General features: G+C 47.1%; 40 protein-coding genes and 2 tRNA genes (1 of these 42 running past the window's edge). 14 read left to right on the top strand and 28 right to left on the bottom strand.

Features of this window, described 5'->3' with window-relative positions:
* Both F0P94_RS18305 and F0P94_RS18300 read right to left on the bottom strand, forming a co-directional pair.
* Positions 1 to 1,198 carry the 5' portion of an NAD(P)/FAD-dependent oxidoreductase gene (locus F0P94_RS18305; protein WP_150905785.1) on the bottom strand. It extends 374 nt beyond the left edge of the window, so 1,198 of the gene's 1,572 nt are visible here — the first part of the coding sequence; it begins with the start codon at positions 1,196 to 1,198; the stop codon falls past the left edge of the window.
* Positions 1,199 to 1,646: 448 nt separating this feature from the next.
* Entirely contained in the window at positions 1,647 to 2,612 is a 966-nt protein-coding gene (locus F0P94_RS18300; RefSeq protein WP_150905783.1) for a tryptophan 2,3-dioxygenase family protein, read from the bottom strand.
* 352 nt (positions 2,613 to 2,964) lie between these two features.
* Here F0P94_RS18300 and sdaAB point away from each other — a divergent pair, with 352 nt between their 5' ends.
* The 4 genes from sdaAB to F0P94_RS18280 all read left to right on the top strand — a co-directional run bounded on the left by sdaAB (position 2,965) and on the right by F0P94_RS18280 (position 7,691).
* Positions 2,965 to 3,639, top strand: coding sequence for an L-serine ammonia-lyase, iron-sulfur-dependent subunit beta (gene sdaAB / locus F0P94_RS18295; RefSeq protein WP_150905781.1), 675 nt, complete (start codon positions 2,965 to 2,967; stop codon positions 3,637 to 3,639).
* Position 3,640: 1 nt separating this feature from the next.
* Positions 3,641 to 5,089: a TolC family protein gene (locus F0P94_RS18290; protein WP_150905779.1), complete on the top strand. Its 1,449-nt coding sequence runs from the start codon at positions 3,641 to 3,643 to the stop codon at positions 5,087 to 5,089.
* Between the two features lie 6 nt (positions 5,090 to 5,095).
* The gene (locus F0P94_RS18285; protein WP_150905777.1) at positions 5,096 to 6,469 is read left to right on the top strand and encodes an efflux RND transporter periplasmic adaptor subunit; all 1,374 of its coding nucleotides are present in this window, start codon (positions 5,096 to 5,098) and stop codon (positions 6,467 to 6,469) included.
* A 232-nt stretch (positions 6,470 to 6,701) separates the two neighbouring features.
* Positions 6,702 to 7,691, top strand: a complete 990-nt coding sequence (locus tag F0P94_RS18280) for an NAD(P)H-dependent glycerol-3-phosphate dehydrogenase (protein ID WP_150905775.1) — start codon at positions 6,702 to 6,704, stop codon at positions 7,689 to 7,691.
* Between the two features lie 227 nt (positions 7,692 to 7,918).
* On the opposite strand, the gene F0P94_RS18275 is transcribed toward F0P94_RS18280, so the two are convergent.
* The 3 genes from F0P94_RS18275 to pdxH are packed head-to-tail and all read right to left on the bottom strand — an operon-like array spanning position 7,919 to position 10,447.
* A complete protein-coding gene (locus tag F0P94_RS18275; protein WP_150905772.1) occupies positions 7,919 to 8,503 on the bottom strand; it encodes a Maf family nucleotide pyrophosphatase in 585 nt (194 codons plus the stop codon).
* Positions 8,469 to 9,767, bottom strand: coding sequence for a DUF1015 domain-containing protein (locus tag F0P94_RS18270; protein WP_150905770.1), 1,299 nt, complete (start codon positions 9,765 to 9,767; stop codon positions 8,469 to 8,471). The genes F0P94_RS18275 and F0P94_RS18270 overlap by 35 nt, the downstream gene beginning before the upstream one ends.
* A 26-nt stretch (positions 9,768 to 9,793) precedes the next feature.
* Positions 9,794 to 10,447: a pyridoxamine 5'-phosphate oxidase gene (gene pdxH / locus F0P94_RS18265; protein ID WP_150905768.1), complete on the bottom strand. Its 654-nt coding sequence runs from the start codon at positions 10,445 to 10,447 to the stop codon at positions 9,794 to 9,796.
* Positions 10,448 to 11,702: 1,255 nt separating this feature from the next.
* On the opposite strand from pdxH, the gene F0P94_RS18260 reads away from it, so the two are divergent.
* The 4 genes from F0P94_RS18260 (at position 11,703) to F0P94_RS18245 (ending at position 15,630) form a co-directional block, all read left to right on the top strand.
* Positions 11,703 to 12,254 (top strand): YqgE/AlgH family protein, encoded by a 552-nt coding sequence (locus F0P94_RS18260; protein WP_150905766.1) that lies wholly within the window; start codon positions 11,703 to 11,705, stop codon positions 12,252 to 12,254.
* A gap of 52 nt (positions 12,255 to 12,306) precedes the next feature.
* Entirely contained in the window at positions 12,307 to 14,913 is a 2,607-nt protein-coding gene (locus tag F0P94_RS18255; protein ID WP_225307283.1) for a DUF349 domain-containing protein, read from the top strand.
* 126 nt (positions 14,914 to 15,039) lie between these two features.
* Positions 15,040 to 15,112, top strand: a tRNA-Thr gene (locus F0P94_RS18250).
* Positions 15,113 to 15,213: 101 nt separating this feature from the next.
* Positions 15,214 to 15,630, top strand: a complete 417-nt coding sequence (locus F0P94_RS18245; RefSeq protein ID WP_150905764.1) for a very short patch repair endonuclease — start codon at positions 15,214 to 15,216, stop codon at positions 15,628 to 15,630.
* Here the strand turns inward: F0P94_RS18245 and F0P94_RS18240 are convergent, their stop codons facing one another.
* From F0P94_RS18240 to F0P94_RS18165, 16 genes are all read right to left on the bottom strand, one after another.
* Positions 15,631 to 16,254: a hypothetical protein gene (locus F0P94_RS18240; protein ID WP_150905763.1), complete on the bottom strand. Its 624-nt coding sequence runs from the start codon at positions 16,252 to 16,254 to the stop codon at positions 15,631 to 15,633.
* Between the two features lies 1 nt (position 16,255).
* Positions 16,256 to 16,861: a DNA-binding transcriptional response regulator gene (locus F0P94_RS18235; protein ID WP_150905761.1), complete on the bottom strand. Its 606-nt coding sequence runs from the start codon at positions 16,859 to 16,861 to the stop codon at positions 16,256 to 16,258.
* A complete protein-coding gene (locus F0P94_RS18230; RefSeq protein WP_150905759.1) occupies positions 16,842 to 19,067 on the bottom strand; it encodes a sensor histidine kinase in 2,226 nt (741 codons plus the stop codon). The genes F0P94_RS18235 and F0P94_RS18230 overlap by 20 nt, the downstream gene beginning before the upstream one ends.
* The gene (locus F0P94_RS18225) at positions 19,039 to 20,148 is read right to left on the bottom strand and encodes a DNA cytosine methyltransferase (RefSeq protein WP_150905758.1); all 1,110 of its coding nucleotides are present in this window, start codon (positions 20,146 to 20,148) and stop codon (positions 19,039 to 19,041) included. Before F0P94_RS18225 ends, F0P94_RS18230 begins: the two co-directional genes overlap by 29 nt.
* 278 nt (positions 20,149 to 20,426) lie before the next feature.
* Positions 20,427 to 21,653, bottom strand: coding sequence for a PDDEXK-like family protein (locus tag F0P94_RS18220; protein WP_150905756.1), 1,227 nt, complete (start codon positions 21,651 to 21,653; stop codon positions 20,427 to 20,429).
* Between the two features lie 343 nt (positions 21,654 to 21,996).
* Entirely contained in the window at positions 21,997 to 23,331 is a 1,335-nt protein-coding gene (gene argH, locus F0P94_RS18215) for an argininosuccinate lyase (RefSeq protein WP_150905755.1), read from the bottom strand.
* Between the two features lie 657 nt (positions 23,332 to 23,988).
* Positions 23,989 to 25,098, bottom strand: coding sequence for a M20 family metallo-hydrolase (locus tag F0P94_RS18210; protein WP_150905753.1), 1,110 nt, complete (start codon positions 25,096 to 25,098; stop codon positions 23,989 to 23,991).
* Positions 25,099 to 25,738: 640 nt separating this feature from the next.
* A complete protein-coding gene (argB, locus tag F0P94_RS18205) occupies positions 25,739 to 26,542 on the bottom strand; it encodes an acetylglutamate kinase (protein ID WP_150905752.1) in 804 nt (267 codons plus the stop codon).
* Complete coding sequence (locus tag F0P94_RS18200; RefSeq protein WP_150905751.1) at positions 26,539 to 27,501, bottom strand: Rossmann-fold NAD(P)-binding domain-containing protein; 963 nt, start codon at positions 27,499 to 27,501, stop codon at positions 26,539 to 26,541. Before F0P94_RS18200 ends, argB begins: the two co-directional genes overlap by 4 nt.
* 2 nt (positions 27,502 to 27,503) lie before the next feature.
* Positions 27,504 to 28,655, bottom strand: coding sequence for an aspartate aminotransferase family protein (locus F0P94_RS18195; protein ID WP_150905749.1), 1,152 nt, complete (start codon positions 28,653 to 28,655; stop codon positions 27,504 to 27,506).
* Between the two features lie 349 nt (positions 28,656 to 29,004).
* A complete protein-coding gene (gene argC / locus F0P94_RS18190; protein ID WP_150905748.1) occupies positions 29,005 to 29,982 on the bottom strand; it encodes an N-acetyl-gamma-glutamyl-phosphate reductase in 978 nt (325 codons plus the stop codon).
* 10 nt (positions 29,983 to 29,992) lie between these two features.
* Positions 29,993 to 31,180: an argininosuccinate synthase gene (locus tag F0P94_RS18185; RefSeq protein WP_150905746.1), complete on the bottom strand. Its 1,188-nt coding sequence runs from the start codon at positions 31,178 to 31,180 to the stop codon at positions 29,993 to 29,995.
* Between the two features lie 145 nt (positions 31,181 to 31,325).
* Positions 31,326 to 31,913 (bottom strand): GNAT family N-acetyltransferase, encoded by a 588-nt coding sequence (locus F0P94_RS18180; RefSeq protein ID WP_150905744.1) that lies wholly within the window; start codon positions 31,911 to 31,913, stop codon positions 31,326 to 31,328.
* 1,117 nt (positions 31,914 to 33,030) lie between these two features.
* Complete coding sequence (locus F0P94_RS18175; protein WP_150905742.1) at positions 33,031 to 33,906, bottom strand: universal stress protein; 876 nt, start codon at positions 33,904 to 33,906, stop codon at positions 33,031 to 33,033.
* Positions 33,903 to 35,567: a BCCT family transporter gene (locus tag F0P94_RS18170; protein ID WP_150905929.1), complete on the bottom strand. Its 1,665-nt coding sequence runs from the start codon at positions 35,565 to 35,567 to the stop codon at positions 33,903 to 33,905. The genes F0P94_RS18175 and F0P94_RS18170 overlap by 4 nt, the downstream gene beginning before the upstream one ends.
* A gap of 17 nt (positions 35,568 to 35,584) precedes the next feature.
* Positions 35,585 to 36,721, bottom strand: coding sequence for a porin (locus F0P94_RS18165; protein WP_225307282.1), 1,137 nt, complete (start codon positions 36,719 to 36,721; stop codon positions 35,585 to 35,587).
* An 848-nt stretch (positions 36,722 to 37,569) separates the two neighbouring features.
* Between F0P94_RS18165 and F0P94_RS18160 the strand changes: the two genes are divergently transcribed.
* The 5 genes from F0P94_RS18160 (at position 37,570) to F0P94_RS18140 (ending at position 46,077) form a co-directional block, all read left to right on the top strand.
* Entirely contained in the window at positions 37,570 to 38,769 is a 1,200-nt protein-coding gene (locus F0P94_RS18160) for an MFS transporter (RefSeq protein ID WP_225307281.1), read from the top strand.
* A 222-nt stretch (positions 38,770 to 38,991) separates the two neighbouring features.
* The gene (locus tag F0P94_RS18155; RefSeq protein ID WP_150905740.1) at positions 38,992 to 39,912 is read left to right on the top strand and encodes a class I SAM-dependent methyltransferase; all 921 of its coding nucleotides are present in this window, start codon (positions 38,992 to 38,994) and stop codon (positions 39,910 to 39,912) included.
* An 829-nt stretch (positions 39,913 to 40,741) separates the two neighbouring features.
* Positions 40,742 to 43,408, top strand: a complete 2,667-nt coding sequence (locus F0P94_RS18150; protein WP_150905738.1) for a multicopper oxidase domain-containing protein — start codon at positions 40,742 to 40,744, stop codon at positions 43,406 to 43,408.
* 69 nt (positions 43,409 to 43,477) lie between these two features.
* Complete coding sequence (locus F0P94_RS18145; RefSeq protein ID WP_225307280.1) at positions 43,478 to 43,945, top strand: DUF305 domain-containing protein; 468 nt, start codon at positions 43,478 to 43,480, stop codon at positions 43,943 to 43,945.
* Between the two features lie 50 nt (positions 43,946 to 43,995).
* Positions 43,996 to 46,077: a copper-translocating P-type ATPase gene (locus F0P94_RS18140; protein ID WP_150905736.1), complete on the top strand. Its 2,082-nt coding sequence runs from the start codon at positions 43,996 to 43,998 to the stop codon at positions 46,075 to 46,077.
* A 57-nt stretch (positions 46,078 to 46,134) separates the two neighbouring features.
* Here F0P94_RS18140 and F0P94_RS18135 read toward each other — a convergent pair whose 3' ends face one another.
* The 7 genes from F0P94_RS18135 to F0P94_RS18105 all read right to left on the bottom strand — a co-directional run bounded on the left by F0P94_RS18135 (position 46,135) and on the right by F0P94_RS18105 (position 57,451).
* On the bottom strand, positions 46,135 to 46,344 hold the full coding sequence (locus F0P94_RS18135) for a heavy-metal-associated domain-containing protein (RefSeq protein WP_150905734.1): 210 nt from the start codon (positions 46,342 to 46,344) through the stop codon (positions 46,135 to 46,137).
* A gap of 98 nt (positions 46,345 to 46,442) precedes the next feature.
* A complete protein-coding gene (locus tag F0P94_RS18130) occupies positions 46,443 to 46,895 on the bottom strand; it encodes a hypothetical protein (protein ID WP_150905732.1) in 453 nt (150 codons plus the stop codon).
* A gap of 812 nt (positions 46,896 to 47,707) precedes the next feature.
* Complete coding sequence (gene uvrA, locus F0P94_RS18125) at positions 47,708 to 50,251, bottom strand: excinuclease ABC subunit UvrA (RefSeq protein ID WP_150905730.1); 2,544 nt, start codon at positions 50,249 to 50,251, stop codon at positions 47,708 to 47,710.
* 258 nt (positions 50,252 to 50,509) lie between these two features.
* Positions 50,510 to 53,341 (bottom strand): LamG-like jellyroll fold domain-containing protein, encoded by a 2,832-nt coding sequence (locus F0P94_RS18120; protein ID WP_191907099.1) that lies wholly within the window; start codon positions 53,339 to 53,341, stop codon positions 50,510 to 50,512.
* A 665-nt stretch (positions 53,342 to 54,006) separates the two neighbouring features.
* Entirely contained in the window at positions 54,007 to 55,209 is a 1,203-nt protein-coding gene (locus tag F0P94_RS18115) for a hypothetical protein (protein ID WP_150905726.1), read from the bottom strand.
* Between the two features lie 1,097 nt (positions 55,210 to 56,306).
* The gene (locus F0P94_RS18110; protein WP_150905724.1) at positions 56,307 to 56,948 is read right to left on the bottom strand and encodes a response regulator; all 642 of its coding nucleotides are present in this window, start codon (positions 56,946 to 56,948) and stop codon (positions 56,307 to 56,309) included.
* Positions 56,949 to 57,262: 314 nt separating this feature from the next.
* The gene (locus F0P94_RS18105) at positions 57,263 to 57,451 is read right to left on the bottom strand and encodes a hypothetical protein (RefSeq protein ID WP_150905722.1); all 189 of its coding nucleotides are present in this window, start codon (positions 57,449 to 57,451) and stop codon (positions 57,263 to 57,265) included.
* Between F0P94_RS18105 and F0P94_RS18100 the strand changes: the two genes are divergently transcribed.
* Positions 57,444 to 57,516, top strand: a tRNA-Thr gene (locus tag F0P94_RS18100). The genes F0P94_RS18105 and F0P94_RS18100 overlap by 8 nt on opposite strands.
* Positions 57,517 to 57,671 lie beyond the last annotated feature (155 nt).

Below are 57,671 nucleotides of genomic sequence, written 5' to 3'. Positions count from 1 at the left end.
CCGGCGCTACCTGGGTTTTCCCACCGGCTTGCCAGGCACGTTGTTCCAGTTCCTGCTGCATCCGTAAACCGGCCAGAGGGCCGTATTCCTGCAGGTCCATGTCTTCAGTTTCAATAGCCACCACAATGCCGGAATTCGCAAAGCGGGAATCGCGGCGGCTCGGCGACATACCGTTTACCACCACTTCGCCGGGAGCCGTTGCCGAGGGTACAATAAACCCACCCGGACACATACAAAATGAAAATACGCCGCGCTGCTTGTTGTTTAAAAATGTTTGCTGTACCAGCGAATACGACGAAGCCGGCAGGTAAGGGCCGCGCTCGCCTTCGCAATGGTATTGGATCCGGTCGATGAGGCTTTGCTGATGTTCTACACGTACGCCCATAGCAAACGGTTTAGCCTCGATGAGCACGTTCTTTTGATGGAGCAATTCGTAAATGTCGCGGGCGGAATGGCCGGTAGCCAGGATCACACTTTTTCCTTCGTAAACCGTACCATCTTGCGCTACCACGCCTTTTATTTCGTCTTTTTCAAGGATCAGATCTGTAACGCGGGTATCGAAATGAATTTCGCCGCCGGCCTTTAGTACCGTTTCGCGAATAGCCTGAATAATTACTGGCAACTTGTTGGTACCGATGTGCGGATGCGCATCGAAAAGAATGGCCGGGGTGGCGCCGTGCTTCACTAAAATGTGCAGGATCCGGTACAGGTCGCCGCGTTTTTTGGAACGGGTGTAGAGTTTTCCGTCGGAATACGTACCGGCGCCGCCTTCCCCGAAACAGTAATTCGAATCCGGGTTAACGAGGTGTTCTTTATTGATGGCAGCCAGATCGCGGCGGCGCGAACGTACGTCTTTGCCGCGTTCCAGTACGATTGGCTTCAGGCCTAGTTCAATGCAACGCAAAGCCGCAAACAAACCGGCCGAACCGGCACCCACAATCACTACTTTTTCTTTCGTGCTCACATCCGGGTAATGAAAATCCGGAATGAGCGTATCGGAAGGAGGGGTTTCGGTATAAATATCGGCCCGGACGCGCACGTTTACCTTGCGGCCCCGCGCATCGATCGAGCGTTTTACTTTGTGCAGGAATTTTACTTCTTCTGAATCGATGCCCGAAGCTTCGATCAGTTCCTTTTCCAGTTGCGCTTCGTCGAAGGCAATTTCCGGCGGAAACACCAGGTCAAGTTCTTTTTTCATAAATAACGGTAAGGGAGTTAGCCTTAAAAGTGGTGACAAGATACTAGATTTTAGATTCTAGAATCTGGACTTTCGTCCTGCAAATTTAACGGTTTTTGGTAGCTTATAATTCCGAAAAAGTTTTGATTAATGAAAGCCCAAAATTTTGTCATCCCGAGCCAAGCCGAGGGAACTTATAATGTCAGCATTTGAAATTTTTATTTCATCAGTAGCGTAGGGTTTAAACCCTACGCTACTGATGCGGAAAGAATCAGATCAGAAAAAGATTGCTCTATTTACGGCTCCATAAGTTCCCTCGGCTTCGCTCGGGATGACGCAATGATTTCTAAATACCCGATCCAAAAACGGTACCATCTTGAAACAAAAAACCTCACCGGTTTCACAGTGAGGTTTTTTAATTCTAATTCCAATCTCTAAACTACACATTAGTACCTTGAAAATCAGTACATTACTTTTCGCTCAGCACGCTTTCAACCCAACCGGAGCCCCAGTTTTCCATTTCTTCTTCGGTCCAAATTTCCGGGTAGAAAATGCGTTTCTGGAATCTTGGAGGCAGGTACTTTTGCCAGTTCGTGCCACCGGTGGCGGCAATGGCATTGTTTGGATCGGTCTTTAAATAACGCACGGCGCTCTTGTAATGCATCAGTGGCCAGTTTACGTTTACGTTGCTGTCGAGCTCCTTTAACTGTTTGATCAGCTTTTCGTTATGGCGGTCCTCCTGAGGTAAACGACTAACTACCGACCACACGTTTTTATCTTTGTATTCGTGGGAGAACTTGATCAGGAAATCGGTGTATTTTTCTTCGAACTGCAGCAGGGTTAAGGTCTTCACGCCGGTTTCGGCCATGGTGGCGCCCGCTTTCCAGTAAATGCAGCCCATCATTTCGTCGTGGGTAGAATTTAAACCTAAAGCAGCGCGTTTTGCTTTGTCGGTCAGGTTGCGGAGGTCGGTAGAAGCGATCTCGATCATGCGGTACTGCACGCTCTGGAAACCGGAAGCCGGCATCAGCGCCATCCGGAAAGTCAGGAACTGGTTGCGGTCCATGCCATCCACCATCACGTCGAAAGAATCGATCAAATTCTCGAAGTACCGGTTGATCCGGTTCAGGCGCATAATTAATTCCGTAACCTTAATGTTGTTGTTGTCCGCGATCTGCTCGTACTCGTTCAGGCAAAGCTTGAAATACAGCTCCGTGATCTGGTGGTACATGATAAAGATCTTCTCATCCGGAATGTTCGATTTCGGATTCTGCAGGCTCAACAACGTATCGAGGTGGATGTAATCCCAGTAAGTCAGGTAGTCGGTGTGGTACAAACCTTCCAGGTAGCCGGCCAGGTCCTGACCGTCGGCAGCATATTTTTCTTGCAGGCGCTTGAGCTGGGCAAGCACCTCAGGGCTAAATTCTGTGTTCATCTTGGCATTAAAATAGTTACTTCTAACGTTGTGCAAATAAACTAAAAAGTATCGGTAAGCAGGTTATTCCAGCAAAAGAAACTAAAACAGAATGCAAAATATCATGTTTTTCAGGCTTTTACCAAAGTTCACCGCAATTTTTCGAGCCCACCCTGTAGCGTTTGTTTATTAATTAAGGAAGCGTTCAGGTGTCTGAAGTGTCCGGATTCGGTACAAAGGCTGTTCCGTTCCGGTACAGATAAGAATAAAAGCGCGGGAACAAACCATATATTTTTCGGGCAAAAAAGCTGAAACTTGGGCTTAATTGCTAATTTTGATCTCTGGAATATAATACTTACCCAATTACCTTCTTATGGCTGAAAAAAGCAGTATTTTCGATATGATTGGTCCGGTTATGATTGGTCCCTCGAGCTCCCATACTGCCGGCGTGGTCCGGATCGCCCGGGCGGCCAACCGCATTTTAGGTTGCCTGCCGGAAGAAGCCATTATCACGTTCTACAATTCGTTTGCCCGCACCTACGAAGGCCACGGCTCCGACAAAGCCATTATTGCCGGTCTGCTCGATTTCAAGACCGACGACAAGCGCATTAAGGATGCTTTTGAGCTGGCCAAAGAAAAAGGGCTGAAGTACACCTTCCGCTCGGTAGGCAATGCCTCTACCATGCACCCGAACACCATTAAACTGAACCTGAAAGGCTGTGGCCGCGAGGTGGAAGTGATCGGGCAGAGCCGGGGCGGCGGCGTGATCCGGATCGTGGAAGTAGACGGTTTTTCGGCGGACTTTTCAGCGAGTTTGCACACCTTAATTATCGATGCCGATGACGTGAAAGGAAGCATCGCGTTTATTGCCGATGTAATTGCCCACGACGATTGCAACATTGCCACCATGAACGTTTCCCGCAAAGGAAAAAACGAACTGGCCCGGCAATTTATCGAGATGGACAGCAGCATTAGCCCGGTTGCCCTGGAATATCTCCGGCATCTGAAGTGGGTGAAAAATGTAACTTATATTCCAAATATCGATTAAAATGTTTCGGATCCCGAAAAAATGTCTAATTGTGGCTGCCCTGGTGGTGGCCGGTTATTTGCCGGCTCAGGCCCAATCGGAAGGCGGCAGCAACCGCTGGTCTTTGCAGAAAAGCATCGATCATGCCCTGTCCAATAACCTGCAGCTGAAGCTCAGCGCTCTGAATACCGAAGTAAGCCGGATAAATGCTTCCGAAGCGCGGAACGAATTGTTGCCAAGCCTGAATGCGAATGCCAGCCAGAATTTCAATTTTGGCCGCTCCATCGATCCGTTCGAGAACACCTTCGTGAACCAGACCATCCGCTCCAACAGTTTTTCGCTGAGCAGCAACGTTACCTTGTTTTCCGGCTTGCAGCTGCAGAACAGCATCCGGCAGGCGCGTTACAACCAGCAGGCCAGTCAGGCCGATCTGCAGCGCGCCCAGGACGACATGGTGCTGAACCTGATCACGGCCTACATGCAGATCCTTTTCAACGACGAACTGCTGACTACTTCCAAACTGGTGCTGGATAATACCCGGGAACAACTTACCCGTACCCAAAAGCTTTACAAAGCCGGCAGCGTGCCCGAAACCAATGTGCTGGAAATCGAAGCGCAAATTGCTTCCGATGAACTGGCCGTGCTGAATGCCCAGAATAATAAAGACATTGCCGAACTGAACCTGATGCAGCTGCTCGACATTCAGGATAAGAAGAATTTCGAGATCGAAAAACCGAACCTGCAGGATCCGGACCAGTCGGTCATTAATTTCGATGCCGAATCGGTTTATACCACCGCGCAGATGACCAAGCCGGAGATCCGGGCAGCCGATCTCAGAATAAAAAGCGCTATGAAAGGCGTGGATGTGGCCCGCGGCGCTTATTACCCGCGGCTTACCCTGAACGGTTCCATTTCTTCCGGCTACTCCAGCTCCCGCTTAATTCCGGTAACCACCAATACATTTATGCAGGAAGTAGGTCAGGTAAACGTAGATGGCACCAATTATCCGATCACGGCCCCGGTTACCATACCGGTTTACGGTACTTATGCGTTCTCCAAGCAGTTCAGCGACAATATCAGCCAAGCCATCAGCCTGAACCTGACCATCCCGATCTTCAACAAAATGCAGGCGCGGTATGCGGTTAGTCGCTCCATGCTGGGCTTGAAAGAAGCGGAATTAAATTCCAAAATTGTCCGGAACGAATTGCGCAAACGCATTGAACAAGCTTATGCCGATGCGCAGGCATCCCAGAAGAAATTCATTGCCGCTAAAAAGCAATTGGCTGCTTTCGAGAAAACGTACCGCAACGCTGAGATCCGTTACGCCAACGGCATCATGAACAACACCGATTTCAGCGTTTCGAAAAACAATTTTACCAAAGCCCAGTCTGATATTATTCAGGCCAAATACGACTACATTTTTAAACTGAAGATCCTCGATTATTATCAGGATAAACCGCTCACCTTCTAACAAATTATGGCTGCAAAAAAATCGAACCGCCTGCTTTACATTATTTCCGCGGTTGTTGTTGTATTCCTCATCCTCGGGCTGGTAGCCAAGAAAAAAGGCTGGATCGGCAAACCCTCCGGCACCAGCGTTACCGCAGACAAAGCCAAGCGCGCCGACATTATTGAACGCGTGAGCGCCTCAGGAAAAGTGCAGCCGGAAGTGGAAGTAAAGATCAGCCCGGATGTTTCGGGTGAGATCACGGAACTGTTCGTGGAAGAAGGCGACTCGGTAGTGAAAGGCCAGTTGCTGTTGAAAATTAAGCCGGATAATTACCAGAGCATGGTAGATATGCGGGTTGCCGCCGTAAACCAGGCCAAAGCAAACCTGGCCCAGGCCCGCGCCCGGTTGGCCCAAAACATGGCCAATAATGTGCAGATCAAACAGACGCATACCCGAAACTTGGCCTTATATAAAGAGAAAGTAATTTCCCAGTCGGAGTTCGAAACCAGCAAAGCCAATTATGAAGTAAGCAAGCAGGAGATCGCCTCCGGCCGCGAGAACGTGCGGGCTGCCGAATTCGGCGTAGAAAGTGCGTTGGCCTCCTTAAAAGAAGCCCGCGAAAACCTGAACAAAACCACCATTTACGCACCCGTTAGCGGCACCATTTCCAAGCTAAGCGTTGAGCGCGGCGAAAGGGTAGTGGGTACCTCCCAAATGGCCGGAACCGAACTCTTGCGCATTGCCAATCTGAATACCATGGAAGTGCGCGTGAACGTAAATGAAAACGACATTGTACGGGTGAAAGTAGGCGATTCGGTTATTGTAGATGTAGATTCCTATTCGAATCAGGACCAGAAATTTAAAGGCGTGGTAACGCAAATTGCCAACACCGCCAACGATGCCAGAACCCTGGAAGCTGTAACCGAATTTGAAGTCCGCATCCGCCTGATTAATGAATCTTTCAAAAACCTGAAGCAAACCAAAGGCAGCACCCCGTTTCGTCCGGGCATGACCGCTTCGGTAGACATTATCACAAACCAGAAGAACAACATTTTAACCGTACCGCTTTCGGCCGTAACCACCCGCCCCGCCGATTTCCTGACCGGCAAAACCAGACTGGATGATCGTCCGAAAGATGCCGCCGAAGAAGATAAACGCCCGAAAGAAGAGTTGGTAGAGCTGGTTTTCCTGAACCAGAACGGTAAGGCAGTAGCCCAAAAAGTAAAAACCGGCATCAGCGATTTCGACAACATTGAAATTACCGAAGGCCTGAAAGAAGGCCAGGAAGTTATTTCCGGACCATTCCGCGCGGTATCGAAAAGCCTGAAAAACAACGAGACCATTGTAGTGAAAGACGCCTCGGCAATTGCCAAAGAAAGCCAGGGCGGCAAAGGTGAGTAAGGATTATTGAGCAAAGTCCCCCTTTGGAGGGGGCAGGGGGAGGATTTCACGTTTTTTGATTTTCAAAAATGATCAGATAAATCTCCTTTCCTCCCCCAACCCCCTCCAAAGGGGGACCTCAAAAAACTTGCGTAATGGCAGTTAAATAAAAAAACAGTATCTTTAAGCCCTTAAAAACCGGTCCTGATCTTTTTCGGGACCGGCCTTTTATTTTTTAACCCGTTTGCAAACCTTGGAAAAAATAGCCGTAATCGGCGGCGGCAGTTGGGCCACCGCACTCGTGAAGATCTTATCGGAAAACAAATCGGAAATTCATTGGTGGATGCGCCAGCAGGAAGACGTAAAACACCTGCTTAACTTCCGGCACAACCCGCGCTATTTAAGCAGTGTAAACTTCGACCTGACCTACGTAAAACCTTCCACCGATCTGGCCGCTGTCGTGAAGAATTCGGATTGGGTAATTCTGGCCGTGCCCGGCGCTTTTGTGCAGCAGGCAATCTCTGCTCTTCCCAAAGATGCTTTTAAAAATAAAGTAATGGTATCGGCCATTAAAGGCATGATCCCGACCGAACACAGCCTGGTAACGCACTACCTGGAAAAGCATTTCGACGTTCCGGCTTCGCACCAGTGCGTAATTGCCGGACCTTGCCACGCCGAAGAAGTTGCCCTGGAAAAACAGTCGTACCTCACCATCGGCTCGCACGACCTGCAGAGAGCCACCCGTTTCTGTGAGCTGCTCCGCAACCGCTACGTAAAAGCCAACCCCCTCGACGACATCGACGGTATTGAGTATTGCGCCGTCATGAAAAACATCATTGCGCTGGCTTGCGGCATTGCGCACGGTTTAGGCTACGGCGATAACTTCCAGGCAGTAATGGTTTCCAACTCCATGGACGAGATCGAGCGTTTCCTGAATGCTGCTATGCCGGTACACCGGAGCCTGGTAGGTTCGGCCTACTTAGGCGACCTGCTCGTAACAGCTTATTCCCAATTCAGCCGCAATCGCACCTTCGGCAACATGATCGGCCGCGGTTATTCGGTTAAATCCGCCCAATTCGAAATGAACATGGTTGCTGAAGGATATTACGCCGTAAACAGCATCCACGAACTGAATAAAACCCTGCAAGTGGAAATGCCAATTACCAATGCCGTGTATAATATTTTATACGAACGCATTGCCCCGGCCGTAGAAATGGAAATTTTAAAAGAGAAATTCAAATAATTTTGGATTTCACCGATTATACGTAGGGGCAGGCTTTATGCCTGCCCTTTTGACCCCACCCCAACGGCTAAAAACAAGGGAACGAGTTTTTTGTCTGAATTAGAAACGAAGTTCGACGTAGCCAATTAAAGAATTTACAGAATTATATTTTTCCTGTACGGACAGGGCTTGACCTGTCCCACGCATATTGAAGAAGCTACCGTACTCAAGTGTAAAAAAACAACCCACTAATAAGGCACCACACCCAAAGCCTTCAGCCTTTCATAAACCAAATGGATTGGCAAACCCATCACGTTAAAATATGACCCCTCGATCCGCTCGATCCCGATCATGCCGATAAACTCCTGCACGCCGTAGGCACCGGCTTTGTCCAACGGACGAAAATTTTCCAGGTAAAAATCGATCTCCTGTTCAGTTAAGGTTTTGAAGTAAACTTTGGAAACGTCGTGAAAAACTTCCTGGTGGTTTTTGGTGGCAATGCTAACGCCGGTTACCACTTCGTGCATGTTGCCGGAAAGCCGGAAAAGCATTTGCCGCGCTTCCTCCAGGTTTTCCGGTTTGTTCAATACCGAATCTTTGAGCCACACAATGGTATCGGCTGTAATTACGGCTTCGTCTTCAGCTAAATCCGACAGGTAAGCATCGGCTTTGTGCGCGGCCAGGAATTCAGCGATCTGTTCGCGCTGCAGGTCTTCCGGGAAATCTTCGGGCACTTCCTTTACTTTAATGGTAAACGGAATCTTCAGGCCGCCCAGAATTTCTTTCCGGCGGGGCGAATTAGAAGCAAGAATCAATTTTACTGGCAAACTCATTGGGGTCGATAGATGAGAATAAAAAGCCACAGATCACTTTCGGGTAAAAGAACGTCGATTTCTGGGGCATGATCGCGCCGCTGTAGCAAACCCGTTTTACCTGGTCCATGGAAACTTCGTTCGTGATAAAAGCCGCTTCCGCCGTGTGGCTGTCTACTTTGGTAATGCACTCGGTAAAATTGCGCACGTAGCTCAAGCCCGGATAATTCCGTTGTGCTTCCGATACGATTCCCAGCACACGTTCAAACACAAAATAATGCAGCACGGTCAGGTCCAATTCTTTCACTTCCGGGGTGGTTTCCCAATCGATCTGGTCGTGCACTTCCGGTTTCAGCCGAAGCTTGTATGCCTGCCCGTCTACATACAAACCAAAAGCCCATTTCTTTCCGGCAATCACCTCGTTCAGTTCATACGGATCTTCCTTCGGCGTTACCACAAAATACTGTTCCAGTTTTTGCAGGAAATCGGCTACCGTTATGGGTAATTTTTCCAGCAGACGGTGGGTCGGTAAAATGCGCAAATCATCGGCTTCCGAATTAGTCAGGTACATCAGGTGGTAATTGTAAGCTTCCTGGCCGGTATGGTTCGGGTTAGCCGCCATCATTTTCTTGCGGTATTCCAGCGATCCTTCGTAGCGGTGATGACCATCGGCCAGCAGTACCTGCTTGTCTTTTAAGACGCTGATAAACTGCTGAATAACCTTCGCATCCTGAATGATTGCCAGCGTGTCGCGGGCGCCCTGGTAATCTTCCGTTTCGTAAACCGGGTCGCGCATGGCCTCGTCCATCAGGTCTTCCAGCTGGAACCTCGGATCGCCGTATAAACCGTGCGTAGCCGAAGAATTAAGGAGCGTTTCCTCAAGCAGGGCGATGCGGTCGTTCACGGCGTCCGGAATGGTGTTTTCGTGGCGGAGCAGGATCTTTTCGTTCCAGTCGTAGGCTTTTATGTGGCACAGGAAACCTTTGCGGCAGTACTCTTTTTCTGAACCCGGTAACCGGAAATACTGGTAATACACGTAAATAGCCGGCAGCTCGTCCTGGTGCAGGATCTTTTCCTTTTTCCAGAAATCCAGGAGTTGGGCGGCATTGCGGGCCGGGGTTTCGCCGCGGGGCACGGATAAATGAATGCTGTTTATCGGGTTATGATACAAAGCCTCGCGCTGTTTTTTCGAAACCACGTCGAAAAGGGGCGAGGTAAGGGTCCCGATCTCGGGGGTGTATTTCTTATGATAGCGCCAGGCGCGGAAAGGCTTAATTTCGGCCATGTTCGGATTATAAATTTTTATATAAATCAGGGAGCCAGGCGCTTGATCTGCCAGTTACCGGTTTCCTGTTTGTCGTACACAATGCGATCGTGGAGGCGGTTAGGACGGCCTTGCCAGAACTCCACGTAATCCGGTTCCAGCTGAAAACCGCCCCAATGCGCCGGACGCGGAATATGCGGTTTGCCTTCAAACTGACTAGCGAATTGTTTCTCGGCCTGTTCCAGGGCTTCCCGGTTTTCTACGGTCCGGCTTTGCGGCGAAGCCCAGGCGCCCACCTGGCTGCCCACCGGACGACTGTTGAAATAAGTATCGGAAACAATTTCTGGTACCTTGCTTATTTTGCCTTCCAGCCGAACCTGCCGTTCCAGGGCGGGCCAGAAAAAAGTAATGGCGCCAAACGGGTTTTCCAGCAGCTGATTCCCTTTCCGGCTTTCGTAGTTCGTATAAAAAAGAAAGCAGCCGTTCTCGATCCCTTTCAGCAGTACGACCCGCGCCGAAGGCCGGCCTTGCGGAGTAGCCGTAGACAAGACCATCGCCGTGGCTTCTTCCACGTTGGCCTGCAAGGCTTCGTTCAGCCAGAGTTCGAACTGCATCACCGGGTCCGGCAATACCGAACTTTTGGAAAGCTCTTTCAAAGAATAGTTCTTCCGGATATCGGCTAAGGAAGGCGGTTGGTTCATAGGTTTGGGGTATGACTGGTCAAAATTATAAAAAATAGTTTTAAGGGCTTCATTAAATCTCCGATTTACCTTTATTATGAAGTTGTTGTTGAATGATAATAGGGGTTCTAATTGGCTTTTGTCCTTAACTCATAACTTTAAACTCATAACTAACCTTCCCCCTCAAGCCGGGTGGCTTCGTTTTTGCGTTCGCGTCTTCTATGCTTGTTAGCCCTGAGGGGCTTGCCTTCGGCACCACAACCATAGGAGGCCGCGCACGCAAAAACTGGTATCAGCATTCCTCCGATTTGGCTTTTCTCTTCAGGTTTAAAATCAAATAATGTAGGCTCGCGCGACGCTGCGCTGGCGATACGCGTGAAAAAAGAAATCCTGAAAATTCTGTTAATCCTGAAAATCCTGATTCAGACAAAAAAGCTCCCTTCCTTGTACAGGCTACGATTAGGACAAAAATTATTATTGCGTCATCTCGAAGCCAAGTGAGATCTCATCAAGTTAGTAGTACCTTTTATTCTGGCTTTTCTACCTTATTCCGGAGATCTCTCCTCGCGTCGAGATGACGGGAAAGACTAAATTTTTGCAATTTATTACCCTTTCTAACCCTGAAAACCCCTGTTTTGATTTTGTGTCAGAATCATGATTTTCAGGATTAAAGGATTTTCAGGACAATTGTCTGAATCAGAATTTTCAGGATTTTAGAATTAGCAGAATTCTCCTTGATTTATCCTTTCACGCATATCGCCAGCGCAGCGCCCCCGAAAACCACGTTAGCGGATAAAAACTAAACTAAAAAGAAAGCCGACTACGAAGGCAAACTGACACCAGTTTCTGTGAGAGCGGCCTCCAAGCTTACTGGTGCCGAGGCACGAGGCAGCCCGGTAGGGCAGGTAAGGTTGCAGCCGCGAACGCAGAAACGAAGCCACCCGGCTTGAGGGGGAAAGCTAACTAAAAGCTGCAAAGCCATTGATTCACCAGAAAACAACAATCATAGCAGAATTAAACTAAAAGCCATGAGTTAAGGACAAAAGCAAATTAGAATCCCACAAATAAAAATCAAACCAAAGAATCAATCTAAAATAAACCTCCAAACCACTTCCTTGTTTTAAATAAAACCCTTCCGCATAACCGTAAAAACAATATTTTTCCGGTTATTTGGTTATTAATTAAACAAATTTGCCACAAAACCCCCGATTCTCCGTACTGTGGGTTGGCAAAACCGGAAACGGTAACCTTTAAAGCATAAAAGTAAAACTCACCAATGGCAGAAGTGAAAGCCGGAAGCATTTTAATATCTGAACCTTACCTGGGCGACCCGAATTTTGAACGGACGGTAGTGCTTATCTGCCGCCACGATGCCGAAGGTACGTTCGGGCTGGTGCTCAACCGCCGGTCTAACTTAAAACTCTCCGACGTGCTCGACTATTTCGAGCATGGCTTTGAAATGGAGCTGGGCATCGGCGGACCTTTACAGCATAATACCCTGCATTACATTCATAACCGCCCCGATTTTCCGCTGGCCATTCCGCTGGCCGATTCGCTTTTCTGGGGCGGCGATTACGAATACATCCGGCAGAAACTCGAAGAAGGCGACATTCTTCCGGAAGATATTCGCTTTTTTCTCGGGTACTCCGGCTGGACGCCCGGGCAGCTCGAAGAAGAAGTCGATAAAAATGTTTGGATCGTAAACAACAATGCCGCGAAAAAATTATTTACTTTGGATACCGATACGCTTTGGCGCCAGATCCTGAAGGAAATGGGAGGGAAGTACAAGATCCTTTCCAATTACCCCATAGACCCCAGTCTGAACTAGCAGCCGGACGTATATTATTTTGCAACTTCTACACCCTCTAACTATAAGAGCAATGACCCCAGAGAACGAAAAACCGGTTAACGGAAACAACTTACCTGAAAATTCTGCCAATAGTAATAACGCTGATCAAGCTCCGCGAGAAGATGCCATGAGCATTCTGGAAAGAAGGCTCGCTGAAATAAATGCCCGCAAAGGCGGCGCTACTCCGCCACCGGCAGAACCCATTGCTCCAACGGCTTTTGCCGAAGCGCTGCCGCCGCAAACCGGTTCCGTAACCACCCCGCCTAGGGCCGAAACTTCCAATGAATTATCCCCGAGCGAACCAGCTGCCAGCAAACCAGCCTCCGGCGAGCCGACTGAAATAAGAGTAGAAAAAACTGCGAACGAAGCAGCCGTTCCTCTGCCGGAAAACCTGGTAAAGCCTACCGATCCGGAAACTACCGTGGAACCGTCCGAAACCCCGGGTGGCGTATTGAGCGGCGCTGTGGCTGCCCGCGAAGTGATCCCGCCGGTAGAAGCCGGCGCTACCTTCACCCAACCAGTAAATCCTGAAACAACTTCTACGCCTGATCAAAGCACTGTTTCCGGCGAAAACGCTACCGTTTCTGCTTCCGAAACCGGAACGGCTAACCCGGAAATTCCGGCCGACCGCGAAGCCATTTCTACCTTCAGCACGGCCAATGCCGGCTCCGGTACGGTTACCGAAGCCGAGCGCGATGCCGCCCTGGGCGATGAAAATTCGGTGGGCAACGTGATCTCCGGCGCCATTGCCATGCACGAAGTGATCCCGGAAATTATGCCGGGCCAGCGTGCCGACGAAGAACTGGTTTCCCCGGCTGCGTCCACGCAAACCGCCGGAGTAACAGGTACTCCGAATGCCGGTACGCCGGTTGCCGGAACCGAGAAATTTGAAGTGCCTTCCGAAGAAGAAACGTTTATCGATACGGACTACGCCGCCATGTCGGCGCCGGAACTGGAGCGGCAGTTAATGGCCCTGCTCAAAAAACCGGATAACCGCAAGAATTACCGCCAGGTAAATGCCATGTACCGGGAATACGAACTGAAAGTGGCCGCTGAGAAAAACGATGCCCTGGAGCGCTTTGTAGCCGAAGGCGGCACCGCCGACGATTTCGAGTACCGCTTGTCGCCGGAAAGGCAGCAGCTTGAGAAAGCTATGCAGCAATTCCGCGAAGGCCGGATGCGCGACCAGCGAAGCGAAGAAGAACAGAAGATCAAGAACCTTCAGCGCAAACAGGAACTCATTGCCGAATTGCGCGAGGTGGTGGAAGCGGCTGAAACCAAAACCAGCGCCGATAAAATGAAAGCGATCCAGGAAGAATGGAAAGCCATTGGGCCGGTGCCGCAGAACGAAAGCCAGCAGCTCTGGAACAGCTACCACGCCCTGCTCGATATTTTCTACAACAACCGGAGCATTTATTTCGAGCTGAAAGAACTGGACCGCAAACGGAACCTCGATGCGAAACTGCAGCTGGTAACCCGCGCCGAAGCCCTTTCCGAAAACCCGTCCATTAACGCTTCGTTACAGGAGCTTCGCCATTTGCACGAAGAATGGAAGAACATCGGGCCGGTACCGAACGACCAGCGCGACGCCATCTGGAACCGCTTTATTCAGGCTTCGGAAAAAGTGCACGAGCGCAAAAAGGAATTCCTGGCCGGCCGCCGCGAACAGGAAACCGCCAACCTGGAAAAGAAAACCGAAGTGCTCAACCGCCTCGAAGCTTTCCAGAACTACAATACCGACCGCATTAACGACTGGCGCGACAAAACCGACGAGATCCAGAAGATCAAGGAAGAATGGGATGCCATCGGGTTGGTGCCGAAGGAAAATGCCGACGCCATTAACAAGCGTTTCTGGGGAATTTACAAGGCGTTCTTCCACAACAAAAACCAGTTCTTTAAAGCCCTGGACGAGCAGAAAATGCAGAACCTGCGCTTAAAGACCGAACTCTGCGAGCAGGCCGAAGCCGTAAAGAACAGCACCGACTGGGATGCCACCAAAGAGCAGCTGATCCAGCTGCAGAAAAAATGGAAAACTATAGGCCGCGTGCCGGACAAATATTCCGATAAGATCTGGGAACGCTTCCGGGCCGCCTGCAACGAGTTCTTCGACCGCCGCCAGGCCGAGGCCCAGAACAAGGAAGCCGAACTGGACAAGCTTTCCTCCGAGAAGATCAATTACCTGGATGAACTGACCGAACGCCTGGCGCCGCACATGCACCCGCAAGCCGGCAACCTCGAAACCCTGCACGAAATGGTAGCCAGATGGCGCGGCTTCGATACCACCACTACGCGCGTAAATGCCCGGGCCGAAGAGAAGTTCTACAGCCTGATGGAGCGCTACCTCGACACCATTCCGGAGCTTACGAACGAGCAGAAGAACGACGTGCTGTTCAAGCTGCAGCTGAACCGCTTAAAAGGCGGGCCGGATGCCTCTACCAAACTGCACCAGAAGGAGCAGAGCATCCGCAAGGAGATCGGCCAGCTCGAAAACGACATCCGGACGCTGAAGACCAACATCGAGTTTTTTGCCCGCTCCAAGAACGCCGAAAAGCTGCGCGAAGAGTACCAGGCCCGCACCGACGAAGCCCACCACCGCATAGAAATGCTGCACAAGCAACTGCGCGAACTGCGGAGCTAAAAATTTTGGGTTTGATTTTCAAAACCTTAGGTAAAACCTGAAAAAAAGTAGCGGCAAAAACTTGCACAAGAAGTTAAAGCCGCTACTTTTGTATCATCAATCGGGCAGCAGGCCTGAAAGAGAAAAGCCTCCATAGCTCAGCTGGTAGAGCAACTGACTTGTAATCAGTAGGTCGTTGGTTCGATTCCGACTGGGGGCTCAAAAGTAAAAAGCACTTCTGAAGATAATTCGGAAGTGCTTTTTTGTTTTAGAAAACTATTGTTGTATTTCTTATGTATTATTAAGCTAATAATAAATTTAATGGCTGATAAGCATACTCCTGCTCAGAGAAGCTATAATATGAGTAGGATAAGAAGTAAAGATACTAAGCCTGAAATGATCGTAAGGAAGTTCCTCCATACTCATGGCTTTCGGTACAGGTTACACGTTAAAAATTTGCCTGGTAGACCTGATATTGTTTTAAAAAAACATAGAACAGTAATCTTTGTACATGGTTGCTTTTGGCACTGCCATGAAGGATGCCGTTATTTTGTGATGCCAAAGTCGAAACAAGAATACTGGAGGCCTAAAATCGAAAGGAATTTACAAAGAGATATTTATGCCATTTGGCAACTCCAAGAGCTAAAATGGAAAGTTATAATAATTTGGGAATGTGAGTTAAAACAAAATAACTATGAATCTACATTGAGTAGATTAATTGATAAAATAAATAATTAACTAAAAAAGATTTGATAATACAAAATTTGAATCGCCATTAAGAACAAGTGCATCTCGGTTATCCAATAATATTCCAGAAATTAAATCGAAGAAGCCCCCCTCAAATTTTTTTGATTGCTCGTAGTAATTATCCTCCATCTTTCTTTTAGCAACTCCTGCTGAATCACCTTGAAGCATCATTTCAAATCCATAATTTGCACATTGGATGAAAACTTCCTCATGAGTGGACCAATGATGTACCACTTTATTATAGCCTAAGAATGAAATACAACCATTGTCAATGAGAGTAGGCCCTAAGTGGTTTCCTGAAAGACACGAGAAAGTATAAAAGAAGCTTTGATTAAAATGAGTTAAATTTAAAGATGAAGTTAAATAGGCACCTCCTTCACAATCTAAGCAATTTTCTTTACCATGAGAGAAAGCAAAAAATATGAATTTCTCCTGTGAAAGTCTTGTTAATATTGCTTCAATATAATATTGATTTAAAAGGTTCTTGCTTACATTGGTTATTTTAAATTGATTATTTTGCGATAATAGCAATTGGGTTATGCTCCTTGCACAGCCTAAATAGTAAGACCCCGCCTTCTGATCATCCTCATCACAAGCTATAATAACCTCAAGCATATTACTTCTCCTTGCGCATTAACCTATCTATTGTAAGTTTTATCAAGATCTTTTCAAAATATCTTCCTGTCTCTGTTTGCATCCTGATTTCCGAAAGTATTTGGTCTAAAGATAATTTTTCACCTGAAGAAGATACTAGAAAAGAATTATACCTATCTGAACCGCTGTGATGGCTAATCCATTCTTCTAATGCACCATCGACACTATTTGAAAGTTTTTCATCAGCCTCTTTAATTTTTTCTCTGAGGAGGTCATAGTTGGCTTTTGCAACAACTGCAAAAGTCCCTTGGTTGATGAATTCAGGATATTCTTTTACATCATCATCATAGGCTGTCCAAAGGATTACTGGTAACAGTTGAGTTTTATCCCTAATCATATCAAGGACATATTTTCCTGTATGAATATCTTTAGCAAATGAATAATCTAAAACTGCAATAAATCTTTCATCCAAATTATTATATATAAACTCAACAGCACTGTCTGGAGTGTTTAAAACTAAAACATCTTCATAGTCAAATTTTAGATCTTTCACCCGATAGTCCTCTGGTGTAACCGAATCATCTATAATTAAGATTTTGCTTGAGGATTTATTCATTTTTAATCCCATATTTATTGAAAGGTAATTCAATTTTAAAAGTAGCTCCTGTTGGTTTAAACTCATTTTCTATTACCTCGACAGAGCCCTTCATAGATTCAATTCTGGTTTTTACAACATACAGACCAATTCCAGCTCCTCCTTGTTCAGCAGTACTTGTATGATAAATATTGAATATTCTATTTTTATCTTCTTCTTTTATACCATAGCCATTATCTGAAAAATATATAATAAACTGGTTCTCTTCAACTAAACCGGTGCATTTAATTATTTTCTCCCCATCATTATTCTTCACCGCTTTTACAGAATTGGATATCAAGTTTTCAATAATGTCCTCAACAAACTTTTCATTATGTGTAATAAGCAAGGAAGAATTAATTTCTACAATTGATTTTATATTCTCCTTTTCAAAAATATGTTTATGCATGTCAAAGGCTTTTTCAATTAGAACTTTCATGTCAAATTCTTTAAAGTCCGTATTAGATTTTGCATAGCTTAATAAAAAGGAAACAACACTGTCTAAACTTTGCATTTCATCATATACTTGCTTTGCGGCACCCCTAAACTCTTCATTTAAATCTGTTTCCGGAAGTCTTCTGTAAAGATAACTAGCTATACCTGCTATCTTCCCTAATGAAGTTCTGACTACGTGTGCAATTTCAAGCGCATAATCCTGGAGAGACATCAAACTCAAGAAAAGGTTTTCTTGCCGGGTTAGCTTTTTATCAATATCAATATACTGTTTGATCCCTCTTTCAACATAAGCTTTAATTTGTATTGATTGTTGCTCAAGAGCATCAAATTGACCATGAAGATCGCTTGGAGAAGTATTCCTTAAATCCCTTACTATAGAAGTAAATACTTTTAATTTATCCCTGGCATCTTTTAAATTTGATTCTGTTTGTCGTTTTTCTCTGTCTTTTTCCCCTTTGAGGTATTTTTCAAGCTCATCTAATTGCTCAATAATAAATGATTTAAGCTCTCTATATTCTTCATTATCAACAAAGTCTTGTCTATTCGTCGAATCAATTATTGATGGATTATTTGTTTCTGATATCTCTATAAATCCTAGTAAGTCGCTTGAGCTAACCTTATCGAAAAAACCAGAATATCTTCTTTTATCGATTCCTAGTATATCTCTCTTTTTGATATCCTGAGCTTCATATTCTGCAAAAGGAGTAGTTATTACTCCATCGCGATAAATTTTCAAGCCATCAATATTACCCCCTTGATATTCTTTTTTGTATATATCTTTCGCCTTTTTGTCGAAATAATATAGCTTTAAATATACTGGCCCCATTTTTTTATAAGGGGTTGTAATTAATTTTAATTCTCCTTTCTCATATTTCAGGCTTTCTTGAAGCTTGTTTTCTGAATCGAACTTTACCGTAATTTCCTCTGTGGCATGGTTTATAGCTTTACTAAGAACTTCTAAATCTTTAAAATTTTCATATTCATTTGATTTTATTCTTATGCTAAAGGGGTGGTTGAGTTTATTTATAGGAGAAACTAATTTTGCTAATTCCTTATAAGCTCTTTCAATATCAAGTTCAGTCCAGGGATCTCTAATTGATGTAATTTCAATGGTCGTTCCATGAGAATCATCATTTCTTTTTTCAACCCAATATCGGTTTTCAATGTCAGTAAAAAATTTCCGATTTGCAGATAACTCCTCATTACTTGGGTCAAATAAATCAAGTTGCTTAGAAAGCTTCTCGTATTCTTTCCAGTCTGTTTCTAAAGTAGTTATCTGTGGAGAATCAGCTCTTTTTGTTGTTAATGTCATAGTAGAGCCAAGCTTGTCTACAGCAAATCTGCCAACGCCTTTTTGACCTACTACTTTCCTAAAATATGGAGCTGGCGATAGGCGAGAGCTTCTCTTGCTGTTGGTTCCTATTACCATCCATTTATTTTTAATATCAGTGTAAGACATTCCAAGTCCATCGTCTCTAATAATTATTTTACTATTTAAAGAAACTTTATTGACATTGTAAAACTCAACAGACACATTATCTGCATTAGCATCATAGCTGTTTTTTACCAGCTCAAAAAGCGCAGTTATCCTATCTGTAATTAATTCACGGCCAAGAAGGCGGAATGTGCTTACATCAAATCTGAATTTTAATCCCTGTCCTTCAGAGGAAATAGAACTATTCGCTTCCTGTGAGTTTTTTTTCCTTCCCCTGTTGTCAGCTGATATTATTTTGCCAAATGCCATTAGACGCAGATATTATTTGTTCAAAAATTGCTTTTGCTAGCAGGGGAGGCACTGCATTACCTATTTGCTGCTGGATGTGCTGGAGTGTTCCTTTAAATTCAAAGCTGTCTGGAAAACTTTGCAGACGAGCAGCCTCCCTTACTGAAAGACCGCGATCTTGGAATGGGTGAATCAGCATGTTCTTCCTGTAATTAGAAATTACTACAGCGGGCTGATCAGGGTCTAAACGCTTATAAATTCCGCTGTGGCAATTTGCTGTATTTTCATAATTCTCCATTAGGTGAGAGGGTATGGCTTTCCAGTTTTGGCCAGGGCCGATATACGAGTATCGCTCAATTACATAGTCCTGATTCCGGGAAACTAAGTTTTGAGTGCACTTTTTAGACTTCCCTCGCATCAATTTTACGTATTCAGGCAATTCAACTTCAAGATCTTTGTAGGGTTTTTCCTGAACCTGATCACCATTGCAAAGTTCAGGCAAATCCGCAAACGCTTCACCTACGGTAATATGTTTGCTTGCAGGTGCAGGAAAATCAAAATCTATCCCTTTGTTATTTCCGATTAAGAAAAAACGGTTTCTTTTTTGAGGTACTCCATAGTCGGCAGCACAGAGTACTGCCTGCTTCAGGTTATGATAGCCTAAATCCTTGAATTCTTGATAAAGGCTCTTAATAAAAAGACCTTTATTATATTTAGTAATTCCCTCTACGTTTTCAAAAACGATCCAATCTGGTTGCAGTTCCTCTGCAAATCGGCGAAATTCTTTATAGAGCTGATTGTTTTTATTTTTATCATTCCTGGTTTGAGTATTAGCCATTGAAAATCCTTGGCAGGGTGGGCCGCCAAAAAGCACGAACGGTTTAAAGTCGATGTGCTCTTTCGGATTAACTTCAGTTATATCTTTTTGAATTACTTTTACTTCAGGATGATTTGCTTCATAAGAATCAGCTGCTGATTTATCATATTCAACAGCTAAGGCAATTTCTATACCTGCCATAGTAGCACCTATGCTCATGCCCCCGGCGCCGCTGAAAATATCAACTGCTTTATAAACTTTTTTTTCTTGACTTGTCACAGTCATTGTATCGATGGTTTAAGCTTTAAACGGAACTTTGTGGATTACCGCAGCTTAAAGATGCATTAATTTTTTGAATAATAGTTTTAATTAATATTTAATGTTAGTAGAGCAAATAATTAAAATGACAGTATTTAGAAGGAAATTTATAGTTCATTTTGGCATTCAGGAGTTTAGAAGTATTTAACTTTTATTACTTTAAATAATCTCTGTTTATATTTTTATTCAACCTATTTCTTTGTTAAACTTTTTCTTCAACTGGAAGAAAAATATACTTCAAAAGATTAGATTAATAAGTTAGTTTCAGTCTCTTGCAGTTTCATTTCACGTATACCGCAATTTTTTATATAAGCTTTTATTTCAGTCCATAAACTAGCTACATACTTTTTCCGGAAGTCAGGATTGGCCAATTTTAAAGTAGTATCATCTTTAAAGCGTTCAAAATTTATAGGAATTGAGAAGTATTTATATCCTAACCAGTTTTTGTTAGTGTCATCACTATTAGGTTTTATTTGATTTCTCAGCGCTGCATATTCTGGCGCATTACAATCTTTTCTGTCTTTACCGTCTTCTAATATTATAAGGCCGTAGTATAGTGTGCGGTCTCCCCGCTCAATCATCAGGCAAACCGATTCGGAATTGTTTTTTATAAGCTCAATGGTAATACCATACCAGAAATTTTTATTCCTGCGTTTATGAATAGCGCCATCTAGCTTGTCCCCATTAAACTTATGGTAGGGTAAAATTGTGCATTCGGCAGCTATTTCTTTTTCCAGGTCATTCCAGAAATCCCATTCGGTATACCATTTAACGTGTACCCAATTTCTGGCAATCTTTGCCGCTTTTAAAATGTTATCGTTGGAAGACAATAACTTTATAATTTCAAGCATTTCATCATTGCTCATTGCGTTTCCCGTTAAGTCGTTAATAATCCCTTTATATTGTACCAGTGTTTCCCGGATAACCGGCACTAAAGCCACCTCCTTTATGCAGTTGTCAAGCCATTTGTTTATATCGGTATCATAAGAAAGCAGGGTTAAAAATTTATCTAGTTCCTGATTACCTTGCAATGGCCCCAAACTATAATTAGAAGGTTCTCTTCCTTCCAAGGTTAAATAAATGAGCTTTATTTCTGTTGCCCCTTCGGCAAGCATGGTTTGGTAATATCTATATAGCTGGTCCTTTTGATCACCTGCCCAAATTTTATTTTCAATAATGATAGCTTTCTTCCCATTCCGGATCAGCAAATCAATTTTCCTGTATTCGTTAAGTACCGTTGTTCCCTGAGCAGGAAAATCAGAGCACTCAATCAATTTCAGAAAGGCTTCCAGAAAAACAACACCCTGCTTATGAGTACCTTTGGGGTTTAATAATTCAGCTATAAACCGTGAGTGAAGGTGTACCTCATCTGTTTTACTTTTAAGAATACTAAAAATGTTGAAATTGTTCTGATGTCGAAGCTTTTCGTATTTAAAATCGATGATCCCGATTTTTTCGAGTAGGTTTTCCATGTGTAAACCAGATTTGTTGGTCCTATTACAATTTGTTGTAACTTAGTGAAAAACCTTTAAGCAACAAATCTTGAAGAATAAAAATTAACTTACTAAGCATAAAACTATTTTAACATTTCTGTAATCTCTGTGAAATTGTTGTATTTCTGATGCAGGAACTTTAATCTCTCCATTAATGAACCCAATAAACACACAACATAAAAAAGGAGGCCAAAAGCCTCCTTAAAATTCGTTCGCAACTAGACTATAGAGCATTCTTATAAGAATCAGTGTCTAAGCAATTTAAATGCCAGATCTTTCCCCGGTAAACACCCCTGGGAAAAGACCCAAAATCAAAATACACTCACTCCCCCAACAAACCCCTAAAAGCCTCCTCAACTTTACCAAAGTTAAACTCCTGAAGCACTTGGTCCAAGTGGTTTTTTATTTCCGCGTTACACAGGTTGCCGATGCTGCCTTCGTGGGTATGGTTCAGGGTGGCCGGCGCTTCGAAGGTGTTGTTGGCAATGGCGGCGCCTATCTGCCGGTAGGCATCCCGGAACGGCGTGCCCGCCAGTACTTGCTGGTTCACGGCTTCCACGCTGAACAGGTAGCGGTACTTTTCGTCTTCCAGGATATTGGGTTTTATTTGCAGGTGCTGTAGCAGGTAGGTGGTCATTTCCAGGCAGCTTTGCAGTTCGGCAAAGGCGGGCAGGAAACTTTCTTTTACCAGTTGCAGGTCGCGGTGGTAGCCAGAGGGCAGGTTGGCCGTGATCAGGGTAATCTCGGTCGGGAGGGCCTGCAGCTTGTTGCATTTCCCGCGGATGAGCTCGAACACGTCGGGGTTCTTTTTATGCGGCATAATGCTGGAGCCGGTGGTCAGTTCGTCGGGCAGGGAAATGAAACCGAAGTTCTGGCTCATGTACACGCAGGCATCCAGGGCAAATTTGCCAACCGTAGCCGCCACCGAAGCCAGGGCGCTGCTCACGATCCGCTCGGTTTTGCCGCGGCCCATCTGCGCGTAAACCACGTTGTAATGCATCGCGTCGAAGCCCAGCAGGTCGGTGGTCAGTTGGCGGTTCAACGGAAAAGAAGACCCGTAGCCGGCCGCCGAGCCAAGCGGATTCTTATTGCTCATTTTATACGCCGCCAGCAACTGGATCAGGTCGTCGGCCAGGCTTTCGGCATAGGCCCCGAACCACAACCCAAAGGAAGAAGGCATGGCGATCTGCAGGTGCGTGTAGCCCGGCAAAAGCTTGTCCTGGTGCTGGTTGCTGAGCTGTTGGAACTGCTCAAAAAGGGCGGTGATCAGCCCAACAGTTTTCTGGATTTCGCTCCGGATAAAAAGCTTCAGGTCGAGCAGCACCTGGTCGTTGCGCGAGCGGCCGCTGTGGATCTTCTTGCCGGCTTCCCCGATGCGGCGGGTCAGCAGCAATTCCACTTGGGAGTGCACATCTTCCACACCTTCTTCCAAGACAAATTCCCCGTTTGGGATGCTGCCGTAGATCTTCTTCAGTTCTTTTTGAACCAGGGCCAGTTCACTGTCCGAAAGCAGGTTTATGCTGTGCAGCATGCGGGTATGCGCCAGCGATCCCAGCACATCGAAGGGCGCTAAAAACAAATCCAGTTCCCGGTCTTTGCCCACCGTAAATTGTTCTACGCGTTGCTGTACCTGTATATCTTTTTGCCAGAGTTTCATGGGTATGAATGGTTGAATGTTTAAGTGATGTAAGTGATGTATTTTTTTGTCCCCCTTTGGAGGGGTTAGGGGAGGATTTACATTTTCTGATCCTGAATAATATAATCAGCTATTTCTCCTGTCCTCCCCCTAACCCCTCCAAAGGGGGACTTTTCGTTCTAGCGGATTCTCCCCTTGAGCATTTAGAGGGGTGTTTACACTTGCTGATAATTATCAAATAACGTGTTAACACCCCTATGATCCCCTCAAGGGGATAGTCATTAGCCAGAATGAAACGACCCTGCCTCCAAAGGGGGACTTTTCGTTCTGTATGTTTTAGATTTAAGCGTTGATTATCTGCTCTAAATAATCTTTAGTTGAAGCTATCTCATCAGTCCACCTGTCATCGTGCCTGTCCCGGAGCATTCCGGGAAGCGCTAGCGAAGGACCTCGTTGGCTCGCAGTACCAAAGCCAGATTTAACGTTTTTACCAGTAGCCGACGAGTTGTTTCGCTATCGCTCAACATGACAGCTACTTTTGAGATAGTCTCTGCCATATTTGAGGCTGTCTTAACACTGATTTACAAACTTCAGGTTATTGGTAGGTCCAGGTTTCCGCTTCGCTCAAATTTGAACCAGCAAAGGTGAGCATGAAACAAACTTGCCTTCAACGCGAACTTAACAGGGGTAATTCAGAGAGTACAGTAACTGGTTCAGGAGTTTCTGGTAGGTTTCGATACCGTTTTTCAGTTCGTGGAGGTATATGAATTCATCGGCGGTGTGCGAGCGGGCGGAGTTTCCCGGTCCGATCTTAAGGGATGGGACCGGCAGCAGCGCCTGGTCGGAGGTGGTGGGGGAGCCGTACATTTGCAGCCCCAGGGCTAGGCCGGCCTGCACCAGTGGGGCATCTTTGGCGATGCCGGAAGGGCGCAAGCGCATGGACCTCGGGGTAACTTCCGAACCTACATTTGCCCGGATGGTGGCCAGGATCTCTTCGTGGGTATAAGAGTCGGTTACGCGCACATCCACAGTAAATTCGCAACGGTCGGGAACCACGTTGTGCTGGGTACCGGCCTTTATCTGGGTAACGCTCATTTTCACCGGTCCTAAGAATTCCGATACTTTCGGGAAGTCGTAAGCCTGGAACCAGTTTATATCTTGCAGGGCTTTCAGGATCGCGTTTTCTCCTTCGTCGCGGGCGGCATGGCCGGCTTTTCCGTAGGCTACGCAATCCAGCACCAACAGGCCTTTCTCCGCCACCGCCATTTGCATTTGGGTAGGTTCGCCTACCACGGCAAAAGCTATTTCCCCCAGCTTCGGCAAAATCAGCTCCAGGCCTTGGGTTCCCGAAATTTCTTCTTCCGCCGTGGCCGCCATTATCAGATTGTAGTGCAGGCCCGGCCTGTCGTAAATGTGCAGGAAGGTGGCAAGCAAAGCCACAAGGCAGCCGCCGGCATCGTTGCTGCCCAGGCCGTACAGCTTGCCGTCTTCTATGGTAGCGGCAAACGGGTCGCGCTGCCACCCGGCGTTGGGCTTCACCGTGTCGTGGTGGGAGTTGAGTAAAATGGTTGGCAAGGCAGGATCGAAGAATTTATTCCGGGCCCAAACGTTATGGCTTTTTCTTTCGCAAACGATACCATTTTCCGCAAAAAATGCCTTGATCAGGTCGGCAGTCTTTTCTTCTTCCCGGCTGAAGGAAGGCGTCCGGATCAGGGTCTGCAGCAAGGCTAGGGCCTTTTGGTAAAGCAGTTCCGTATCTTCAGTAGTTGCAGGAATATTTTCTTTCATGGCTCGTGTTTGGGCTAGCGTTTTTCTGAGGCTCGAGCCCATTGCTATTAAATTAAACTACTTTATTGGGTCATCCCGAACACAAGTGAGCGCGAGGAAGCGCGAAACTTGCGAGCGGAACTCTGAGGGAACTATCGCATACCGAAGCCGAGCGAAAGGCATTTTTTGCTACGCTCAAATGCCATAGGAGTAACCAATAGTTCCTTCGGCTTCGCTCAGGATGACCTGCTTTTCTTGTTTACCCGCTCTTCCGGACATCTGTGTCCGGAAGCAAGCTGCCGGGGATATCCATATCCCCGTGTCCATACGCGCGGACAAGGATGTCCGGAGCAGGGATAATTTCGGACAAAGATGTCCGAAACAGCGTTGTGAAGCGTTAGTTCGAACCAACGTTTGTGTACCAAATATTCCCTAATCATTCCACAAGTTTAGGCGCAGCCGTAACTTGTGGGTACCCCTTTGGTCAGTTTATAACTGACCTTGCCTGCAAGGCAAACATCCTTCCTGCTATGGAATACTGAAATATTGGATCAGCAGCTTCCGCCTTTACAAACTGGCTATCTTAAAATGTCACAAGTTGCGGCTACGCCTAAACTTGTGACATTTTAACTCCAAAAGGCTAACGTTTCCGGAAGAAAGATCAGGAATTGTTCTTCAGCTCGGTGCCGGTTTTTTTATGGTGCACCAGTACGTTTCCGATCTCTTCGGCGTGGCAAATTACCACCGAACTTACGCCGGCCAGCAGGGCTTTGAAAGCATTGTCCAGTTTGGGGAGCATTCCTTTGGAAATAAGGCCTTCGTGTTTAATGGCGCGGTATTTTTCCAGGGTCAGTTCTTCCATTACCGAGTCTTCATCCTTCATATCCGAAAGCACGCCGTTCTTTTCGAAGCAGTAGTAAAGTCTGGTTTCGTACTGCTCCGATAAGGCAATGGCCAGGGCGGAAGCGATGGTATCGGCGTTGGTGTTGAGCAGGCTGCCGGCTTTGTCGTGGGTAAGCGGCGCGAATACCGGTACCAGGCCGTTGTCCAGGAAAAAAGCGATCTTCTCGCCCCGGATCACGCCCGGAATAATGTCGCCGGCATACCCGAAATCGTACTTGCCGGCGGCGCGTTTTGAAGCCGGGATCAGGTTGGCGTCGGCGCCGGTAAAACCGATGGCGTTGCACTCTTGGGCCTGTAATTTCGCCACGATGGTTTTATTTATCAGGCCGCCGTACACCATGGTAACCACCCGCAAAGTTTCGGCATCCGTGATGCGAAGCCCGTTTACCATGGTGGTTTCCAGGCCCAGGTTGCTGCTCATTTCGGTTGCGGTTTTGCCGCCGCCGTGCACCAGTATTTTCAGGCCCGGGATCTGGGCGAAGTCTTCCAGGAACTGGTTTAATTTCGTTTCATCGTCGATGATGTTGCCACCGATCTTTACAAGGTTCAGGGTCTTTTTCATGAGGCAAAAGGATAATTGGTTTCAAGCATTTTTTTCAGGACGGTTTGCGCCGCCCATACGCGGTTGGCCGCCTGGTGAATTACGAGGGAAGCAGGGCCGTCGAGGATCTCCGAACTTAATTCCAGGTCGCGCCGCACCGGCAGGCAGTGCATTATCCGGGCGTTGTTGGTAATTTCAAGGCGTTTGTTCGTAAGCAGCCAGCTCGGGTCCTGGGTAAGCACCTGGCCGTACTGGTGGTAAGAAGACCAGTTTTTAACGTAGATGAAATCGGCGTGCTGCAGCGCTTCGTCCTGGTTATAGATAATGGTGGCACCGTTGGTATAAGCCGGGTCCAGTTCGTAGCCTTCCGGGTGCGTGATCACGAAATCGACCTCGGCCGCGCTCATCCATTCAGCAAAGGAATTCGGCACGGCTTGCGGCAGCGCTTTAACGTGCGGCGCCCAGGTAAGCACCACTTTCGGCCGCTTCACCGTTTTCAGTTCTTCGATCGTGATCAGGTCGGTTAAACTCTGCAGCGGGTGCAAGGTACCCGACTCCAGGCTGATCACCGGCAAACCGGAATAGGTAATGAACTTCTGCAGGATGTCTTCGTTGTAATCTTCTTCCCGGTTTTTTAAGTTGGGGAACGAGCGTAAACCCAGGATGTCGAAATACTGCCCCATAACGGCGGCGGCTTCGCGGATATGCTCTACTGTAGTGCCGTTCATGATTACGCCATCGCGGGTTTCCAGCGCCCAGCCTTCCTTGTCGATGTTCATGACCATTACGTCCATGCCCAGGTTTACCGCCGCTTTCTGGGTGCTCAGGCGGGTGCGCAAACTCGGGTTCATAAAGATCAAACCCAGGGTTTTGTTTTTGCCAATCTCATTATACCCTAAGGGGTTTCTTTTCAGGACCAGGGCATCGTTTACCAGGTCGTAAATATTGGCTACGTCTTTTACCGAAGTGAATTTTTTCATATTTATACAATCATGTGGGCCGGCACTTTGGAGAGAGCTTCGGTAAAAGCCTTCAGGAAAAGATCAGCCTCTTCTTTTTTAAGGTTTAAAGCGGGAAGCACCCGCAAGGTGTTTTTATCGGAAGCCGATCCGGTAAAGATCCGGTGTTCCTGCAGGAGCGCTTTCCGGAGTTCCGCTACCGGGAAAGGCATTTCGATCCCGATCATCAGACCGAGGCCGCGCACTTCTTTTAGTCCTTCCAGTTTGTGTAATTCCTGCATTAAATAATTGCCGGTTTCCGCTGCTTTCTGCATCAGGTTTTCTTCCTGCATTACCTCCAGCACGGCAATGGCAGCGGCACAGGCCAGGTAATTGCCGCCGAACGTGGTGCCCAGCAAACCGTAGCGGGCTTTGAACCGCGGGTGCAGCAAAAGGCCGCCCACCGGAAAGCCGTTGCCCATGCCTTTGGCCATGGTAATGATATCGGCCTGAACGCCGGCGTGCTGATGAGCAAAGAATTTCCCCGAACGGCCGTAGCCCGACTGGATCTCGTCCAGGATCAGCACGATGCCGTGTTGGTTGCAGAACTGGCGGAGCTGTTGCAGGAAGCTTTCCGTAGGCACCTGCACCCCGCCAACGCCCTGGATGCCTTCCACGATCACTGCGCAAATTTCTTCCGGGTTCGTTACCTGGTTCAGGGCAGCGGCATCGTTGAAAGGTAGAAAAATGGCTTCGTGCCCGGTATTCAGCGGCGCCCGGAGCGTGGCATCGTCGGTAAAGGCTACAGCAGCGGAAGTACGCCCGTGAAAGGAACCGGTAAATGCGATCACTTTTTTGCGGCCGGTATGGAAAGAGGCAACTTTCAGGGCATTCTCGATGGCTTCGGCCCCCGAATTGATCAGGAACAGGTTGTAGTCCGGGTAGCCGCACAGCGTGGCCAGCTTTTCGGCCAGTTCCTGCTGTTGCGGAATCTTCACGGAGTTGGAATAAAAGCCGATCTGCCGGAGCTGTTCCGTAATTTTACTTACGTAATGCGGGTGGCTGTGCCCGATGGAAATTACCGCGTGCCCGCCGTACAGGTCCAGGTATTGATGGCCCTTTTCATCCCGCACAAAGGAGCCTTCAGCCCGGACCGGCGTGATGTCGAAAAGCGGATATACGTCGAATAATTGCATACTAATTCAGTTTTAAAGGCCGAAGCCTTTGGTTCTGTTTATTTGGTTCAGTTTCCTGTTTTCGTTTTTTTAAAAGCCCAAGCTACTAGTGCTCCATAAAGGTTAACTTGTCGGGTTCTACTGTTCGCCGTTGTTGCGTGTTTTCACCAACAACCATACTTCAGCTTACTTTTACCCGGCAAATAAAACTTTATCGAGAACTAGTACATAGTTATCTTAACCTTTAGAAAGTGGGATTACAAATCCCACAGCTCAGTTAAGACGGGATTACAAATCCCGTCTAGCAAAATATCTAGAAAATTCTCTAGCAAATGCTAATAATTAACCTGACTGTGTACCAGGTTCAATTTTAAAAGGCTGATGCTTTTAGGTTCAGCCCGGCGGTTTCTTCGAAGCCGAAGCTGATGTTCATGTTCTGCACCGCCTGCCCGGCCGCACCTTTCAGTAAATTGTCCAGGAGGCTGATGATGACCAGTTGGTCGCCTTGCTTTTCCAGGTACAGCACGCATTTATTCGTATTCACCACCTGTTTCAGGTCCGGGTTTTCCGAAGCCAGGTGCACGAACGGATGACCGGCATAATAGTCGCGATATAAGGCCTGGGCTGCTTCCAGGGTAAGTTCCGTTTGCAGGTAACAGGTGGTCAAAATGCCCCGCGAAAAATTGCCCCGGTACGGTACAAAATGGATCGGGGGGATTTCGGTTTGCTGCAACGCTTCCAGGCTTTGCCTGATCTCGGCCAAGTGCTGATGGGTAAGCACTTTGTAAGCCGAAACGTTGTTGTTGCGCCAGCTAAAATGGCTGGTTTCAGATAAGCTTTGCCCGGCCCCGGTAGAACCCGTGATCCCGCTGATATGCACCGGCGCGGTCAGCTGTTTGCGTTCTGCCAACGGCAGCAAAGCGAGCTGAATGCAGGTGGCAAAACAGCCGGGGTTGGCAATCGCGGTTGCTTCTTTTATAGCCTCACGCTGCAGTTCCGGTAAGCCGTAGGTAAAGGCTCTATCCCCGGCTACGTGCTCGCCCTTCAGACGAAAATCCTGGCTCAGGTCGATTACCAATGCTTTTCCGGTATAGCTTTCCATGAACTTCCGTGCAGCCCCGTGACCAGCGCATAAAAACAGCACATCTACTTCGTTAGTGTAAGTGCTACTGAAATGCAGGTCCGTTTCGCCGAGCAGATCCGAATGGACCTGGTACACCGGTTTGCCGCCGTTGCTGGTGCTGTGCACAAAGGCAATTTCAACGTGCGGGTGCCGGAGTAGCAGGCGAAGCAATTCGCCGCCAGTATAACCCGCGCCGCCCATAATGCCAGCTCTTATTTTTTTCATTTCTGAAGCGCTATTTTCCATTTACCTGGTAATGAATCATGGTCTGGTTGCCGAATATTTTCGAGAAGCCTCTTACATCTTCACCGCTCCAGGCATTGTTCATTTCGCCGTAAGCCCCGAACTCGGAAGCCATCAGATCGAAAGGCGATTCGATGCCTTTCACGTAGAACCGGTAAGGCGCCAGGCCTACCGTAACCGTGCCGCTTACAGACTCCTGGGTGTCGGTTAAGAATTTCTCGATGTTGCGCATAACCGGGTCCAGGAACTGACCTTCGTGCAGCAGGTTGCCGTACCAGTTGGCCAGCTGTTCTTTCCAGTAAAGCTGCCACTTGGTAAGCACATGTTTCTCCAGGGTATGGTGGGCTTTGATTATGATCAGCGGGGCGGCCGCCTCGAAACCTACCCGGCCTTTAATGCCGATAATGGTGTCGCCCACGTGGATGTCGCGGCCAATCCCGAATGGAGCGGCCAGGTCGCTGAGGTGCTGAATGGCTTCCACTGGATCGGCAAACTGCCGTTCGTTTACGCCTTTCAGTTCGCCTTTTTCAAAAACCAGTTTCAATTCTTCCGGGGTGTTTTTGGTTTGGGCGGTAGGGAAAGCTTCTTCCGGCAGGTAGCCCGCCGAGGTAAGGGTTTCCTTGCCGCCCACCGAAGTGCCCCACAAGCCTTTATTTATGGAATAAGCCGCTTTTTCGAAGTTCATATTCACGCCGTGGGCTTTCAGGTAATCGATCTCCTGCTGCCGCGAAAGTTGCTGGTCGCGGATAGGAGTAAGGATGGTGATCTCCGGGATCATGATGTTGAAAATCAGGTCGAAACGTACCTGGTCGTTGCCGGCGCCGGTGCTGCCGTGGGCGACAAAATCGGCACCCAGTTCTTTGGCGGTCCGGGCAATGGCGAGGGCTTGGTAAATACGTTCGGCGCTAACGGAAAGCGGGTAGGTATTATTCTTTAATACGTTGCCGAAAATAAGATACCGGATGCAGTGCTGATAATAAGCCTGGGTTTCGTGCAGGGTTATGTGTTTGGTTACGCCCAGGGCATAGGCGTGCGCCTCGATGGCGGCGAGTTCTTCCGGCGAAAAGCCGCCCGTGTTCACGATCACGGAATGCACTTCCAGCTGGCAGTCTTCGGCCAGGTACTTTACGCAATAAGAGGTGTCGAGGCCGCCGCTAAAGGCTAATACCACTTTTTTCATGGCAGGTAATTTTTATGTTTTTATGGGAATTACTTTTTCAAGGCAAAAGCCTACTGTTCCGGGAGTAAAATTCCCGGATACAGGAAGACTTTTAAAGGAAGGATTGCGGGCAAAAGTCCAATTGCCGGTTACCGGCAACGGGCATTCATCGTCGGACAACTTCGGTTTCGGGAGTCGTCTGCCTGGCTTTTTTACTTAACTGCTCCGGATCGAACAGCATGGCCGTACAGAGACAGTTTTTGCGCTCTTTAGCCGTGAGGATATTAAAATTGATGCAGCTCCGGCAACCTTCCCAGAACGCATCGTCGTCGGTAAGTTCGGAGTAGGTAACCGGCTGGTAGCCCAGTTCGGAATTGATGCGCATCACGGCTAGTCCGGTGGTCAGGCCGAAGATCTTAGCTTCCGGAAACCGGCTGCGCGACAATTCAAAGATTTTTTCCTTGATAGCTTTGGCCAAACCGCTCTTGCGGAATTCCGGCGCTACGATCAGCCCGGAATTGGCCACGTACTGGCCGTGTCCCCAGGTCTCGATGTAGCAGAAACCGGCCCAGGTTCCGTCTTCGGAAAAAGCAATAACGGCCTTGCCTTCCAGCATTTTAGCGCGCAGATATTCGGGGCTGCGTTTGGCAATACCGGTGCCGCGGGCTTTTGCCGAAGCCTCCATTTCGCTGCAGATGGTATGCGCGAATTCCAGATGGCTACAGGTAGCCACTTGCACAACGAATTTGTTCATTGCACTTAAAAAAATATAATAAATGATAGGGGTTAGAGCTTAACCCTCAGAAAAAATATAATGGATGGAAGTAGCCTCTACCGCGTTCGGATTAACGTCGGATATTGAGGATCCGTCGGACAGCAACGGATAAGTTGAAGGAAAAATTGGCAAACAAAACCGCAACCTTCAGAGAAGGAAGCAACTGCAGGGCAGTTGAAGAAGTCGTTAGGGTTTTTGTTTTCAATGGAGTAGAACCAGGTAAATAGTTTTAACGGGGACAAAGGTAAATAAAAGATTTCGAAACGGTAGTAAAAACCTGAAAAAAACTGCAAAAAAAATACCGGGAAAACAATATCGGTAAAGTGTGTATTTAAATGCAAGGTGTTAATAGTCCGCTGTTTACAAAGGAGGTATTTATTTGTGAACCTTTTAAATCCAACTTGGTAATCTTTGTTAATGCTTTTTAGGGACATTCAAATAGTACCAAACAGTAGGGCTTAAAGGCTGAAAAGTGGCCATGCAGTGAATTACGGGCTATTTTGAATTTTCATTTTAAAGGCTACTTTTTCTTTCTTAAAGGCAGCTTTTTTCTGACGTATTGTATGTTCAGGAATGATAAATCGTTTACTGAACTATGATATTTTCCCCGATAAAAAATTCATTGCCGTCTGCTTTAGCTGACGGAGTTTAGGAATACAAATTCAATGGCTTTAGCCTAACACCTATTCTAAATCTGAATCGTTTGGCTACAGCCATAAAGTAACATGCTGTTTTCCGTCAGCTAAAGCAGATGGCAATGAACTAGATTCGAAGCCGACCTAATAGGATTGTCTGAACACGATTTTAAGGATTGATAAGATGGTCAGGATTTTTAATTATCAGAAGAAATACTTTGAGAGCGGGTTCTGTATGCGATAGTTCTCCTGGCTAGCGCCCGGGATGATACTATAAAGTAGCTTAACCTGACGGCTATGGTGTTTTTACCAACATTAATACTTATTGATTTTACGTTCTACTGCTTGCCGGTTACATGACTGGCATGGGCTTATTCCAGGTGTAAAACGGAAAACTCTAAACAGCCTCATGCTTTTATTTTAGGGGTTTATTGAAAGTTATAAGTTTTAAATACCTGCTATTACCTGATCTCATCTTCGGAATATACCAGCCACAACGGTACCTTAAGGTCAGAGTTATATACTTCGGTAGGCACGCTGCCCAGGCTTAGTCCAGGCATTGCGTTGTTACCTTTCAGGCCCAGTACCAATAGATCGTGATGTCCTTTTTGCAGGTGCAGGGCAATGCGTTCGGCTATATTTTTGTTGGCCGCGCGCACCAAAGTAAAAGGCACACCGGCAATTTCCGGGTGCCGCTTCTGAAGGCCGGCAAATTTTCCTTTTACAACTTCCACTGCTTTCTTTACGGCTTCCTCTTCTGATATGAGCGGGAAAAACTGTGTTGGCAGTCGGTATACATGCATGGTCTCCAGTTGTAGTTGCAGCTGGTCCGACAGCGCTTTGCTGAGCCGGAGCGCGTGTAGGGAATTCTCCGAAAAGTCGATCGGCACAAGTACTTTCCGAATGTTGAAGCTGGCCGTTTCGGGGAGGACCAGTACGCTGCAGGGAAGTATACGTAGTAGTTTGATGCCTTGGGTGCCAGTGCCTTTGTCGCTCATTTTTTTGCCCAGCAGCGTTAGCTTTACCTTGTAGCGCTTTACCAGGTCGGCCAGTATCAGCCCGGTAATGGGCTCCTGGCCTACCAGTATTTCGTAATCGGTAATGTTGCCGAATTGCTCGGATACAATATCGGCGATGTTGCTTTCCACCTCCTTGCCAAGGTCCAGATCCCCGAGCATTTCCCGGAAGTCATCGGCCAGTTCGTAAAGCTTGATGTTGTGCACAAAGTACACTTTGCGGACCTGCAGCCGCTCACAAACGGAGCGGGAAAAAGCTACGAGTTTCTCGTCCAGGTCGCTCAGGTCCAAGCAGACCATCATGGCATCGATTGTGATCATAAGGCGTCAGGGTTAGGTGATACTGGATTATCTTGTATGTTCTCAGACGGTCTGGCAGCTTGTTTCTGAGCACGTTTGGCCAGCATTTCGGCCACCAGTTGCTGGTATGCTTTGCGCTGCTGGGCTGTGCCAAGTCTTGTTTCCTCCTCGGCTTCTTCGCTTAAGCCACGGTACAGGCTTATACACATCAGTAAGAGAATAATGGCAAAGGGCAGGCCAGTAATGATAACCGCTGTCTGAAGTGCCTGCAAGCCGCCGCCTACCAACAGCACCGCCGCAATAGCCCCGCCTGCCAAGGCCCAGAAAATGCGGATACCAACCGAAGGATCAAGCTTGCCACCGGAGGTAAGGCTAACCACTACCAGCGAACCGGAATCGGAAGAGGTTACGAAGAAGCCGGCTACAAGTATTACGCCTATACCAGAAAGTACCGTTGAAAAAGGGAGCTGCTCAAAAAATACGAATAAAGCAGTGGACATGTCGGCTGCCACGGCGTCGGCAATTGTGGTATTGCCGGCCAGGGTTTCGCGCAGGGCGGTGCTGCCGAAGGCCGTCATCCACAGGAAGCAGAGGAGCGAGGGGGCGATGAGCACGCCCAGTATAAACTCCTTTATCGTTCGCCCTTTAGAAACCCGCGCAATAAAGATGCCTACAAACGGAGCCCAGGAAATCCACCAGGCCCAGTAAAACACCGTCCAGGAACCTTGCCAGTTCCGGGTGGAATAGGCTTCGTTCCAGAACGAGAGCTGCATGAAGTTGCCAATGTAAGAGCCCGTATTCTGCACATAGGAGCCAAGAATAAAAACGGTGGGGCCCAGCACCATGACGGCTGCCAGGATAAACAGCGCCACGCGGATGTTCCACTCGCTCAGGATCCGTACGCCTTTTTCTACCCCGGTTACCACGGATACGGTGGCAATGCCGGTAATCACCACAATAAGTATGATCTGGGTGGTTATATCGTTCACAATGGCAGGGAACACGTGATTCAGACCGGCGGCTACCTGTTGCACGCCCAGCCCGAGCGAAGTGGCCAGGCCAAAAAGCGTGGCGATCACGGCCAGAATATCGATCACGTGCCCTAAAACGCCATGAATACGCTCGCCCAGAAAAGGGTAGAAGGCAGAGCGTACGGTGAGCGGCAACTGCCGGTTATAGGTAAAGTAGGCCAGGGCCAGGGCCATCAGCGCATAAATGGCCCAGGCATGGAGCCCCCAGTGCAGGAACGTGAAATTCATGGCCTGCCGGGCGGCGGCGGGAGTGCCAGCTTCCCCGAGCGGAGGCTCCTGGAAGTGGTTGATCGGCTCCGCAATGCTCCAGAACAGCAGCCCAATGCCCATACCCGCGCTAAAGAGCATGGCAAACCAGGACGAGGTGCTGAACTCCGGCTTTGCCTCTTTGCCACCCAATCTTATTTTACCAAACCGGCTGAAAGCCATGTACAGGCAGAAAGCCACAAAGATGTTGACGCTAAGTATAAACAGCCAGCCCATGCTGGCGGTAATGGCTACCTGGGTGGCGCTGAAAAATTCCTCCGCATCTTTCCTGAAAATTAGCACCAGGGCTATCGTTATTACTAGGAACACGATGGACGACCAGAACACGGGGCCGTTCACATCCAGGCCCAACGATTTCTTTGTATCACCTTTTACTTTACTCATCATCGTGTTTTTTATGGTTAGAAATAATACCCCATGTTGATGTTGAAGCGCATGTGCCATTTGGTGTTTCCGGGCGTGCCTGCAGCAAGGGCGTTCGTCCATTCAGGGCCCAGCCAGGGGTGATTATAGCCGAAGGCTGCGTCGTTATAGATATACATGGGGCCGGCCGTAATAAGCGCGCCAAGTATGTTCGTATGGGTATTCTCGTAACCGCTTATACGCTTGGGGTAAAAGCCGTAGTTGTTGTAAATATCTATACTTTGTACGAGGCGGGTTTGTAAAGGTATATGATAGGCGATGCCTGCCGTATAAATTTCTCCTTTGTTGGCTACATTATAGTTTGCTCCGTAAGCACCCATTTCTACAAAATCGAGTGCGGCGCCGGCAGCATACTGTGGGTGAAAGCGGAAAAGCATGGCTTGCAGTTTTATGTTCCAAGGGCTGTTTACAGCTTTATGTTCATAGTGAACTGCTCCGGCGTAGCGGGTACCGTTGCGCTCTGTGTCGAGGTTGTAAAGCAGCCCGCCCTGTAGCGAAAACCCCAGTTCATGGGCCAGGCTGTCTCCCAGACGCCGCACTGCCTTAAAGTCGAGCTGGTTGTTCTCCTTGTTCCTGCCGGTTACATCATAGGAGTAGCGGTTCGGGCTGGGATCGGTTAAAGCAAATACAAATTCTTCTGCACTTTTATAATAGGCCGCCTGCCACTGCCAGCGGCCGGAGTCCCGGATATACTTTACGCCCATGTCATGGTCGTCCTCGAAGCCTACGTAATAAGTAATGTTAAAGAACCAGTTGTTGGAATTGTACTGCTGTATACCAAACGGAACCTGCTGCAGTCCTACCTGAAGCTGCGATTTGTCGGAGAAGTCATACTGGAACCAGGCTTGTTTAAGAAAGGAGCCGCCGAAAGCCTCGGAGTAGTGACGAAATTCGGCGTTTAGTTTAATTCCTTTATAAGCCGATTCCACATTGATCCGGAACATGTCAAATCCAAAATCGCCTCCACGCTCTAACTGATCCTTCTTCCAGGTAGAGAGATTGTAGTTAAAGCGTACTGCGCCGCCTAGTTTCAGGTATGGCTTTTCTTCCGGAGCATGAGCCGGGCAGAGAGCACTGACCAGGAGAAGAATTACAATGACTGATATTCTTACCATAGGCAGCAGTATAAATCATGATTTAAACTTCAATAGTCTGGACGATTTTAAGATAAAAACGTTGCTCGTACAAGGAATTACAAACCCAATGCTGTCCGCTTAAGGAAAAGTAATTTCGTGGCCTGCAGTCGGCGGCAATGGAGTATTCCTATGGTAACGGCATGAAGTACAGACCCGTCCGGTGTCTCATAAGTGCAGCTTTTGCTTATGAAACCAGGATATCCAGAAACAGTTGGATTGGGAAGCTTTGGAAGGGAAGCGGATTGGGAAGCCGAACAAAAAAAACGCTCCAAATTATAAGAGGCGGCTTTTTTCAGTAGATCAAAGGCGTGAAATATCGAACTTATTGGAGCAGTATTTAACGTTGATAGTCAGATCACTAAGTTAAAGTTAGTCACTTTTGCAAAGAATTGTTTTTTAATTTATCAGTTGAGAATCCTGCAAAACAAATCTGAAATTCTGTAACGGGAACGGCCTGGTTAAACCTTTCCTTTGTAACGTAAATTATTCAAGTCTTTTGTCTGAACTATGATTTTCAGGATTTATATGATTAATATGATTTCCCGCCAAAAAAATTACGACGGGGCCGGAGCAGGGGGAGGAAAAGAGAAGCATAAAGGTTACTGAAATTGTTGCTTCAACCTTAGCAACGTTTTCAAAACTTTCCCAGGACTTTCACTGCAATTTTTTCTTTTAATCATTCCTTGCTTTTTCCCGGGTTCGTATTAATTCTTTGCGAAAATAAATTCCTGTCTTTCTTTTCAATCCTTAAAATCGTGTTCAGACAATCCTGTCCGTAAGTAGCAAGACTAAATCTCCGTATCTTTGCAGCTTTAAAGCGCTTCCCCTTGATCCCGAATTCTGCCAACGCCCCAAAGCCACACCCCGAACTTACCCTATCCATTCTCTGGCTCATGACAATTTCCGCCGGAATGGTGGTGGCGAATATTTACTACAACCAGCCTTTACTGGGAGAAATAGCCCGGACCTTCCGCACCACGGAGGCCAGGGTTGGCAATATAGCCATGCTTACCCAAGTGGGCTATGCGTTGGGCCTGGTGTTCATTGTACCGTTGGGCGATATGTTGCGCCGGAAAAAACTCATCCTGCTCGATTTTGTTCTGATCATTTTTTCTCTGGTACTGGCAGCTTTTTCCCCGAACGTTTACACCCTGATGGCCGCAAGTTTGCTGATCGGTATTTCTTCGGTGGTGCCCCAGCTTTTTGTACCCATGGCGGCGCAACTGGCCAAACCAGAAGCCCGTGGCAAAGCGCTGGGATTTGTCATGAGCGGCTTGCTGATCGGTATTTTACTTTCGCGTACGCTGAGCGGCTTTGTGGGGGCGCACCTGGGTTGGCGGGCCATGTTCCTGATCGCGGCGGGTTTAATGGTGCTGCTGTGGGTTGCCCTTTGTTTTATGCTGCCGGAAGTGCACCCTGATTTCAAGGGGAATTACAAAAGCCTGATGCGATCGTTGGGTACCCTGATCCGGGAAGAACCGGTGCTGCGATTGGCAGCGGTCCGGGGTGGTTTGTGCTTTGCCGCTTTCGGCGCTTTCTGGACGACTTTGGTTTTTCTTTTGCAAGCCCCGCCCTTCGGCTATGGCAGCGAAGTGGCCGGCGCTTTCGGTCTGGTCGGGGCAGCCGGTGCCCTCGCTGCTTCCGTCATGGGCCGCCTTAGCGATAAAATGAATATCCGCCATATTATCAGCGGCGCTATTTTCCTAATCATTTTGTCTTACCTGATCTTTGGCATTTTCAGTACCAGTATTACCGGATTGGTATTGGGCGTAATCCTGTTGGACCTGGGCGTGCAGGCTACCCACATAGGCAACCAGACGCTTATTTTCAGTTTAAACCCGCAAGCCCGTAACCGCCTGAATACCGTGTATATGGGTACTTATTTTGTAGGCGGCGCTCTGGGAACTTGGCTGGCCAGTCAGGCCTGGCAGCGCTGGCACTGGAACGGCGCGGTAGGAGTAGGTCTGGCAACTTCCTGTTTAGCCTTGCTGCTGCACCTGTATTTTTCGCGGAGAAAGAATGCCTGAAACGGTATCAGTTCCTGCTGAAAAGCAACAAGAGCTGGTTTTTGTTTTTAAAATATAAACTACGGGCCCTAAATTTCAATTGTATAGCTGCTGGCTGAAGCGTCTGTAAATTGTATTGCTTTTGAAAATTATAAGCTTTTCTTTGCCGGAATTTTCCTGCGACATAGCTCCTGAAAATAGCTGCAGAAGAAGGTGTTTTAAACTCATTCCACTAACCCTGCCATGCTGGAAACGTTATTGCCCATCGTCGAAAAACAATTGCTTTTCAACCGGAAAAAGAACCTGTTCTGCGAACCGGAATTAAGTAACTTCGGTTTTTCACCGGTTGTCTTTGCTTTTATCCGGGAGAATTCGGCTGCCCTGAAAAACGTAAGCAATCTGGAGGTAGAAACCCTGGCAGACTCCCTCGTAAATAAGGCCATTGAGGCCTTGTGCCAGGCCAATCAGTTTTATTATTTCAATAGCTTCGATCGGACGGCGCTTAAAAAGGTCTATCTTAAACTGTTGCACGAAATAAAGCAGCTCCCGGCCGGAGAGGAAGAGGATGCACTGGCGAGTTTGGCGCCTCGCCATTACCGGGCGCTGCAACGGTGGCTCCGGAGTTCCAACCCTTTTGCCAGAACCCTTTATTCAACAGCGGAACCTTATCTGAAACAGGAAGTTGTTTGCGGTGAATATGCTGCTCAGACCCAGTTAAAAGTTTTGAACATCGATCCCGGAAAAATATTGGAGCCGGTGCTGGACCTTGGCTGCGGACAACAGGCATTTCTGGTAAACCATCTCAGAAAATTGGGCCGGGAAGCTTTCGGGATAGACCGGAACGTGACGCCTGATGAATTTCTTTTTCAAGCAGATTGGTTCGAGTTCGATCTCATCCCCGGCAAATGGGGAACCATTATCAGTAATCTGGGCTTTTCGAACCACTTTCAGCACCACCATTTGCGGGTAAACGGCGACTATGCAAAATACGGGCAACGCTACATGGAAATCCTGAATGCCCTTAAACCGGGCGGTACTTTTTATTACGCCCCTGATCTGCCTTTTATCGAAACTTACCTCGATCCTTCGGAATTTAAATTAGAAAAAACCGCAATAGAAGGGACGGATTACTATGCTTCCTGCATTACAAAAACCTGCGCGTAAAATGCGGTGATATTGAAATGCTGCAACTGGTTAATGCATGTTTTTCTTTGGAATGGCAAGGGATGAAATTTAAGGTAGTTGATTGTTAACAGGAAGGTGTTGACCTCACCTAAACCCTGCAAACTCAGAGGCGTTTCATTTTCATGCAACCCTGCTAAATCAGGAGGACTTATTCAAATATGTAATTCTTCATTTTTTAGCACTGAAGTCTGAATACTTCTTCTTGTTCTTTAAGCCCAAGTGACGCTCCGTTTAACACTTGCGCCATGGTGACTTTCTCAGGTATCAGCCCTGATTTTTACCCTTTTTAATTACCAAAGCATACCGGCAGCGAATCCTGCAAAACAAATCTGAAATTCTGTAACGGCAACGGCTTGGTTAAACCTTTCCTTTGTAGATGATATTATTCCAGCCTTTTTGTCTGAACTATGATTTTTAGGATTTATATGATTTGTAGGATTTTTCGGGAAAAGAATTAATAAGAACCGGAGCGGAAGGAGGAAATTAAAAAGCGAAGTAAAAAGAAAGACGAAAGTGCTGAAATAAGCACCATGCAGGTTACAAACTTTCAACGGCTTCCACCGCAACTTTATCTTTCAATGACCATTCCACGCTTCTGAACCTGAATTATTTCTTTCCGAAATAAAATCCTGTCTATCCAATCAATCCTTAAAATCGTGTTCAGACAAGCCCGGCTGCGTATGGTCAGTTATTAATTGCTTTACCTCCGTATACCCACTTATCCCAAGGTTACCTATTAGAAATTGGAAAAATGAATTTGATAGCACGGTCTGAAAAATTCAGGAAGGTTTTGAAAACTAAAATAAAGATGAAAAAGATTCTGGCGCTCATGCTGTTTTTAAGTTTTGGTCCGGTAACTTTTGCCCAGCACGAGGGGCATAATATGCCGGCAAAACCACAACAGCAATCTACCATATACACTTGCCCGATGCACCCCGAAGTGCAAAGCACCAAACCCGGCACCTGCCCGAAATGCGGTATGGCGCTGGTAAAACAACAACCTAAAACGGTACCTAAACCTGCGCCAAAACCAAACCCGGAGCCAGCCAGCCAGTCAAAGCCCAAAGAACCGGCTAAACCTGCAGCAAAACCGTCGGTTAAACCAAAAGTTCAGGGCGGAAAAACGGCAGGGAAAGAGGCAGAAAAACCTGCACCGCAGATTCAGAATGGAGACGAAAAAAATGAACCGGTTGAAAAAGCTGGCCATAAAGTCGAAAGTCCTGGCCCGGCTTATCAACCCAAAACGGTACGCTACGATCTGTATGTAAAAGACACGGTAGTAAATTATTCGGGCAAACCAAAGAAAGCAATTGCCATTAACGGGCAGATCCCGGCGCCGGCTTTAACGTTTACCCAGGGCGATACGGCCGAAATTTACGTGCATAATAATCTGGATGAAGAAACTACCATTCACTGGCACGGCGTTTTCCTGCCTAACCGCTTCGACGGCGTGCCCTGGCTTACGCAGAAACCCATTAAACCGCACAGCACCTATCTCTATAAATTTAAAGTCATTCAGAACGGCACGTACTGGTATCATAGCCACAGCGCTTTCCAGGAACAAAGCGGCATGTACGGGGCCCTGATCTTTATAAAAGTAAACGAACCCGAAATTCCCGCCATTCCGGTTGTTTTAAGCGACTGGACCGATATGAACCCGAAGGAAGTGCACCGCTATTTGCGTACGGCCAACGACTGGTTCGGAATTCAGAAAGGCGCTACCCAGGCGTATGCCGAAGCGATCCGGAAAGGGCATTTTAAAACCAAGCTCACCAACGAATGGAAGCGCATGCTGGCCATGGACGTGAGCGACGTGGCCTACGAAAAATTCCTGACCAACGGCAAGCCAGCAAACGATCAACCCCAATTCAAAGGCGGCGACCAGGTAAAATTGCGGGTGGTGAACGGCGGCGCTTCCACGTATTTCTGGCTCACGTATTCCGGCGGAAAAATAACGGTGGTGGCTAACGATGGTAACGATGTTGAACCCGTGGAAGTAGACCGCCTCATTATTGCGCCATCCGAAACCTACGATCTGCTCGTTACCATTCCGGAGGATATGCAGTACGAATTTTTAGCCACCGCCGAAGACCGCACCCATTCCACTTCGTTGTGGCTGGGCAGCGGCCACAAAATGCCGGCCGAACCTTTAGGCCGTCTCAAATATTTCGAGGGCATGAAGATGATGAACGGCATGATGAAAATGAACGGCGACATGGAACCCATGGGCATGCAAATGAGCCTGCAACAGATGGACATGAATGCGGTAATGTACCCGGAAATTACCGGCGAAGAGGAAGGCAGGAAAAAAGCGAAAGAAACTTTAAAACCGGCGGCCGGAAACGCTATGCCAAACGGCCAAAAAACCGATACCACGCGCACCGATCATGCTATGCAAGGCCACCAAATGCAAGGCCACGAAATGCAGAGCCACGCGGGGCATAATATGGCTGCAAGCGACGAAAACCTGGTAACCCTGAATTACGCCATGCTCCGGGCAACCGAGAAAACCACGTTAAAAACCGGGCCCGAAAAAGTGCTGCGCTTCGAGCTAACCGGCAACATGAACCGCTACGTCTGGACCATCGACAACAAAACGGTATCGGAATCGGATAAAATTCTGATCAAAAAGGGGGAGAACGTGAAGATCATCATGTATAACAATTCCATGATGCGCCACCCCATGCATTTGCACGGCCACGATTTCCGGGTGCTGAACGGCCAGGGAGAATATGCGCCTTTAAAAAATGTGATCGACATTATGCCCATGGAAACCGATACCCTGGAATTTGCGGCCTTCGAAAGCGGCGACTGGTTTTTTCATTGCCACATTCTCTACCACATGATGGCAGGTATGGGGCGGGTATTTTCCTATCAGAATTCCCCGCCCAATCCGGAACTGCAGGACCCGAAAATGTCCTGGAAAATGCTGAACATGGAAGAGCGCATGGTGCTGCCATCGGCCCAGGTAGGCATAGAAAGCAACGGCAGCGATGGCGAGCTTATGCTCGGCAGTACCCGCTGGCAAGCTACCACCGAATGGCGGATCGGCTTCAAAAAAGAATACGGTCTGGAAAGTGAAACGTACCTGGGCCGGTATTTCGGGAAAATGCAATGGCTCTTTCCGTTCATCGGTTTCGATTACCACCACAACAGCGTAGTGAACCAGCCGGAAGAAACGCTATTAGGCCAAACCAGCAACCAGAATAACCGCAAAGCAGTGGTAGCCGGCGTACAGTATATGCTGCCCATGCTGGTGCTGGCCGAAGCCCGGGTAGACAGTGAAGGCAAGTTCCGGTTTCAGTTACGAAGGGAAGATATTCCGCTAACCAACCGCTTACGCCTGAACCTGATGGGAAATTCGGATAAGGAATACATGGCCGGTTTACGATATCTGGTTACCCGGCATTTTGCCATTTCCACGCATTACGACAGCGATATGAAGTACGGCGCTGGGATTACTTTTATTTATTAACCGGGTAGCGTTTAGGAAAATTTAGCCCTGTTTAAACCGATTTAATGCAAACCCTTTAAACCCCAAAAGATGGAAAACCATACTATGGATGCCGGAAATTACAAAAAGTTTGCCCTCATGCTGGCTTTGTCTTTCCTGATAATGTATGCCGTTATGTTCCTGAACGTGGCGGAAACCGACCATATTTATTTAAGCCTTTCCCGGACGTATATGACTCTGCTCATGGTATCTCCGATGGCAATACTCATGCTGCTTATGATGCCGATGATGTATAAGCATAAGAAACTGAACCGCTTAATTATGGTTTCTGCGCTGCTTGTATTTGTCCTGACCTTAACTTTCTTGCGAAAGCAGATTCCGGTTAATGATCAGCAATATATGAAAGCAATGATCCCGCACCATTCGTCAGCCATTATGGTAAGCAAAAATGCTGACTTAAAAGACCCGGAACTTAAAAAGCTCTCGGAGGATATTATAGAAGCCCAGGAAAAAGAGATCAGGCAGATGAAGCATATTTTGCACCGGTTAAATAAATAAAATTTAAAGTTAGCTGTATACTTTTCTGGAGTACATACTTCTGAATAAATATGGATCATTCGCATCAGCACCATCATCATCCGGAAGATCATGCCGCTCATAAAGCTAACAATAAAGTAAAAACCGATCTGGCCGAAAAAACAGTGCATGCCCACGAAAAAGCGGGTGGGCACGGCGAACACGGCCACGACCATCACGCCATGATGATCGATGACTTTAAAAAGCGGTTCTGGATCTCGCTGGTTTTATCGGTGCCGGTTATTGTGCTGAGCCCCATGGTGCAGCACATTCTGGGGTATACCCTGGAAGTGCCGTATGCCGGTTACATTGCTTTTCTGCTTTCATCCGTTATTTTCTTTTATGGCGGCTGGCCTTTTTTAACCGGTCTGAAAGATGAAGTAAAGAAAGGGGCACCGGGCATGATGACCCTGATCGGGGTGGCTATCACGGTAGCTTACGTGTACAGCACTGCCATCGTGTTCGGCTTGAAAGGCATGGACTTTTTCTGGGAACTGGCTACGCTTATCGTGATCATGTTGCTGGGCCACTGGATCGAAATGAAATCGGTAATGGGCGCTTCCAAAGCCCTGGAACTGCTCGTAAGCATGATGCCTTCCGAAGCCCACGTGATACGGAACGGGCAGATGGTCAACATCCCGATCTCGGAACTGCAGAAAGACGACCTTATCCAGGTAAAGCCCGGCGAAAAAGTACCCGCCGACGGTTTGGTGGAAAGCGGCGAAAGTTACCTGAACGAAAGCATGCTGACCGGCGAAAGCAAACCGGCCCAGAAAGTAAAAGGCGATAAAGTGATCGGCGGCTCTATAAATGGCAATGGATCCCTGCAGGTGCGGGTGCAGAATACGGGCAAAGACAGCTACCTGAACAAAGTAATTAACCTGGTGCAGGAAGCCCAGAAAACAAAATCGGAAACCCAGAACCTGGCCGATAGAGCGGCCAAATGGCTAACCTACGTGGCCCTGTTTGCCGGTTTTGCCACCCTGGCCGTTTGGCTCATGCTGGGCGCTGAATTTGCTTTTGCCCTGGAACGCATGGTAACCGTAATGGTCATTTCCTGTCCGCATGCCTTAGGGTTAGCTGTGCCGTTAGTGGTGGCCATTTCTACGGCGGTTTCGGCCCGAAATGGTTTACTCATCCGCAACCGGACCGCATTTGAAAATTCCCGCATGATCACGACCATTATTTTCGATAAAACCGGTACGCTTACCAAAGGTTCCCACGAAGTGGCCGAAGTTGTTACCTTCAACAATGCAATAACCGAAACGGAAATGCTGCGGCTGGCGGCGGGCGTGGAACAACACTCGGAACATTACATTTCGCAGGGAATTTTACGCAAAGCCAAAGAACAAAATATCACGGTTCCGGCTTCCGAAAACTTTCATTACCTGCCCGGAAAAGGCCTGGAAGGAACGGTAGGAGGAAAGGACGTAAAAGTGGTAGGTCCGAATTATATTCAGGAATTTAAAATTGCCGTACCGGAAAATAAAGCGGAAGAAGGCGTGGAAACGGCGGTTTACGTGCTGGTAGATCAGCAACCGGTTGGCTACATCAAGCTCCGGGATCAGATCCGGGATGAATCGGCGGAAGCCATTGCGGTCTTGAAAAAGAACGGCATCAAAAATCTGCTCTTAACCGGCGACAACGAACGCGTTGCCCAGAATGTAAGCGACAAGCTGCAAGTGGACGGGTTTATGGCCAACGTGCTGCCGCACCAGAAACAGGAAAAAGTAAAAGAACTGCAAGCTCAAAATGAATTCGTAGCCATGACCGGCGACGGCGTAAACGATGCGCCCGCCCTTGCCCAGGCCGACGTAGGCATTGCCGTAGGTTCCGGTACCGACGTAGCCGCGGAGACTGCCGATATTATTTTGGTGAACAGCAATCCGCAGGATATTGCTTCGCTTATTTTATTCGGCAAAGCCACCTATCGCAAAATGATCCAGAACCTGATCTGGGCCACCGGTTACAACGTAATAGCCCTGCCTTTGGCGGCCGGGGTTTTATACAACTGGGGCATCATGATCTCACCGGCCGTGGGAGCAGTGCTGATGAGTTTAAGTACCATTATTGTAGCTATTAATGCGCAGTTTTTGCGAAAAGAGCTGAAGTGAAATTTAAATAAAAAAGGGCTGCTACATTAGCAGCCCTTTTTTATTACATGATATTTTTTACAAGCTTTCTGCTTTATAACCGGCTTCTTTTACCAGCTCAATAACGGTCGCTTCATTCAGTTTTTCAGTAGTTACGGTCAGTACTTTCTGGGCATTGGTAGTATCTACGCTCCATTCGCTGATGCCTTCGGCCTTATTCAGAAATGGGGTTACATTGGCTACGCAACCGCCGCAATTGATATTGGTTTTAAATTTCAGCTCTTTCATAATTAGGTGCCTTTAAGTTCTCTACAAAGATACCGCCTTGCCTTCCCGAAAGCGTTACAGGATTATAGCTGATTGTTACAAGATTTGGCTGAGCTGCCTTAGTTGAGGGATGCCTGGTAGTTCTTTTCTGATTCGAAATACTGCACTTCCCCGGAAGAACTGCCTGGTTTCAGGGCGATAAAAGCTACCGATTTATCTACTTCCTTTCCTGAAACCGGATCAACGGCATACCTGACGGAACGTTCATTTTTAATGGTTTTTACGCACATCTCGCAGCAGCCATAATACATTTTGTCTTCAAAAGGAACCGGGAACTGTTTTTTGCCCATATACGCGTTATTTACCATGCAGACCAGGTCTTTGGGCAGGCCGGTTTCGGTCATCGGGTTTGCTTCTGAAGCTTTTGTTGCCGGATCATGCGCGTGCGTTGAAGCTACCGATTGGGTAGCTTCTGCCGGAGAAGAGGCCTGGCCTGATTCAGGCTTTTGCTGGGAACAGGATGCTGTGAATAAGCCGAGGAACAATCCGGTTAATATTATATAGTTTTTCATTTTATGATGCATTGAATATTTTGTAATGGGGTTTCGAAATTTATTAGCCTTAAAGAAGGAAAAAACGAGATGCGCTTTACCTGAAAAAGCTCGTGTATTTCCGCTGTCAGAATAACTTCAGGAACCGTTCAGGAAGTTGAAACCAAAGCAATTCAGCCCTGAATAGCGATAATAGTTTTGCTTTAGAACACTTATTTTTTTACCGGCGTTCCGTCTTCTATCTGCGGATTGGCCTGGTACATAGTCAAGTTAATTTTTAGAAAGTGGGATTACAAATCCCACGGCTCGGTTAAGACGGGATTACAAATCCCGTTAAGCAAATTCCAGTAATTAACTTGACCGTGTATTAGGCTAATAATTGTTCGCCCTGGTTTAAAGATCCATATATTTCGTATCCGATAGCTGTCACCTGTTAGCCATTTTTCTCTGCTTAGAAAGGAAAAAAGCGATGAAGCAAATAAAGGTTTGTAGGGGGACATTCCTTAGGGATCTTTATTGATAATGTGCTTAAATCAATCTAAAATGGTATAAATAGATCTGGAAAAATCGGTTGATTTTTGATTAGCAAATTCCACCTTTACAAACTGGCTATCAAAATAAAGTTAAAGGTTACTGCTCTGCTTAATTTTGTGGCATGCATTAATTTTATCTTTATAACGTTACGGCAGTAAAAAAAGCAGCTTTAATAGCTGCCTTTTTATTGGTTTCATATTTCTTACAACCGCTCCGCTTTGAATCCCTCTTCCTCTATAATTCCTGTTACTTCAGCTTCACTTCGTTTTCCCGTAGAAATGGTTTTCCAATCAGGTCGGTTAGATGCCCATAAAGTCCGCCAGATATGGCGCCGTCCGGCTTGCTTTCGATTTGGCAACTTTAGCGGGTGTTCCTTCGGCAACAATTCTACCGCCTTCTTCGCCGGCTCCCGGGCCGATGTCAATTACCCAGTCGCTGGACGCTACCAGGTGCATATCGTGCTCTACTACCACTACGGTATTGCCGGCTTCCACCAGATTGTCGAGCTGCACGATCAGTTTTTCGACGTCGGAAGGGTGGAGGCCGGTGGTGGGTTCGTCGAGGATGTAGAGCGAATTACCGCGTTGGGTGCGCTGCAGTTCGGCGGCCAGTTTTATGCGTTGCGCTTCCCCGCCTGATAGTTCCGTAGCCGGCTGGCCTAAGCGTAAATAACCCAGCCCAACTTCCCGGAGCACGGTTAAGGCACGGTTTATGGCCGGTTCTTCGGCAAAGAATTCCCAGGCTTCATCTACACGCATCTGCAAGACTTCGGCAATGTTTTTATCGCGGTAAGTTATTTCCAGGGTTTTGGCGTTGAAACGGCTGCCGTGGCAAACCGGGCAGGGCGCATACACGCTCGGCAGGAAAAGCAGTTCTACCATTACAAAACCTTCGCCCTGGCAATTTTCGCACCGGCCTTTGGCCACGTTAAAGGAGAACCTGCCGGCATCGTACTTCCGGGCTTTGGCCGCTTTGGTAGCCGCAAAAAGTTTGCGCACGTGGTCGAACAAACCCGTGTAGGTAGCCATGTTGGAGCGCGGTGTCCGGCCGATCGGTTTCTGATCTACCCGCACCAGTCGTCTGATTTTCTCCATGCCAGCAACGATCTTTCCGTTCGTTTCCTGCGCTGGTTTTGCCTTTACCAATTCATCGGTTTCTTCTTCTTCCGGTTCCAGCTCCTGCCCTAAATATTCCGAAACCAATTCAACTAGTACCTGGCTTACCAGGCTCGATTTTCCGGACCCGGACACGCCGGTAACCGAAGTCAGCACGCCCAATGGAAAAGCAGCCTCTACGTTGTGCAAATTATTCCGGGTTACGTTTTCCAAGCGCAACCAGCCTTGAGGTTCGCGCGGCGTGCGTTGCGGTACATACTGGTTTCCGAAAATATACTCCCGGGTTTTAGAAGTTTCGATCTTTGCCAAACCTTCCGGCGGACCGCTGTACAGGATCTCGCCGCCGCGGTCGCCGGCTGCCGGACCTACGTCTACGAGCCAGTCGGCCTTGCGGATCACTTCCACTTCGTGCTCCACCACAAACAGGGAATTGCCCGCTTTTTTCAGTTTGTTTAAGGCTGCCAGTAAGGCCTGGGTATCGGCGGGGTGCAAACCGGCGGAAGGTTCATCCAACACATAGACTACGCCGAATAGATTAGACCGCACCTGGGTAGCCAGGCGAAGGCGCTGCAGCTCGCCGGGCGAAAGGGTAGGCGTGCTCCGTTCCAAATTCAGATAGCCCAAACCAAGGTCGAGCAAAACTTCTATTCTGGAAACCAGGTCTTCGGCAATGCGCTGCATCACCATTACTTTTTCCGGGTGTTCAGCTATCATTTTAGCTTCTGCTTCGGCGGTTCCGGCGGCGTATGGTTTCAGTATCGCGGCCAGTTGTTTTAAGGGGAGGCGCGAAATATCGGCAATGTCGTAGCCGGCAAATTTTACGGAAAGCGATTCGGGCCGGAGGCGCTTGCCCTGACACATGGGGCAGTCGCTGCTAAGCATGAATTGCAAGGCCCGTTTTTTCATGAGCGGGCTCTGGGTGTTGGCAAAGGTGTGGAGCACGTGCCGCTTGGCGCTGGTAAACGTGCCCATGTAGCTCGGTTCCAGTTTCCGTTTCAGGGCGCGCTGCGTTTCTTCCGGACTAAGACCGGCATAAACCGGAACTACGGGCTGCTCCTCGGTGAACAGGATCCAGTCGCGGTCTTTTTGCGGCAACTCGCGCCAGGGAATGTCTACGTTGTAGCCCAGGGTAACTAATATGTCGCGCTGGTTCTGGCCGCCCCAAGCCGTTGGCCAGGCCGCAATGGCACGCTCCCGGATCGTAAGCGAATCGTCGGGCACCATGGAGCGTTCGGTAACTTCATAAATCCTTCCTAAACCGTGACAGGTCGGGCAGGCGCCTTCCGGGGTATTGGGCGAAAAAGCTTCGGCGTAAATAATGGGCTGACCGGGGGGATAATCGCCGGCGCGGGAATAAAGCATCCGGAATAAATTGGAAAGCGTGGTTACGCTGCCTACCGAAGAGCGGGTAGTTGGGGTACCGCGTTGCTGCTGAAGAGCTACCGCCGGTGGCAGGCCCTCAATATCATCCACTTCCGGCACGGCCATCTGGTGAAACAAACGACGGGCATACGGCGAAACGGATTCGAGGTAGCGGCGCTGGGCTTCGGCGTAAAGCGTACCAAACGCGAGGGAAGATTTTCCGGAGCCGGAAACGCCGGTAAAAACCACCAGGGCATCGCGCGGAATATCGAGGCTTACATTTTTAAGGTTGTGTTCGCGGGCGCCGCGCACCTGCACAAAGCCGGTAAATTTATTAGATAGTGAATTATCTGAATTTTTGGTCATGCGTTGAGAACCGGACTTTCGAAAACCCGGAGGAACTTTATTGTGCCAAGTTTACTAAAAAGGAGGCATAAAGTTGTGAATGAAGAGTTGCGTAAGTTGTGTTTTAATGCTACAACATGAGCAAACAACTCCTGCTTTATTTTAATTTCTGCTTTCAGGTAAAAATAAATCTCTAATCCAGCAGGCTTAGAGATTTATAAACAGACAATTTATGATGGAAGTTAATAATGGAAATTAGCGGACTCCGGTAAACATACGCTACTGTTTTATGATCTTCATTACCAATATCTGATCGCTGTAGGTAGTTCGAAGTAAATAGATACCCTGCGGTAAATGCGGCAACTCCAGGACCTGGTCTTTTTTATCCGGTTTAATCAGAAAGCTGCTTCGTACCTGGTTATTCAGATCAAGTAGTTCAACTTTAACGGCCCCTGCTACTGGGTTTTGAAATCTTAGGTGGAGCTCCCGACTACATGGATTCGGATAAGCTTGAACAAAATCAACAACCCTAAAGGGGGCAGGTACCGTAATTATTTTCGAATAATTGTAAGTGCCATCATAGTCATGCTGCTTAAGTCGGTAATAAAGAATGGGGATTTTGGCTGCAGTTTCGTCGGTAAACTGGTAAGACCGGATATGGTGGCTGTTTCCGGCGGAAGCAACTTCCCCAACTGGCTTAAATTCCTTGCCGTCGGTTGCGCGCTCCACTATAAAATTGCTGCTGTTTTCTTCGGTTGCAGTTTGCCATTCCAGCAGAACTCCAGCGTGCGTGTTTTTTCCGGAAAACGACAACCAGGTAACAGGGAGCGGGGAATTAATATCCGAAATGGTCCAGGAAGAAAATGATTTGGTGGAAACTTTAATGCTTCGCATGTTGCCGTTACTAGTAATAGCTTTCAACTCTTCGATAGGGATCCAGTTTGCGCCAGCATCGTTGCTTTTCCAGACCTGACCTTCTCCGGTCGAAAAATCTTTGCCGTTGTCATCGGAACTCAGCCAGGTGAAAGTAAGATCTACTGCAGTGTTTGCAGGAATTTCCGGAGAAATCAGCCATTGCCGGCTTATGCTCTCTTTATTTTTATCCCGCGGATTCTGAACCGGTACTCCGTTGTAGCGCGAAACCGTAACCTTTCCCCAGTTGCCGCTGCCAACGTTATCGAAAAGCAACCCCATATCGTCGAAAGAATAGGTGCCGGGGCCGGAAATAGCCAAAGTTTTAGTTATTTTTCCTTTGAAATGGGTCGTAATATCTTCCCCGGTAAGGTTACCATTTAAGATGATAGAGTTGCCAGACATAATACCGCTTTTGAATACCAGGTTTCCGTTCAGGATAAGGTCTGAATTTAACTGCACCCCAGCCGGATTATCAATTTCGAAATTGATGCTATGTTCAAGATTGTTATTAAAAATATTAATTGACCTAATGGCGCTGTTCTGCAGAATTATAAAGCCGGTACCGCTTTGGGAACCGCCCAGCGTCAGGTCGCCTCTTAGTAGTACGTTGTAACGAGAAAGGTTAAAGGTAAAGGCAAGAGGGCTACCGGTTAAAACCAGGTTGCCAGTTACCTCTATATCGCCCTGCAGTTCCTTTATTGCATTTTTTCCGCTAATAACCAGGTTATGGTATATGAGCGAAGGAATGTACTGGGTTCCGAAAGCCGCCGTAAAAGCAATGGTACCATCTGTGTGCGTAAAAGTCCCGGAAGGGGTAAAAGTGCCGTTAACTTTTAAATCCGCACCATTAATAAGGGAAAGGGTAGCCCCGTTTTCTATGGTTAGATTTCGGCAATTAGCGATTGTGCTAACCTGGGGCATATTAACCGCATTGGCAGGAATAATTACATCCGTAGCAGCAGTTGGCAAACCGCCGCACCAGTTCGCCACATCGTTCCAGTCGGAGCTGGCTGTCCCCGTAAAGGTTCCGGTCTGGCTAACGCTGATGGTTTGAGCAATTGATCGGGTGCAGCCATTGGGATAAGTTGCCGTAGCGGTATAGGTGGTTGTTGCCGAAGGCGAAGCCGTTACGGTAGCTCCTGACGCGCTGCTAAGCGAAGCTGCCGGGCTCCAGCTGATATGCGGTTGCAGGCCCGCTCCGGAAGCTTGCCAGACAGGCACACCGGTAGCGCTGCCGGCAGTTAACGTACCGTCAAGGTTGGTCCCGGAAATGTGGGATATTTTAGTACCGCTACCTTCATCGAACCGCCAGTAAGTTATCAGGTTTGGAGTTGAGGCAGGTACAATGGCATGCATGTCCCGCTGAATTTCTTGAGGTGAACGCACTTTATCCCAGATCCTGAATTCATCCAGGCTGCCCCTGAAATATGTTCTTATGGTTGAGGAAACATCATCCCCGATCTTAAGCATGGTGGTTCCGTTGGTAATCGCACCTTCCGAAAGTCCGTTGTCGCGGGCTACTTCCACGCCGTTGATATAAATAGCTTTAAAGCTCCCTAATCTTCCGGCCGAAACCAGCGCAACATGGGTCCATTTATTGAAGTAAGGCGTAAAGTCGGTTGAAAGCCGGCCGGCAGCCAGTACGTTTCCATAGTTCCAGGCAAGATCTTTTCGGTTGTTGGCCGGTATCATGGCGTGGAAGATTTTGGAGTTTGTGTTGGTGGCTGCAAAAACGGTTCGGTTTCCGGTAACGGTGCTTGGTATATTAACCCAAAACTCTACCGTAATGGCGCGGCCATCGTTGTTGAGGTTGAAGGAAGGAACATTAACATACTGGCCCGCTCCATCGAAATTCAGAGCAGTGCCGGAAGTATTTAAAGAAGAAGTTGCCGTAATCAGCACTCCATCCCCATTACAGATCTGGGTTTTACCAACGCTCATGGTTACATCTGGTAAAACGGTAAAGCTACCGGAGCTGATCGCTGTTCCGCTGGGCGTGACCACGCTTATAGCCCCGGTAGTAGCACAATAAGGAACAATTGCGGTAATTTGTGTAGAAGAGTTGACTGTAAAGCTTAGTGCCGGCGTGCCGTTAAAACTAACAGCGGTAGCGCTAGTAAAATCTGAACCGGAAATAACTACGGAACCGGTAACCTGAGCGGAAGCGGGCGCAAATAAGCTTATTGATGGCTGCATCTGGAAGCTCTTTAACCTGATATTAATATCGACGTAAAATTGCTCTCCTTTGTTTATTTCAAAAAGGTATTCCTTACTATTGCTTTTAGTTTGCGTCCTTTTTAGGTCAATTGTATTGGTGCGAATAAACTCGGGAGGATCGGCGTAGCCGGAGGCGTTGATTGATAAAGTTGCGGGTAATAAAATAAAGAAGCAGATTAAGAATCTGAGCCGCCTTGCTAACAAGGTTTTTGTGGTGTACATAAAATGTGATTGTGTTTAGTGTTTGATTGAACTGCTTGTGCCTAGTGGGCGATTTTTGAGATGGATGAGCTTCAGGTAGAAAAAAAGTATGGTGATTTTAGGGGGAATTGTGGGCCATGGTATTTAAAAAATATCTTGGGGTAATTCTATTTTGCTCTGTAAAAGCAATTACCGGAACATGCCATTGCTTTTCTTGTTGCTTAGTTTTCTGAATGGAATGGCCTCCCCAAGCCCAAAACTGAATATTCCAAGTTTAAAAAAGAGGCCTTGATTGGGCTAAGCTGTTTGTTCAGAATTGTTAGCAGCGCTGCTTTCTTGATCAAAAAGAATAGGATTAAAAAAAACTGCCCGAAATGCTCCGGACAGTTTTTTACTTTCTACCATAGATTAACACTCAACTTAACCAGGCACTACGAAAAGTATTATTGGGTATAAATGACATCGCTCAGGGTATTGGAAGTAAAGGTATTAGAGGTTGCCACATCTGAATTGATCTGACCAAGACCATTAACATGAATGCCGTGGCCCCCGCTGTGGGTTAGCGCCGAATTCCGGATACTCAGGCTGGAATGATCCGTAATCGTGATGGCAGCCTTTGTATTTGAAAGCATCGGCTGGCCTCCGGCATATTTAATCTCAGCATTTTCAATTACGTTCATCGAGCTTCTGGAATAAAAAATAAACCCATTCCAAGATCCTACTGTTTTGTCTACGCCGGTAATGGTTATTTTGCGGGCTGTGGTTCCAGCGGCATGCATGTAACCATTACTTCCAATCTCAAATTCTTCGTTCGGTTTAACTTCAATAGTAACGCCCGGAAGCAGCTTCCAGCCTGTTTGTACACTTATGGAACCCATAAAACGATACGGTGTATTGTCGTTAAAAGCCGGCCAGACAACTTCACCAGTTCCGTTAATCCAGGAACGCATCACTTCAATTACATTTCGATTGTTGCCCTGCGAAAAGGACGAAGCCGCATCAAGTTTCTGCACATTGTCAGCTAAAAGTTTTAAGGGAGCCTCGTTGTTGTTACTTAACGTGTTTTCCGAAAAATTTAAAAGCAGCGATTCATCGCGTAAGTACAAACCATAACCGCCGCTTCCTGATATCAACGAGTTGCGGATGTTCAGCCGGGCATCCTCTTCCAGAATAACATTGGCTTTAACGTTGTCGGTACCCGGAATACTTCCCGCATTCAGAATCTCAGTATGGAGTAATTCGTTATGGCTGTTTATCGAATAAATATCGAGCCCAGCCCAGTAGCCTTTTTGGGCTATTTTTCCTGTAAACCGAACCTTTTTGGTTGCCTCCCCGCGGGAAAATATAGCTCCATCTTCAGCAATAAGCATGGAAACATCTTCTGCAAAAGCAATTACCACGCCTGGTTTAATCGTTAATTCGCCATAAACTGCAATGTCTTTGTTAACAATATAGTCCGGGAAATTCGGGTCAGTAATTCTGTCTTCCAGCGTGGTGTTCTGGGTTATATCACTTTCCAGGGTTACTGCATGGGCGGTAACCGGTGGATTGGGATTTTGAGGTTGCGGTTTCGGATCTTCGTCGTCTTTTCCGCAAGAAGAGAGCAGCAGGGACGAAGCTGCAAAAGCAAATAAGAAGTTCTTCATAGGTTTCATACTTTTCGTAAAGGGTTTTAAATTTGAACTGAGTGAAATTGTTTCGTCATTAATTCGAAATAAACCAGGTATAACCTGGCTGCAGATAGGGTCAGAAATTAGGCGTTATTTGTTGAGAGCATTAAGTATTTTGGATAGCGGTGCAACAGACATGGAGTCCGGAGGATTAAAAGAGAGTGTTAGTAAGGGCAGGTTATTTTTAAAGAAGGGCCGGTAACTTCATTGGGCAAACAACCTGATTGAAAGCGCTATTTAACTGGTAGGTTGAGATTAGTTTAGACCTTCCTTCCGAATGACAGGACCGATAATATTGCATCCGGTTTCGGTAATTCCGATTAGCCATATGGGGAATCTGTCCGGCTGCAGATCCGGGAAAAATATAAAGTTCAATGAATTGCGTGTCCCTTTTTCCATGTTTGCTTCTGGTTTATTTACTTAGCAAAAGTAGGAGGCTGCCAGGCGCGAAACTTCCGGGGAAAAACTGAAAAATAAAATTACGTAGTACTACTTAAGCGCTTTTTGTCTGAACTATGATTTATTTGATTTGTGTGATTGAATGATGGGAATGGTTTTTCGACGGAAGAATTGCTACGAATGCGGAGCAACATGAGTAGGGGAGTTGGAAAAGTTCAAAAAACTGTCATCTTGGTTGATAGTGAAGGACCTCATTGGCTTTCTGCACAAAAGCCAGATTTAACAGTTTTACCAGTTGCCGACAAGTTTTTTCAGAGCTACGCTCGCAAGTTTCGTGCTCCCTCGCGCTCACTTGTGCTCAACATGACAGCCATCTTGAAATAGCTTCTTTTTGAGTAGTTAAAGGTGCCGCTTTAAGCGATTGGTGAGTTTAAAAACTTTGTAAAACGCACCCTACTTATAAGCCATTCTTTAGCTTAAAAACGCTATGCTCAAGTTAGAATAAATTCTAATCTAAACTTAAATCCTGTCTGTCTTTTCAGTCCTGAAAATAGTGTTCAGACAATTCTTTTTTTAATGGCAGGAAAAACGAAAAAGCATCAGCACTGAACTCGGAAGAGCTTAAGCAAAAATTCTTCTGATTCGGAAAAAGATAAGAGAATCAGTAGCGGCCCTTAGTCGATAATGCCTCTTTTTATAGCTTCTTTTACCAGGGAAGCCGTGTTTTTAGCTTCCAGTTTCTGGGTAAGGTTAAAGCGGTGGGTTTCTACGGTGCGTAGGCTCAGAAAAAGTTTATCGGCAATTTCCTGATTCGTGTTTTCTTCGGCAATGAGCTTTAAAATTTCCTTTTCTCTTTTGGTAAGCGGAATCTCGTAAACCGACCTTTTGGAACCGGAAAGGCTTTCCTGCAATAAAAGTTTCTTCACGGTTTCATCAATAAATTCCCCATCGGCTGCCACCGTTCTTATTGCTTTTACGAGGGTTTCCTGGTCGGCATTTTTCAGCAGATAACCTGAAGCGCCGGCCCGCATCATTTGCTTCACATAATGCGGTTCGCCAAAGCTGCTGAAAGCAATGATTTTAATTTTCCGGTGCGTCTTCCGGATTTGTTTGCAAAGGTCAATGCCGGAAGTTTCCGGCATCTGGATGTCGAGCAGCAGTACGTCGGTTTGGATAACCTCCAGAAACTCAATTAAGGCCTTGCTGTTTGTGTCAGCAAATGCTACGGTAATTTCCGGGACGCCGGAAAGCATGTTTTTTAACCCGGTAATTACTACCTGGTGGTCGTCTAATACTGCAAGGCTGATCGTATCCATTAAGTATTTTTTATCAGAACCATTCAAATTCAACCGGAACTGGTTTTGGGCTTCGGTTTTAATTCTCTTTACTTAACAATAAAGTTGCTGGAAACGCTGCCCTGTTTGCCAGCTTTGCTGACAATTGACAAGCCCCCCTTTTCACTGGCAACATTTAAAACCTGTTCACAAAATTAGAAAACCTCCTCTGATTATCCCATACTTTCCTGACTTACGTTGTTTTGTATGCGGGTGCATTTTGAATTCAAAGCATGGCGATTTCTTTGAAATTAAGCTCCGCAATAATTTAAGCCTGATTATGGGAATGGAAATGATTAGTTGAATGGGTTTTTCTTACGTAAAGGATACTGTTTTCCGGAAACCCAAATGGTTGACGCTGTTTGTTTTTGGTGTTTTTTTAATTTAAAACGAAAAAAAGTATCCGGTAAAATTTGTAAATTCAAAACAGGGTAGTAATTTTGCATCATCAAAACGGGCAGCGCCTGTGAGATAGAAGCCTCCATAGCTCAGCTGGTAGAGCAACTGACTTGTAATCAGTAGGTCGTTGGTTCGATTCCGACTGGGGGCTCAAAAAAAAATAGAAAAGCACTTCTGAAAATTTCGGAAGTGCTTTTTTGTTTTCAGGCGTTTATAAATTTCCTTAAATAATGGGGGATCAAGTGGATCAAGGATCAAGTTAAAAATTTGAGGGGGATTTAAAAAAGTGTTTGTATTGGGTTGAAT

It is taken from the genome of Adhaeribacter soli (genome assembly GCF_008727925.1).
GTDB classification, from domain to species: domain Bacteria; phylum Bacteroidota; class Bacteroidia; order Cytophagales; family Hymenobacteraceae; genus Adhaeribacter_A; species Adhaeribacter_A soli.
The sequence above is the reverse complement of the archived record's forward strand: the minus strand, read 5'-3'. Positions and strand labels throughout refer to the sequence as shown.

Coding starts and splice junctions, on each gene's coding strand:
- F0P94_RS18300 (WP_150905783.1), bottom strand. CDS start 2,612: ATGAACACAGAATTTAGCCCTGAGGTGCTTGCCCAGCTCAAGCGCCTG.
- F0P94_RS18150 (WP_150905738.1), top strand. CDS start 40,742: ATGAAAAAGATTCTGGCGCTCATGCTGTTTTTAAGTTTTGGTCCGGTA.
- F0P94_RS18170 (WP_150905929.1), bottom strand. CDS start 35,567: ATGAGTAAAGTAAAAGGTGATACAAAGAAATCGTTGGGCCTGGATGTG.
- F0P94_RS18130 (WP_150905732.1), bottom strand. CDS start 46,895: ATGAAAAACTATATAATATTAACCGGATTGTTCCTCGGCTTATTCACA.
- F0P94_RS18105 (WP_150905722.1), bottom strand. CDS start 57,451: ATGGAGGCTTCTATCTCACAGGCGCTGCCCGTTTTGATGATGCAAAAT.
- F0P94_RS18175 (WP_150905742.1), bottom strand. CDS start 33,906: ATGATCACAATCGATGCCATGATGGTCTGCTTGGACCTGAGCGACCTG.
- F0P94_RS18135 (WP_150905734.1), bottom strand. CDS start 46,344: ATGAAAGAGCTGAAATTTAAAACCAATATCAATTGCGGCGGTTGCGTA.
- F0P94_RS18275 (WP_150905772.1), bottom strand. CDS start 8,503: ATGAGTTTGCCAGTAAAATTGATTCTTGCTTCTAATTCGCCCCGCCGG.
- F0P94_RS18270 (WP_150905770.1), bottom strand. CDS start 9,767: ATGGCCGAAATTAAGCCTTTCCGCGCCTGGCGCTATCATAAGAAATAC.
- F0P94_RS18260 (WP_150905766.1), top strand. CDS start 11,703: ATGGCAGAAGTGAAAGCCGGAAGCATTTTAATATCTGAACCTTACCTG.
- uvrA (WP_150905730.1), bottom strand. CDS start 50,251: ATGACCAAAAATTCAGATAATTCACTATCTAATAAATTTACCGGCTTT.
- argH (WP_150905755.1), bottom strand. CDS start 23,331: ATGAAACTCTGGCAAAAAGATATACAGGTACAGCAACGCGTAGAACAA.
- F0P94_RS18235 (WP_150905761.1), bottom strand. CDS start 16,861: ATGGGATTAAAAATGAATAAATCCTCAAGCAAAATCTTAATTATAGAT.
- F0P94_RS18115 (WP_150905726.1), bottom strand. CDS start 55,209: ATGAAGAACTTCTTATTTGCTTTTGCAGCTTCGTCCCTGCTGCTCTCT.
- F0P94_RS18140 (WP_150905736.1), top strand. CDS start 43,996: ATGGATCATTCGCATCAGCACCATCATCATCCGGAAGATCATGCCGCT.
- F0P94_RS18285 (WP_150905777.1), top strand. CDS start 5,096: ATGGCTGCAAAAAAATCGAACCGCCTGCTTTACATTATTTCCGCGGTT.
- argB (WP_150905752.1), bottom strand. CDS start 26,542: ATGAAAAAGACCCTGAACCTTGTAAAGATCGGTGGCAACATCATCGAC.
- F0P94_RS18240 (WP_150905763.1), bottom strand. CDS start 16,254: ATGCTTGAGGTTATTATAGCTTGTGATGAGGATGATCAGAAGGCGGGG.
- F0P94_RS18210 (WP_150905753.1), bottom strand. CDS start 25,098: ATGAAAGAAAATATTCCTGCAACTACTGAAGATACGGAACTGCTTTAC.
- pdxH (WP_150905768.1), bottom strand. CDS start 10,447: ATGAACCAACCGCCTTCCTTAGCCGATATCCGGAAGAACTATTCTTTG.
- F0P94_RS18220 (WP_150905756.1), bottom strand. CDS start 21,653: ATGGAAAACCTACTCGAAAAAATCGGGATCATCGATTTTAAATACGAA.
- argC (WP_150905748.1), bottom strand. CDS start 29,982: ATGAAAAAAATAAGAGCTGGCATTATGGGCGGCGCGGGTTATACTGGC.
- F0P94_RS18245 (WP_150905764.1), top strand. CDS start 15,214: ATGGCTGATAAGCATACTCCTGCTCAGAGAAGCTATAATATGAGTAGG.
- F0P94_RS18155 (WP_150905740.1), top strand. CDS start 38,992: ATGCTGGAAACGTTATTGCCCATCGTCGAAAAACAATTGCTTTTCAAC.
- F0P94_RS18200 (WP_150905751.1), bottom strand. CDS start 27,501: ATGAAAAAATTCACTTCGGTAAAAGACGTAGCCAATATTTACGACCTG.
- F0P94_RS18180 (WP_150905744.1), bottom strand. CDS start 31,913: ATGAACAAATTCGTTGTGCAAGTGGCTACCTGTAGCCATCTGGAATTC.
- F0P94_RS18185 (WP_150905746.1), bottom strand. CDS start 31,180: ATGAAAAAAGTGGTATTAGCCTTTAGCGGCGGCCTCGACACCTCTTAT.
- F0P94_RS18225 (WP_150905758.1), bottom strand. CDS start 20,148: ATGACTGTGACAAGTCAAGAAAAAAAAGTTTATAAAGCAGTTGATATT.
- F0P94_RS18165 (WP_225307282.1), bottom strand. CDS start 36,721: ATGGTAAGAATATCAGTCATTGTAATTCTTCTCCTGGTCAGTGCTCTC.
- F0P94_RS18290 (WP_150905779.1), top strand. CDS start 3,641: ATGTTTCGGATCCCGAAAAAATGTCTAATTGTGGCTGCCCTGGTGGTG.
- F0P94_RS18195 (WP_150905749.1), bottom strand. CDS start 28,655: ATGCAATTATTCGACGTATATCCGCTTTTCGACATCACGCCGGTCCGG.
- F0P94_RS18110 (WP_150905724.1), bottom strand. CDS start 56,948: ATGGATACGATCAGCCTTGCAGTATTAGACGACCACCAGGTAGTAATT.
- sdaAB (WP_150905781.1), top strand. CDS start 2,965: ATGGCTGAAAAAAGCAGTATTTTCGATATGATTGGTCCGGTTATGATT.
- F0P94_RS18255 (WP_225307283.1), top strand. CDS start 12,307: ATGACCCCAGAGAACGAAAAACCGGTTAACGGAAACAACTTACCTGAA.
- F0P94_RS18230 (WP_150905759.1), bottom strand. CDS start 19,067: ATGGCATTTGGCAAAATAATATCAGCTGACAACAGGGGAAGGAAAAAA.
- F0P94_RS18145 (WP_225307280.1), top strand. CDS start 43,478: ATGGAAAACCATACTATGGATGCCGGAAATTACAAAAAGTTTGCCCTC.
- F0P94_RS18120 (WP_191907099.1), bottom strand. CDS start 53,341: ATGCAGCCATCAATAAGCTTATTTGCGCCCGCTTCCGCTCAGGTTACC.